This window comes from Rathayibacter sp. AY1B5, assembly GCF_002932795.1.
Classification (GTDB): domain Bacteria; phylum Actinomycetota; class Actinomycetes; order Actinomycetales; family Microbacteriaceae; genus Rathayibacter.
In genome coordinates this window covers 1-54,047 of the sequence record NZ_PSWM01000022.1, presented here as the reverse complement: position 1 = coordinate 54,047, position 54,047 = coordinate 1, and the positions used below count along the sequence as shown (strand labels likewise).

Here is a 54,047-nt window from a genome sequence, read left to right as displayed (position 1 = left end):
GGAGCCCCGCGCGGCCCTGGTAGCCGCCGGGATCGTGCTGGAAGACCATCGCCCCAGCCTGCCGAACCCGCGCCCTCCGCGGGGCCGACTCGCCCGCGACTCCCAGCCGCGAACAGAGCCGCCGCCCTCCGCGACTCCCGGCCGTCCGCTGCCGCCTCCTTCCGCCCCGCGAGATGCCAGTTGAGTCCGCTCGGCTCGGCGTGTCGCCCGCGCAAGTGGCATCTCGCGGACCGGGGAGTGGCATCTCGCGAGAACCGGGGTGGCATCTCGCGGAGGAGGGGAGGGGGCAGCCAGGGTTAGAGGAGCAAGGACGGCACGGCCGCAGAACGCCCGCCGCCCGCGCGCCTAGCGCGACCCGGGCGCGCTCGCCAGCGGGTTCGCGGGGCGGGTGCCGCTCGGTAGCGTGGGGGAGTCGGCCAGAGTGGTCGACGAGCGGAGGAGCGGACATGGCCGGGACCGGCAAGGACAAGGACGCACGCGACAAGGCGGCGCAGAAGCGCGCGAAGAAGGCGCTGAAGAAGGCCGAGAAGTCGGTGCGCGCAGCGCACGAGGCGGTCCGCGACTCCAGCAAGAAGCTGCGCAAGAAGGCCCGCAAGCTGGCGGAGCAGACCGAGAAGCTCACGCGCACCCAGGAGAAGGCGGCGAAGAAGGCGGCCGCGGCCGAGAACCGCCCGGCTGCGCCGAAGCACGCCGCCGAACCGGCGGTCGGCGCCCTCGACCTCACCCCGCCGCTGCCCGGCTCGCAGGAGCCCGCTGAGGACCAGGAGTCCTCCGAGGACTCCGAGACCGCGGCCGAGTCCGCCGCCCCGCAGGAGCCGGCCCCCGACTCCGACCCCGCGCACACCCCGGACCTCACCCCGCCGCTGCCGCGCTCGGCCTCCTGAACACGCTCGCCTGAGCGCCGCACGTCAGTGCCGGCACGGGTGAACCGCCGTCCGCTGGAGCGCCGCCCGCCGACGCGCGCTCCGGAGAACCGCCACCCGCCCGACGCACCGCCCGCCTGAGAATCCGCACAGGTTACTCGGGCGGGCGTACCCCACGAGGTGAACAGCAGGTGAAGCCTCGCGACCACGCCGGGACGCCTCCCGCCACGGGAGCATCATGTCTGCGTGGATCCCTTCATCCTGCTCGCGCTCGTCGTCGTCACGGCCCTCGCCTTCGACTTCACCAACGGCTTCCATGACACGGCGAACGCGATGGCCACGTCCATCGCGACCGGTGCCCTGAAGCCCCGCACCGCCGTCGCCCTCTCGGCGTCGCTGAATCTCGTCGGTGCGTTCCTCAGCATCGAGGTGGCGCTGACCGTCACCAACGCGGTCGTGAAGATCCAGGACTCCTCCGGCGCACCCGATCCGGCCCTGCTGGAGGACGGTGGATCCGCTCTGCTGCTGATCGTGCTGGCCGGCCTCATCGGCGGCATCGTCTGGAACCTGCTGACCTGGCTGCTCGGTCTGCCCTCGAGCTCGTCGCACGCCCTCTTCGGCGGCCTGATCGGCTCCGCTCTCGCGGGCCTCGGTCTCAACGGCGTGAACTGGGCCGGCGACGGGACCAAGCTCGACGGCGTCGTCGGCAAGGTGATCCTCCCGGCGCTGATGTCGCCCGTCCTCGCCGGAGCGGTCGCGGCGATCGGCACCTGGCTCGTCTTCCGGGTGATCGGGAACCTCGCCGAGAAGAGCCTCCACCGCGGCTTCCGCTTCGGGCAGATCGGCAGCGCCTCCCTCGTCTCGCTCGCGCACGGCACCAACGACGCGCAGAAGACCATGGGAGTGATCACGCTCGCGCTGATCGCGGCCGGCGGCTGGAGCGACACCGAGTCGGTCCCCTTCTGGGTCAAGCTCAGCTGCGCGCTGGCCATCTCGCTCGGCACCTACATCGGCGGCTGGCGGATCATCCGCACCGTCGGCAAGGGCCTCGTCGAGATCGACACCCCGCAGGGCATGGCCGCCGAGAGCGCCTCCGCCGCGGTCATCCTCGCCTCCAGCCACCTCGGCTTCGCGCTCTCGACCACCCACGTCGCGACCGGCTCGATCCTCGGCTCCGGAGTCGGCCGACCCGGCGCGCAGGTGCGCTGGCGCGTGGCGCTGCGCATGGTGATCGCGTGGGTCATCACGCTTCCGGCCGCCGCCCTGGTCGGCGCCGTGATGTGGTGGATCGGCCACCTCGTCGGAGGCGCGGCCGGCGGCCTGCTGATGGCCGCGGTCCTCGTCGCCGTCGCCTCCTTCATCTACATCCGCTCGCGCCGCGACAGCATCGGCGCGCACAACGTCAACGACGAGTGGCAGGACGCGGCGGCACGCCCCGCGCCCGAGACCGCCGGCGTCTGAGCGAAAGGATCCGCACCGTGCTCTCCCTCTTCCTCTCCGCCGCCGGCCAGGTGGCCCTCGTCGCCGTGCTCCTCGGAGCAGGCCTCCCCGTGCTCTTCGCCGTCGGCGTCCGCTCCTTCGCCGTCGCCGCCGGTGCTCCCGCCTCGGGCGGGTCCGACGCCCCCTCGGTCCGGAGCGGTCTGCCCGCACCGGTGCTGCGCGGGATCGGCGTGCTCTGCTTCGCGCTCGTCGTGGGCTCCGTCGTGATCGGCCTGAGCGTCATCATCGCGACGGGCCTGGGCCAGTCGGTGAGCTTCGAGCACGTGATCCCGACCTTCGTGCCCAAGGGCTGAGCATGGCCTCGACCGATCCGATCGCGGCGCGGGAGGGGATCGTCGCCCGCGTGGTCGGCTGGCTGCGCGCGGGCTACCCGTCCGGCGTGCCGGAGCAGGACTACCTGCCGCTGCTGGGCCTGCTGCGCCGCAGCCTCACGACCGACGAGGTCGAGCAGGTCGTCGCGCAGCTCCTGTCGGAGTCGGAGCGGGCCGAGACGGTCGTCTCGCGGGCTGTGGTGCGCGAGCGGATCGAGCAGCTGCTGCTCGGACCGGCGATGCCCGAGGACGTCGCCCGCGTCTCCTCGCGGCTCGCGAGCGCGGGCTGGCCGCTGGCGGGTCCGGATTCGCTGGCCGAGCCGGACACCCGCGAGGGCCTGGTCACGCGCATCGTCCGCTGGCTGCGCGCCGGCTACCCCGCCGGGCTTCCCGAGCAGGACTTCGTGCCGCTGCTGGCTCTCCTCCGACGTCGTCTGAGCGACGAGGAGGTCGCCGAGGTGGCCGCCGGTCTCGCCGCCGACGCGCCCGCCTCCCGCGCGGACGTCGGCACCGCGATCGCCGGAGTGACGTCGGAGCTGCCCTCGGAGGAGGACATCGAGCGCGTGCGCCGGTCGCTGGCCGCGCTGGGCTGGCCGGAGGAGTTCGCGAGCTGACGCGCCGCGGCCCCGGTCTCCGGCCGGAAGAGCCTGAGAGCCGCCCCGCCGCGATCCCGGGCGCTCGAGCAGGCGGAGCCGGCGCGTCGACGCGTCGCGCCCTCGGACATCCGGCCGGCGGAGGGTGACCCCGTCGGGACCAGGACGCGGACGCTGCAGCGGGCCGGGCCCGCCGTGAGCGGGCGGGACGAGCGCTGGAGGGTGTCCTCGGGCGGGCGACAGGCGGCCGCCCGGTCGGCAGGGGAGTCGCGGGGTCACGACGCGCGCCGTCCGCCGCCCTAGGTTCGGCCCGGGTCCGGATCGGCTGCGCAGTCGGCTGCCGGACCGCAGCCCGACCGGAAGGACAGACCCATGACCGCACCCACCATCGTCCTCGTCCACGGGGCGTTCGCCGACGCCGCGAGCTTCGCCCCGGTCACGCGGATCCTGCTCGACGCCGGCCACGCGGTGCGCGCCCCGGCCGTGCCGAACCGCAGCCTGCTCGGCGATGCGGAGTACCTCCGCTCCTTCGTGGAGCAGCTCGACGGGCCGGTCCTGCTCGCGGGCCACTCCTACGGCGGCGCCGTGATCACGGTGGCGGGCGCCGCGGAGAACGTGGTCGGCCTCGTCTACCTCGCGGCCTACGCGCTCGAGGAGGGGGAGAGCCTCGGGCAGCTGCAGGGAGCCTTCCCCGACTCCGACCTCCCGGCGAACCTCGTCTACACCCCGTTCCCGATCGACGGAGCGGAGCCGGGAACGGACGTGTCGGTCGCGGTGTCGGCGTTCCCGGAGGTGTTCGCGGCCGGGATCGATCCGGCCGAGGCGGCGGTGCTCGCGGTCGGCCAGCGCCCGCTCGCGGCTCTGGCGTTCGGAGAGGCCGCCCCGGTCGCCGCCTGGCGGACCCGGCCGAGCTGGGGCGTCGTCGCGGCCGCGGACCGGACGATCAACCCGGACGTCGAGCGGTTCGGCTACCGGCGGGCGGGCGTGCGGTCGGTCGTCGAGCTCGACGCGCCGCACCTGGTGATGCGCTCGCACCCGGAGGAGGTCGCGCGGGTCATCGCCGACGCCGCGGCGGAGCTGAGCTGACCGCGGAGCCGGCCCGACCGCGGAGCCGGCCCGACCGCGGAGGGGGCCTGACCGCGGAGGGGGGCGCCGAGTGCCGCCGCACCCCGCCGCGGATCTAGGTCGGCGTCCCGTGGAGCCGGGCCCGCCGCCTCCCTAGCCTCGAGGGGAGAGAAGGGCGGGATCGTGGACACGGACACCGCGCGGCTCGGCGCCTACCTCCGGGGGCACCGCGACCGGCTGCGCCCCGATGAGGTCGGCCTGGGGACCGACGGACGTCGCCGGGTCAGCGGGCTGCGCCGGCAGGAGGTCGCCGTGCTCGCGGGGATCAGCCCGGACTACTACCTGCGGCTCGAGCAGGGCAAGGACCGCCGCCCCTCGGCGCAGGTCCTGGACGCCCTGGCCCGCGCGTTCCGCCTCGACGCGGACGGGCGCGACTACCTCTTCCGGCTCGGCGGGCACGCCGCGCCGCGGCGCTCGCCGGGGTGGGCGCAGGCCGCGCCGACGCCGGCGCAGATCGGCAGCCTGACGAGCATGGTCTCGTCCTGGACCACGACGCCCGCCTACGTGGTGGACCGCTACCAGGACCTCGTCGCCGTGAACGAGCTCGGCCGTCTGTTCCTGCCCCTGGTCTGCGAGCAGGGGACCAACATGATCGAGGCCGTCGTCGACGCCGCGGCGCTCGAGACCGACGCCGCCCGGCACGAGGACTGGGACCGCACGATCGCCGTGATGACCGCGGCCCTCCGCTTCCACTCCGACCCGGCGGACCCGCGGCTGCGGGTGCTGGTCGCCTCGCTCGGGGGCCGCTCGCGGGTCTTCCGCCGCGTCTGGGCGAGCCAGGAGGCGTATCCGCTCCGCGAGGGCTCGTCGCCGGTGCGCGTCGACCCCTTCGGCTTCATCGCCTTCCGCTGGCAGACCCTGGAGGTGCACGGAGGCGACCACTTCCTGACCTCCTTCTTCGGCGCCGCCGGCAGCGCTGCGGCCGCCGCGATCGATTTCATCCGGGCCCGCCACCGGGTCGAGGAGTGTCTGCGCGAGGGTGCGATACTCGACGCGTGAAGCGGGACACGCTCGTCGTCGGTCGGGGATCGGAGCTCGCGCGGCTCCGCCTGCGGGTCGACCGCATCGCCGCCCACGGGTCGGCGCTCGTCATCGACGGAGACGCCGGGGTCGGCAAGACCACCCTGGTCGAGGACGTCGTCGCCTACGCGCGCTCCCGCGACGTGCGGGTGCTGCGCACCGCGGGCTCCGCAGCGGAGTCGGGCGACCAGTACGCGGCGCTGCAGTTGCTCCTGCACCCGCTCCGCCCGGGCCTCGACGGCCTGCCTCTTCCGCAGCGGGACGCGCTCCGCGTCGCCTTCCATCTGGCGGAGGGAGTGCAGCCGACGCCGCTGCTGGCCGGCCTCTCGGCCCTGACCCTCCTGAGCGACGCCGCCGCCGATCGGCCCCTGCTGGTCGTCGTCGAGGACCTGCACCGGATCGACCCTGAGTCGGCGTGGGCGCTGCGGATGCTCGCCCGGCGCATCGGGGAGGACCGCGTCGTCGTCGTGATGACCACGAGGGACCGGCCCGAGGAGGACTCCGGCCTCGAGCACCTCCACCTCGGGCCGCTGTCGGCCGCCGACTCGGCCGCGCTCCTCGACACGCTCCCGCATCCTCCTCGCGGCGCCGCTCGGCGCGCTCTGCTCGACCTCGCCCGCGGGAATCCGCTGGCCCTGGTGGAGCTGACCGGGCGCGACCCGTCGGCCGACGAGGCGGAGGACCGCGCGGTGACCGGACGCCTCGAGTCGGCCTTCGCGGAGCGCTTCGCGGAGCTCGATCAGCCCTCGCGGCTCGCCGTGCTGGCCGTGGCGCTGGGCGACGTCGCGACGGCGGAGGAGGCGAGCCGGCTGGCGAACCTGGCGCTCGGCCGCCACCCCGATCCCTCCTGGATCGACAGAGCCGTCGCCGCGTCGCTGCTCAGCTGGACCCCGGGGAGCGGCCTCCGCTTCCGGCACCCACTCGTGCAGTCCGCGGTGACGAGCGTGAGCCGCCCGTCCGAGCGCGCGGCCGTGCTCCGCACGCTCGTGCAGGAGCACCGCGACGATCCGAGCCGGACGCTGTGGTGGCGCTCGGAGCTCGCGACGGGCTCGGACGGGCGGGTGGGCGAGGAGCTCGCCGGTCTCGCGGCGTCGGGCCTGGCGACCGGCGACGTCGTCCTGGCGGCCCAGGCGATGGAGCGGTCCGCGGAGCTGACCCCCGCCGGGCCGCTGCGCGTCTCGCGCCTGATCGACGCGGCCGAGTACTCCGGTCTCGCCGGCCGGACCGCGGAGGCGGCGCTGCTCGTGCACCGCGCGGCGGGCGAGACCGTCGATCCGGTGCTCACCGCCCGCGCCGCCTGGACGCGCGAGACGCTGCCGACCGGGCGGACGGCCCTCTCTCGGGGCGACCTCTCGCCCGCGCTCGCCGCGGTGACCGCGCTGCAGAGCAGCGGAGCCGTCGACGCCGCCACGGCCGCGCTCCTGCACCTCGCCGCCATCGCCTGGGACCACAACCGCGAGGCGTCGCCGGGGGAGCCGATGATCCAGGCGGTGCGCGCGCTCGCCCTCGACGACTCCGATCCGCGCGCCGTCCTGCTCGCGGCGGTCACCGAGCCGGTCGCCCGCGGCGACGAGGTCGTCCGCCGGGCGCTCGCGGCGGCATCCGGGGCGAGCGGTCCGGAGGAGGCGTGGTGGCTCGGCTACGCGCTGAACACGGCGGGCGAGGTCGAGGTCGCCCGGGAGCTCCTGGAGGAGGCGATCACCGGGCTCCGGGCCCGCGGCGACATCCGGATCCTCCCGCAGGCGCTCCTGGCCGCCTCGATGACCACCTCGCTCGCCGGCCGCATCTCGCGCGCCCGCTCCTTCGCGGAGGAGGCGCTCGTCCTCGGCAGCGACCTGGGGGACGTCGGCTTCGAGACCGCGTCCCGGGCCTGCCTGGCCTGGTTCGACGCGATGGAGGGCGTCGCGCCCGATCCCGAGGCGATCAGTGCGGGCAGCGCGATCGGCGCGGCCGTCCTCTGCTCCAGCGTGATGCGGGCGACGCTCCGCGGATCGAGAGCGGCGGTGGCGGTCCTCGAGTCGCGGCCGGGCGACGCCGTTCCGGAGCTCCTGCCCCTCCTCGATACGGACGACGACTCCCTGAACCCCGGCTTCGCGATCCTGACCACGCCCGACCTCGTCGACGCGGCTCTCGCGACCGGAGACGTCGGAGTCGTGCGCCTGCACGCCGCGAGGCTGGATTCGCTCTTCGAGCGCTGGCACCAGCCGATGATCGAGGCGGCGGTCCGCTACGCGCAGGTCGCGGTGGCGCTCGCCGATGGAGCGCCGGACGCCGCGGCCGGGCTGCTGCGCCGGACTCCGCCGCCGCTCCCGTACGTGCGGGCGCGGGCGCTGCTGCTCGTGGGCGACGGGCTGCACAGGGCCGGGCGGGCGGCGGAGGCGCGCCCCCTCCTCCGCGAGTCGCTGGCGATGCTCGAGGAGCTGCCGATCCGCGCCTGGGCCGATCGGGCCCGCGACGCGCTCCGGGCCGCCGGAGGGAGGATCGCGGACGCGCCGTCACCGGCCGCGGCCACGCTGACCCCGCAGGAGCTGCGCATCTGCGCTCTCGCGAGCACGGGGCTGTCGAACCGCGCGATCGCGCAGAACCTGTTCCTCTCGCCGCGCACGGTCGGCGCGCACCTGTACTCGGCGTACCGCAAGCTCGGGATCGGCGGGCGGGGCGAGCTCGCCGCGGTGCTCGGCAGGGACGCCGGCGCCGACGCCTGAGGCGGGGGCCGCGGCCGTCCCGGTGTCCGCCCGTGGGCGCCCCGGCCCCGCAGACGCGCAGGCGCGCCCCGGAACGGCCGGGACGCGCCTGCGAGCGGCCCGCGCTACTCCTGGATGAAGGCCAGCAGGTCGGGGTTGATGACGTCGGCGTGGACGGTCAGCATGCCGTGCGGGTAGCCCTCGTAGATCTTCAGCGTCGAGTTCTGCAGCAGCTCGTGCTGCTTGAGCGCGGCGTCCTTGTAGGGGACGACCTGGTCGTCGTCGCCCTGGGTGACGAGGACGGGGACGGTGATCGCCTTCAGGTCCTCGGTCTGGTCCGTCTCCGAGAAGGCCTTGATGCCCTCGTAGTGCGCGAGCGCGGATCCGGTCATGCCCTGGCGCCACCAGTTGTCCACCACCGGCTGCGAGAGCTCGACGCCCTCGCGGTTGAAGCCGTAGAACGGACCCGCCGCGACGGCCTGGTAGAACTCGGCGCGGTTCGCCGCGAGAGCGTCGCGGAATCCGTCGAACACCGAGATCGGCGTGCCCTCGGGGTTCGCCTCGGTCTGCACCATCAGCGGCGGGACCGACGAGACGAGGACGGCCTTGGCCACGCGGCCCTGGGGCTCGCCGTACTTCGCGACGTAGCGCGCGACCTGGCCGCCTCCGGTGGAGTGGCCGATGTGGATCGCGTTCCGCAGGTCGAGGTGCTCGACGACCGCGTTCACGTCGCTGGCGTAGTGGTCCATGTCGTGTCCGGTGCCGACCTGGGTGGAGCGGCCGTGCCCGCGGCGGTCGGTCGCGATGACGCGGTAGCCGTGCGCGTGGAAGAAGAGCATCTGCGCGTCCCAGTCGTCGGACGACAGCGGCCAGCCGTGGTGGAAGACGATGGGCTGCGCGTCGGTGCTGCCCCAGTCCTTGTAGTAGATCTCGACGTCGTCGTCCGTGGTCACAAACGGCATCTTCGAACCTCCGTGCTCGTGTCGATCCCGAGCCCGGCCCGGGTCGTGTCCAAGGTGGTGCCTCCCCGGATGAGGGTGGGGAGCGGCTCCACGATAGGGGCGTGGGAGCGCTCCCTGAAGAGCGCGGGGAGATGTTCCGACGATCGTCCAGACCTGGTCGCCCGGGCGGTTCCGGGGTCGCCGGCCGCGCTCGTCGAGTGGGGTCGGATGACTCGTGACCGGCACCGCGGGCGCTGACAGGATCGCGGCGGACGCGCCCTCCCGCGGCGCGCGGACCGGAGGTCGCGATGCCCACGACGATGCCCCTGACGACGCCCCTGACGACGCCCCTGACGACGACGCCCCGGCCGGCGGTGCTCCGGTGACCGTCGAGGACCGCGTCCCGATCGAGCCGCAGGCGGTCGTCGCTCCGCTCAGCAGGTCCGCCGTCTTCCTCTCGCTCGACATCGTCGGCGGGCAGGACGCCGCGGACCGCGTGCGGGACGTCGTCGCGGACGTGGGCGGGATCCTCCGCGCGGTCGGCTTCCGCGACCTGGGCCTGCGCCTCTCGTGCCTGGTCGGGATCGGGAGCGACGCGTGGGACCGCTTCAGCGGGGAGGGGCGCCCCGCGCAGCTGCACCCGTTCCGGGAGGTGGTCGGCGCGGCGCACACGGCGGTCTCGACCCAGACCGACCTCCTGTTCCACATCCGGGCGGAGCGCGACGACGCCTGCTTCGAGTTCGAGCGCCTCCTGCTCGACGCGCTCGGCGAGGACGTCGTCGTCCGCGACGAGGTGGTCGGCTTCCGCTACTTCGACAACCGCGACCTGCTGGGCTTCGTCGACGGCACCGAGAACCCCACCGGGGAGGCGCTGCCCCGCGTCGCACTGATCGGCGCGGAGGACGCGGCGTTCGCGGGCGGCAGCTACCTGGTCGTGCAGAAGTACCTGCACGACCTGACGGCCTGGCACGCGCTCACCACCGAGCAGCAGGAGCGGGTCATCGGCCGGAGCAAGGCCGACAACGTCGAGCGCGAGGACGATCCGGCGCAGCTCTCGCACAAGGGGCTCGCGACCGTGGTCGACGCCGGCGGGACCGAGCACGACATCCTCCGCGACAACATGCCCTTCGGCCGACCCGGCAAGGGGGAGTTCGGCACGTACTTCCTCGGGCTGGCCGCCGACCTGTCGGTGATCGAGACGATGCTGACCCGGATGTTCGTCGGCGTGCCCGCGGGCCGGCACGACCGCCTCCTCGACTTCTCGACCGCGACGACCGGCGGGGTCTACTTCGTGCCCTCGCGGGACGTTCTCGAGGGCCTGGGCGGCTGACCCGGGCCGGTCGACGGGACGCGCGGATCGAGTCGCATGACCGTGGTGCGTCCCGATCCGGAGCGGTGGGATCGGAGCAGCGCAGGCGCGCAGGACGATCAGCAGGGAGAACGCCGTGGAACCCGACGACAGCACCGCTCCGCACCACGAGACCCCCGGATTCGGAGATCCGGACCTCCCCCAGGAGGGGATCGTGAACACCGAGGGCGATCCCTCGGCGAACACGATGACCGGCCCGCAGAACCGCGTTCTGGAGGGACTGTTCCCGAACCAGATCGCGGCGCCCGCGACCGACATCAGCACGCAGCCGTTCTTCTGGTCCTCCTTCAACATCTCGCCGCGGCGGGTGCAGCGGGGAGGCTGGGCGCGCGAGCTCACGCAGGCCGACTTCGCGATCTCGAACGAGATCGCCGGCGTGAACATGTACCTCGAGGCCGGCGGGATCCGCGAGCTGCACTGGCACCAGAGCGCCGAGTGGGCGCTGATGACCAGGGGGAACTGCCGCATCACCACGCTCAGCCGCACCGGCCGGCCCAGCGTCGACGACGTGCAGGAGGGGGACCTCTGGTACTTCCCGCCCGGGCTGCCGCACTCCCTGCAGGGCCTCGGCCCGGACGGGGCGGAGTTCGTGCTGGCGTTCGACGACGGCGAGCAGTCCGAGAGCAACACGCTCCTGCTCACCGACTGGTTCGCGCACACGCCGCCCGACGTGCTGGCGAAGAACTTCGGCGTCGCGCAGGAGGTCTTCCGCGACATCCCGCTGCACGACCTCTGGATCTTCCCGGGCGACGTGCCCGGCGACCTCCAGGCCGACCGGGCCGCGGCCGGGGTGCAGGACGGCGACGAGGCGGTGATCTTCCGGCTCTCCCGGTCCGAGCCGGTGCACCAGAACAGCGGCGGCCGGATCCAGATCGCCGACAGCACGAACTTCCCGGCCTCGCGCACGGTCTCAGCCGCGCTGACGACCGTCGAGCCCGGCTCGATGCGCGAGCTGCACTGGCACCCCAACGCCGACGAGTGGCAGTACTACCTCCGCGGATCCGCCCGGATGACCGTGTTCAACACGGGCCCGCACGCCAACACGACCGACTTCCACGCGGGCGACGTGGGCGTCGTGCGCCGCAACTTCGGCCACTACGTCGAGAACACCGGCGACGACACGCTCGTCTACATCGAGACCTTCAAGAGCTCCCGCTACGAGGAGGTGTCGCTCGCCCAGTGGCTCAGCCACCTGCCGCCGTCGCTGGTCGCGCAGCACCTGAACATCCCGGAGGAGGTGCTGGCGACCTTCCCGCCCGGCACGCAGGGGATCACTCCGCTGCGCTGAGACAGGGACGCGCGGAGGGGACGGGGGACGGGGACATGACTGAGGATCACGAGGCGGCGCTCCTGCCGTGGGCGGGGAGGGCGGCGGTGCTGCTGGACCGGCACCTGCGGGTGCTGGCCGCGACTCCGCTCGCGCGGGCGCTCTCGCCCGCCTTCGCCGCAGGAGTGAGCATCGCCCGCTTCACCTTTTTGGACTCGTCCGAGGTCGAGGACCTGCCGTGCTGGGGTGCCGCCGCCGATCAGGTCGCGGCGATGCTCCGGGACTCGCTCGACCGGCACCGGGGGGATCGGGAGTTCCTGACGGTCGTCGGGGAGCTCTCGGCGAGGAGCCCGCGGTTCGCGGACTCGTGGGCGGCCGGGGCGGAGGCCGACGCGCGCGGGTCGGTCGTGTTCCTCGACACCGCGGTCGGCTCCGTGCCGATGGACTACCGGCTGGTCCGGGACGGCGCGCGCCTCCTGCTCCTGTTCGAGGCTGGTGGCGCGGCGGGTCGCGAGGCTCTCGCGCTCCTCGCCGCCACTGGTCAGGCGCCGGCCGGGGCGGTCAGCGCGGTGCCCGCCTCCGGAGCGGGCCGCAGCGAGGCGAGGTAGTCGACGGCCGCGGCCGCCGGAGTCCCCGCCGCCGCGAGATAGGTCACGACGTACCGGCCCGGAGCGCCGGCGAGCTCCAGGGTCTGCATCTCGAGGTCGAGCCAGCCGAACGGCTCGACGTGGACGCGGATCCACCGGTGGGTGAAGGGGCGGACCTGGTACTCGGCCCAGATCGACCGGAACAGCGGATTCCCGACCGAGCACTCGCCGACGATCTCGTGCAGCCGCGGATCGTCGGGGTCGCTGTAGAACCGCAGCGCGGCGATCAGCTCGCGGAAGACCTGGCCCCACGCCTGCAGCTGGTCCGGCGGGTCGCCGTCCGCCACGGCGCGGGCGAAGCCGCGGGACGTGGAGAGCAGCATGTTGGCGCCGGGCACGCCCTTGTCGGGGGCGAGACGGCTCATCAGATCGTTCGCGCCGAGGACGTCGAGGTTGCGGTCGAACGCGTACGCCGGCGTCCTCGGCCAGTGGGCGAGCAGCGACTCCACGCCCTGGCCCGGCGGAAGGAAGGCGGGATCGCGCGCGCCGGGGCGCAGTCGGGCCAGCCGGAAGAGGTAGGCGCGCTCGAACTCGTCGAAGGCGAGCGCCTCGGCGAGGGCGTTCAGCACCTGGTCGGACGGGGCGACGGCGTGCCCCTGCTCGACGCGGAGGTAGTAGTCGCGGCTGATGCGGGCGCGGTCGGCGACCTCCTCGCGGCGCAGACCCGGCACCCGTCGCCGGGTGCCCGCGGTCGGCATGCCGACCTGCTCCGGCTGCAGCGCCGCCCGTCGAGCGCGGAGGAACTCCGCGAGGGGGCTGCGAGAGCTCATCGTGCGACTCCATCGGTTCAGCCGCCGGGTCGAGCGGCGGTCGTGCGGGGGTGGGGCCGTACCGGTCGTCCGGTGGGACACAGAGTACCGTCGGGCACCCGCCGGGCCCACTGCCCAGCTGTGCCCTGCTGTGCCTGCTGTGCCTTGGGCTTGCTGTGCCCTCCTGCTCTCTTGTGCCCTCCTGCCCGACGCCGACCGGGGCCCGGCCGCGCTCCGGAGGATCGCGACAGAGGGAGGAGAGCCCGGGAGCGCCCGAGGGTTCCGACAGAGGGAGGAGAGCGCGGCAGTGCCCGGCGGTCAGCATGGGGTCCTCGGAACCCGTCCCTCAGGAGTCGCGATGACGATCAGTGCCCTCTCCTCGCCGCCCGCGCACCCGAGCGCCCCCGAGGACGTGGTGGTCCGGATGCTGAGCTCGGCGTCGCCGGCGCGGGAGCGGCTCCTGGTGGTCGAGGGTGGGATCGGCTCGGGCCGGACGCACATGCTGCGCTCCGCCGCGGCCACCGCTCGGGCCGCCGGCTGCGAGGTCGTGGAGGTGCGGCCGGACCGCGGCGACGCCGTGATCGGCGCGTCCTCGCTCGCGCTGTTCGCCACGCTGATCGGCCGTCTGCAGCGGGTGCGCGACTCCTCGGCCTCGCCCTGCGACCCCGGCTTCCTGATCGTCGTCGACGACTGGGAGCGGTTCGACGTCGCCGCCCGCGAGACCCTCCAGGCCCTGGTGACCCGGCTGGTCGACGAGGTCGGCGCCGCCTGCCTCCTCGCCACCGGCGACCGCCGCGTCCTCGCCGGCTGGGAGGGCCTGCGGCACCGGCGCACGGAGCCCCTCGACGCGGAGGCGGCCCGCGGCTTCCTGCGCGCCCACGGCTGCCGCCGGCCGCTCGCCGTCGAGGCGCGCCTGCTGCGGGTCGCGGAGGGGAATCCGCTGCTCCTCGACGTCCTCGGGCGGGCCTGGGCCGACGAGGACGCTCCCTCGCACTTCCCGGTCTACCCGCGGCTCGAGCAGGCCGAGACCAGAGTGCGCGACCTGCTGGCTCCGCTGTCGGAGACGTGCCGGGAGGCGCTCCTGCTCGCGGCGGTGGCGGGCGCCGAGTTCCCGGAGGCGATCGGGTCGGCCCTCGGCGACGGGGACCGCGCCCTGGTGCAGGAGGGGATCGTGACGGCGGGCGGCCGTGCGTTCCGCGACCCGGTGGTCCGCGCGGTGGTGCTCTCGACGGCGTCGCCCCGAGCGCTGCGGACGGCACGGAGGCGTCTCGCCGATCGCCCGGAGTCGGCCCCGCACCTCCGCCTGCTGCTCGCGGCGGACGACGCGGCCGGGCCGGAGGAGCGGGCGCGGCTCCTCGAGGACGCGGCGGAGGAGCGCCTCCGCGCGGGCAGGCCGCAGGAGGCGCTGCTCCTCCTGGCCGAGGCGCGCTCGGGTGCGCGCGGTGGTGCTCTGCGGGAGGCGCTCGAGGCGCGCGCGGCCGCCGTCGCGGCCTTCACCGGCGATGCGGCGGCCCTCGAGCGGGTGGTGGAGCGCTCGCGGGAGGACGGCGCTGTTCCCGGGGCCGCCGTCGAGGCGGCCCGGCTCGCCGACGCGCTGCTGCGCACGGGTGACGTGGGCGGGGTCCGCCGCGCGGCCCTCCGGGCGCTCGGCGCTCGGGTCGGGCGTGGGGGCTCGTCTGCGGGCGGTGACTCGCCTGTCGGCGGTGACTCGCCTGCAGACGGTGCCTCCCGCGAGGTCGGCGGCCGACTCCCCGCCGACCACGCAGCCCCGCGCGACGACGCCGCCGACCTGCTGGTGACCGTCCTCCACACCGCCTGCGTGCTCCGCGGCGATCCCGCGTGGTGGCAGGAGGCGCTCGCCGTCGGCGAGGAGCACTCCCTCGATCCCGTCCTGCGCCTCGTGGAGGCCAGCGCGCGACCGGTCACACACGAGGAGTGGGAGCGCCGCCTGCTGCTCGCCGAGGACTCCGCGGTCACGGGCGACCCGTGGAAGACGGTCGCGCTGCACCTCGCCTGGTCGCTGCTCGAGGTCTCGGACGAGCGCCGCGACCGCCTCGCCGGGCTCCTCGACCGCGGCGAGGAGGCGGACGGCCTGCCCGGCACCCTCGCCCTCCTCCGCCGCGGCACCACCGCTCTCGACCGCGGTCGCCTCGACGACGCCTCGGCCGACCTCGACCGCGCCGCCGCCCGCGTCGACGAGCTGCCCGCCGTCCGTGCGCTGATCGACGCGGCTCGAGCCCGGGTCCACGCGGTGCAGGGCGACCGGGCACGCACCCTCGAGTGCGCCGAGCGCGCGTCGGCCTGGGCGCTGCGGCACGGAGCGGCGTCGGTCGCGCGCGCCACGGATCACGCCCTGTGCTCGCTCGACCTCGGCGGCGGCCGCTTCGAGGAGGCGCACGCCCGCTCCTCCTCCCGCGCCGGCCGCGACCCGCTGGAGCTCCTGGACGCCGCGGAGGCCGCCTCGCGCCTCCGCCTGCCCGGGCACTGCGCCGAGCTGGCGGAGGCCGCGGCGGAGCTCGTCGCGCGGCCTCTCGCTCCCCGCGGGCGGATGCTCGTCCTCGCGGCGACCGCGGTCCTCGATCCCTCCGGCGGCGCGGGCGCCCTCTTCGAGCGCTCCCTCGACCCGGCCTCCGAGGAGTGGCCGTTCGAGCGGGCGCGCGTCCAGCTCTGCCACGGCGAGTGGCTGCGCCGCCGGATGCGTCCGCTGGAGGCGCGCACCCGGTTCCGCCAGGCCGCCGCGGGGTTCGCCGCGGTAGGGGCGGAGCTCTGGCTCGCCCGCGCCCAGCACGAGCTGCGGGCGGCGGGCGGCGCGGGGGAGGCGCCGGTGGCCGCCGACCTCAGTGAGCAGGAGCGGCGCGTGGTCTCCCTCGCAGCCGCCGGGCTCTCGAACAAGCAGATCGCCCAGCAGCTCTTCGTCTCGCCCCGCACCGTCAGCGGGCACCTGTACCGGATCTTCCCCAAGCTCGGGGTGACCTCGCGGGCCGGGCTCCGCGACGCGCTCCTCAGCCTCGAGGACGCCCGGAGCGCGTGACGGAGCCGCAGGATCGAGTCATCCGACCTGGTGCCTGCCGCCGCGGGAGGCGCATGCTGAGCGCATGACGTCGCAGCAGATGATCGACCCCTCCGTCCCGCCGAGCGGCCCCGGCTGCGTCGAGTGCGAGCAGTCCGGATCGTGGTGGCTGCACCTGCGCCGCTGCGCGCTCTGCGGGCACATCGGCTGCTGCGACGACTCGCTGAACCGCCACGCGACGGCCCACTACCACTCGACCGGCCACGCGGTCATCCGCAGCTTCGAGCCCGGCGAGGACTGGTTCTGGGACTACCGGACCGACGACTACGCCGACGGCCCCGCCCTGGCCGACCCGCAGAGCCACCCGGCGAGCCAGACCACTCCGGGGCCGAAGGACCGCGTGCCGCGCGACTGGCAGTACCTCCTCGCCGAGCGCGCCTGAGCCGTACCCTCCCCCCCCCGCGACAGCGCAAGAGTTGTCGCACTGGGCATGCGACTGCGACAACTCCTGGACAGTCGTGGCAGCCGGAGCCGCCGACGCCCAGCGCTCGTCCGCGAGAGCGCAGGAGTTGTCGCACTCGCGACCGACGACGACTTCCGGATGCTCGCGGCGGCCCGCCGGGGAGCGAGGGCCACGAGAGTCCAGGAGTTGTCGCACTGGGCATGCGAGTGCGACAACTCCTGGACAGTCGCGGGAGCAGTCGCGGGAGCAGTCGCGGGAGCAGTCGCGGGAGCAGGTCGAAGCCCGCCGACCGGCCGGCGGACGACGCCGGCCGGACCCCGTCACCGCCTCTCGACCCCGTCCAGCGCCTCCGCCTCGGCGATCCGCAGCCGCATCTGCCGGTACCGGTGGAACTGGTACACCCCGTGCAGCACCGCGAGGACGACCGCGGCCGCCATGCCGCACGCGATCGCGGGGACCTCGTCCGCGCCGCTCTGCGTCAGCGCGAGCGCGACTCCGGCGCCCGCCACGATCGAGTTGACCACCGCGATCGCCGAGGACATCGTGAAGAAGATGCCCCGCCAGCTCTGCCGCCGGCCGATCTCGAGCAGCTCGTTCGGCGCGTGGCGGCCGCGCGGCACCGCGAAGTAGGCGCCCGCGCCCGGCAGCAGGGTCCCGTAGTAGCGGCGGATGCGCTGGATGGCCGTCAGCGCGGCGATGTCCTCCATCGAGGTCTGCACCAGCCGCTCGTAGGTGAACACCCCCAGCAGCACGACGACCGGGATGATCACCGCGAGGAACCCCATCGCGTACCGGGTCGGGGCGAGGAAGCCGAAGGCCACGAGCGAGCTGGAGAGCATCGTCAGGTAGAGCGAGGCGCGGCTGCTCGACTCCGTCACGGTGATCCCGCGCGCCGACTCCAGGACGAAGTGCTCGGTCAGCAGAGCGTTGAGGAACGCGGCCGGCCGGTCGGGGAGCGACGCGGCGGAGACGGCGGCCTCGGGCAGCCCCGGCGTGCGGGGAGGCTCCCCCTCGTCGAGGCGGTCGCCCGGCTCCGGATTCACGACCGCACCTCTCGCGAGGACGCCCCGCCACGTCCGCTCTTCGAGTCATCCGACTCGCGCACCGGCTCCACCCGCGCGCCTACCGTCGGACGCGACGCCGAGCACCGCCACCGGGGCGCGTGCTCTGACACCGAAGGGCCGTTCATGACCGACACCCGCCACCTCCACTCGAACCAGCGAGACACGCTCGAGCGGCTGCTCGAGGACTCGTCCAGCCACAACGTCCTCTGGGCGGACGCGCTGACGCTGCTCGAAGCCGTCGGCACCGTCCACGAGAAGCACGACGGCGCCTTCTCGGTGACGGTCGGCTCGACCACCGAGACCCTCCACCGGCCGCACCACAAGGACGTGGACGAGCAGCAGCTCGTCGACCTGCGCCGCCTGCTCCGCGGAGCGGGGTACGGCGCATGAGCGCCGGGACGCCCGCCGACCTCACCGGGTCGGCCGCCGAGCGCCTCCGCCGGCTGGACGCGCTCGACGCGGGGGCGCTGACCGAGGAGTGGCTCCTCCGCCAGCTGCGCCTCGCGCTCGGGGATCTCGCCGCACTCGAGCCGGCCGCCGAGGCCGAGCAGGAGCGGCGCGAGGACTTCTGACGCGACGGGCGGCCGTCCGGGGTGCACACGGCCGGCACCCCGACGGCCGCCGCCCCGCAGCCCGAGCCCCACGCAGCGCCGCCCCGATCCGCCGCTCATCGCCCGGCCGCCGCGCTGCGGGCGCGCAGCAGCACGCCGGCCGTCGCGGTCGCCGCCAGCACCAGCGCCGCGAACACCGTCAGCACGGTCGTCGCGGCGGCGAGGTTCAGCGCCGCTCCCGCCGCCAGCGCGGGCACCGCGAGCCCCGTGTAGGCGACCAGGAACACCACAGCCAGGGTCTCGCCCCGGCGGGCCGGATCCGCGAGGGCGACCGCTGTGCCGATCGATCCCTTGAAGAGCAGCCCCACCCCGAAGCCCGAGACGACGGCCCCGGCGAGGAACACCCCCAGCTGCGGAGCGATCGCTCCGGCCGCGACCGCCGCGAGCCCGACCGCGCAGCCCGCCACCGCGATCGAGAGCTGCAGGCGCACCCCCACCTTCACGAGCAGCAGCTGGCCCAGGGCCGCGGAGGCGAACACGGCGAAGGACGTCGCTCCGGCGAGCAGGTGGTCGCGGACCTGGAACGTCTGCACCAGGAACGTCGGTGCGAGCGAGGTGAAGAGGCCGAGGACGGAGAAGGCCGAGAACGCTCCGAACGCCGCGAGCAGGAACGCCCGGCGCGCGTCCGCCGGCACCGAGAGCCGCTGCGGCCGGTAGGCGGGCGCCGTCTCCGGCACGTCGACCGTCTCGGGTACGAGGAGCAGCGCCAGGCCCGCCACGAGCAGCGCGACCAGGAACACCTGATGCGGCAGGAGGAGCGGATCGGGGAGGAACTCGGCGAAGACCCCTCCGAGCAGCGGACCCAGCGAGAGCCCGCCGAGGTTCACGGCGCCCGAGATCGACGCGGCGACGATCGTGTTCTCGTCCGGCCGGGCGCGGGCGCGCAGCTCGCCGAGGTGGGCGGTCGCGGTGGCGGTGAGCATGCCGATGCTGACGCCGTTGACGAAGCGGGCGACGATCAGCCCCGGCACCTCCGTCGTCAGCGAGAAGAGGACGGCCGAGATCGCCGAGACGAGCACCGCGATCAGCAGCACCCGGCGGCGGCCGAGCCAGTCGCTGACGTGACCGGCGAGGTACAGGCTCACGATCACTCCGACCGCGTAGGCGGCGAAGACGACGGTGATCACGAACGGCGGGAAGCCGTCGAGCTGCTGGTAGAGCGGGTAGAGCGGAGTCGGCACCGTCGAGTACGCCATCACGAGCAGGAAGGTCGCGGCGACGATCCAGAAGCCGACGCCGTGGCGCACCGTCGGCAGCCGGCGGCTCACGAGGTCTCCTGCAGGTGGCGGTGGGCGAAGGTGACGGCCATCGCGCCCTCGCCGACGGCGGAGGCGACGCGCTTGACCGAGCTGCGGCGCACGTCCCCCGCGGCGAAGGAGCCGGGGACGCTGGTCTCGAGGTAGAACGGCGCCCGCTCGAGCGGCCAGTCCGGCGCGGCGTGCTCGCCCGCGAGGTCCGGGCCCGTCACGAGGTAGCCGCCGGAGTCGCGGACGATCGCGGTCTCCGCCGCCCAGGTCGTGTCCGGTTCGCCCCCGATGCAGACGAACAGGTGCGAGGTGGCCAGCGCACCGTGCGCGCCGGTCGCCGAGTTCTCGACCTCGATCGACTCGAGGGCGTCGGCGCCGTGCAGGCGGGTGACGCGCGAGTCGAGGAGGATCGTCACGTTCGGCTGCCGGACGACGCGCTCCGCGAGGTAGGAGGAGAGGCTGTCGGCCAGGTCCGGGCCGCGGACCAGCATGGTCACGTGCCGCGCGTGCGCCGAGAGGTTCATCACGGCCTGCCCGGCCGAGTTGCCGCCTCCGACGACCACGACGTCCTCGCCCTCGCAGAGCGGCGCCTCGCTCGTCCCGGCGCCGTAGTAGAGGCCGACGCCGAGCAGCTCGTCCTCGCGCTCGAGGCCGAGCCGGCGCCACTGGATGCCCGTGGCGCAGATGTTGGTGCGGGCGACGACGGTCGTCCCGTCGGCGAGCAGTGCGTGGATCCGGTCGTCGGCGAAGCGCCCGCGGATCCCCTCGCGCATCCGCAGGAGCTCGGCGCCGAACGAGACGGCCTGCTGCCGCGCGCGCTCGGCCAGGTCGGCTCCCGCGATCCCGTGCGGGAAGCCGAGGTAGTTCTCGATCAGGCTGCTGGATCCGGCCTGCCCGCCGATCGCCGAGCGCTCGAGGACGACGACCTTCAGCCCCTCGGACGCGGCGTAGACGGCGGCGGAGAGCCCGGCCGGGCCCGCGCCGTAGATGGAGAGGTCGTACTCGGCCAGCCGGGGTGCGCCCACCCAGCCCAGCCGGGCCGCGACCTCGGCGAGCGTCGGATCGGAGGCGCGGCTGCCGTCCGGGAACACCACGAGCGGGAGCGACGCGGTGGCGAGGGGGTGTCCGGCGACGGCGAGGCACTGCTCGTCCGTGTCGATCGGCGTCCACGAGAACGAGACGACGCTGCGCGAGAGGAGGTCGCGGATCTCCCACGCGTCGCGGCTCTCGCGCCGCCCGTAGAGGCGGACCTGCGGGACGTCCCCGGGCACGGTCACGAGGCCCGCCGCCGCTCGAGCCCGTCGCGGAACCTCATCAGCTTGAGGCAGAGGTGCAGCGTGCTGCGCGCGAGTCCGTCGTCGAGCGCCTCCCGGACCGCCTCGGGCAGGTTGTCGAGGCGGTAGTAGAGCGTGGTGCGGTGGATGTGCAGGAGCCCGCACGCCTCCCGCACGCTGCCGCGCACGTCGAGGTAGGCCTCGACCGTCCGCCGCTGCACCTCGTCGCCCCGCTCGAGCAGCGTCGCCGCGGCCGGCGAGAGCATGGCGAGCTGCGAGCTGTCCGCCCCGATCGAGGCGAGGAGCACCCACGCCCCCAGCTCGGCGATGTCGGCCCGGCCGCGGCCGTCGGGCAGGGAGCCGACGATGGTCGCGGCGAGGGCGGCCCGCTCGGCGGTCGGCAGGAGGTCGTCGTCGCGGACGTCGAGCCGGGCCGAGCCGATCGCGTCGACGGCCGTGCCGCGGTCGCGGGCCTCCTGGTGGAGGATGGCGTCGGTGGCGGCCTCCGGCGCGTCGACGCTGACGAAGAACAGAGCGCCTTCCTGATCGCCGAGAAAGGTCAGGCCGGAGGCGGGGCTCGCGTCGATCCGCTTCGCCAGCGCCGTCCGCTGGAGCGAGCCGGTCGCGCCGGCGAGGCGCACCGCGCGGACGACGGTCTGGGCGTCCCGCCGGAGCCAGCGCCGCTCCACCGCCTCGGCGAAGGCCGAGCGCCGGATGCTGCCGTCCGCCGCGAGCAGCGCCGCGAGGACGTCCTCGCGGCGGGAGCTGCCGCCCGCCCTCGTCGACGGACCGAGCAGGCGCCGGATCGCGCCGACGGCCGCGTCGATGAGGGAGTACTCGGCCGGAGTGAGCGGCGCGGGCCGCTCCCGGGGGAGGAGGAGAGTCGCAAGCCGGCCCCGCGGATCCTGGACCGGGAACACGCCGTCCCGGGGCCCTCTGCCCGTACGGGCCGCGGCCAGGATCCGGTGCGACGGGTCCTCGATCGTCACCGGTCGGTCGAGAGCCTCGGCGAGCTCGTCGGCGAGGTCCTGCAGAGTCATCGGCGGGGATCCGGGTGAGGGGCCATGCCGTGATCCTCGCGGAGGGAGCCCTCCCGAAGCGTGGCCCTTCCAGGCCCACCTTCCGCGTCGGATCCGCTGCCGGCCGCGAGGAGACGCTCAGCCTCCGCTGCCGGGGCCGTCCCCGGGGAATCCGTCCGCGAGGAGGCGGTCGAGGACGTCCGGCCAGTCGAGCAGGACGCCGATGTGGCCTCGACCGGGCCGGATCGTGAGCTCCGCGGCCGGGTGGAGGCGGCGCCCGACCCGGCGGGGATGCGGCGTCTCGTCGTAGGGTCGACGGGAGGGTCGGTGGGCCCTCGGACGGGAGGGGTCCGCATGTCGATCGACGAGGTGTCCGACGGGATCGAGGCGGCCGCCGCGCTGCCGCACGTGCGCTCCGGCGTCTCCGGCGCGACACCGTACGAGATCGCGCAGCGCTTCGCCGCGGGGGAGCTGACGCGGGAGCAGGCCGTCGACGAGCTCGGCCGCCGGCGCTACCGGCCCGGGTCGCCGAGCGACGGCTTCGACTGGACGACCCTCGACCCGGGGGAGTTCGAGGAGGTCCGCCGGGCCCTGTCCGATGGTCTGCTCGACGCCGCGATGTACGACGAGGTCCTCGACCGGTACAGCGGGCAGAGCTCCTCCGGCGATGGTGGGCCGACCGCATGAGCGTCGGGCCGATGGACGTCGCCTTCACCGCTCCGATCGGCGTCGTCGTCAAGGGCGACCTCTGGTCGTGCGTCGAGGTGCCCGGCTCCGTCGAGCTGTTCGGCACGGGGAGGTCCGTGAGGGTGGTCGCCACCGTCGACGGCGAGCCGGTGACCGCGGGCCTGCTGCCGACCGGCGCCGGCGGCCACATGCTGTCGATCAGCGCGAAGCTGCGGAAGACGATCGGTAAGGACCTCGGCGACGTCGTCACCGTCCACCTGGCCGAGCGCCTGAGCTGAGCTCCGGAATCGGAGGGAGACCCGTGGGCGGAGCGGAGAAGCCGGCCTGGGCGAATCCCGAGCCGGAGGTCCACCGGGCGCTCGCGCGGTGGGCGGCGGAGTGCGCGGAGCGCGCCCTCCCCGCGTTCGAGGAGTGGGATCCGAGCGATTCCTGGCTTCGGCGTGCACTCGACGTCCTCCTCGCCTGGGAGAGGGGCGAGGCGCCGATGACGGAGTGCCGCACAGCGGCCTTCGCGGCGCACGCCGCAGCCCGCGCCGCGACGCAGGCGGGCGAGCCGGCCGCCACCGCTGCCGCGCGGGCGGCCGGTCAGGCCGCGGCCGTCGCGCACATGGCGGATCACTGCTCGCACGCCGCCGTGTACGCCGCGAAGGCGGTCGGACTCCGGGGGAGCGACGCCGACCGGGACGCGGAGCGGCGTCACCAGTGGGAGAGCCTCGACCCCGCGCTGCGCCCCCTCGGCTTCCCGAAGGGGCTGTGACTCCTCCGCACGAGAGCGACTCCACTCGGACCGCGACCGTCTGCCCGCAGGGGCGTCACTTCTCGGGCCGCACCACCAGCCCGACGCCGCCCCCGCGCCGTACGGGCTCGGCGACCGCGGTCATCCGTCCCGAGGGATCGACCTCGATCGCCGCGACCGCGCCGATCTGCGCGGCCGACGTGAAGGTGTCGCCCGAGGGGACCAGCTGCTGGCCGAACGGGGCGAGGTCGTCGGCGTACGCCTCGATGAACTCCGGCTCGGCCGAGGTGGTCGCGCCGTTGCGCTGGGAGGCGCGGGGAGCGGCCACCGCCTCGGGGAGCGTCATGCCGAGGTCGATGCGGTTGACCAGCGTCTGCAGCACGGTCGTGATGATCGTCGATCCGCCCGGCGAGCCGACGACGAACCGCACGTCCCCGCCGTCGAGCACGATCGTGGGCGACATCGACGAGCGCGGGCGCTTGCCCGGCTCGATCCGGTTGGGGTCGCCGTCGACGAAGGTGGGGGAGAAGTCGGTCATCTCGTTGTTGAGGAGGAAGCCGCGGCCCGGGACGGTCATCGCCGAGCCGCCGGTCTGCTCGATCGTGAGCGTGTAGGAGGCGGCGTCGCCCCACTTGTCGACGACGGAGAGGTGGGTCGTGGAGATGTTCTCGGTGTCCGACTCCCGCGTGGCGGCGGCGGTCGAGCATCCGGAGCCGTCGAGAGCACCGGGCGCGACCGGGCGGACGGAGGCGGTCGCCGGGTCGATCGTGCAGTCCCGCGAGTCCGCGAACTCCTGGCTGAGGAGCGTCTCGGTCGGCACGTCGACGAAGGCCGGGTCGCCGACGTAGGCGCCGCGGTCGGCGAAAGCGCGGGCGGACGCCTCGAGGTAGAGGTGCAGGGCGGTGCCGGGGTCCTCGGCCGCGAGGTCGTGGTTCTCGAGGATGTTCAGCGCCTCGCCGACCGCGATCCCGCCGGAGGAGGAGGGGGCCATGCCGTAGACGTCGAGGCCGCGGTAGGAGACGTGGGTGGGCGCCTGCTCCGCGACCGAGTAGGCCGCGAGGTCGGCGGCGGTCATCGTGCCGGCCGGAGCGGGCAGGTCCGCGCCGTCCGCGAGCTTCGGATTCTGCACCGTGTCGGCGATCTCGGCGGCCAGCGCGCCCTCGTAGAACGCATCCGGCCCGTGAACGGCGATGGACGTCAGCGTCTTGGCGAGGTCGAGGTTGCGGAAGGTGCTGCCCACCTTCGGCGCGTCCCCGCCGGGGAGGAACAGCTCCGCGGTGTCGGGGAACGCCTGGAACCGCTCGCGGTTGTCGAGGGTCTGGTTGCGGAACGTCTCGTCCACCCGGAAGCCTTTCGCCGCGAGCGCGATCGACGGCGCGAGCACGACGGAGAGCGGCAGGGTGCCGAAGCGGTCGACCGCGGTGTCCCAGGTCGCCACGGTGCCGGGCACGCCGACCGCGACGCCGGAGGAGACGAGGTCCGGGGTGAACGGGTACGGGGCTCCGGTCGAGGGGTCGAGGAACGCGTCCGAGGTGATGCCGGCCGGCGCGGTCTCGCGCCCGTCGATGGTGCTGACCTCGCCGGACGCCTTGTCGAAGTAGACGAAGTACCCGCCTCCGCCGATTCCGGCGCTGTACGGCTCGCTCACGCCGAGGGCGGCGGCCGTGGCCACAGCGGCGTCCGCCGCGTTGCCGCCGCGCTTCAGCACCTCCATGCCCACGCGGCTCGCGTTCGCGTCGACGCTCGAGACCGCTCCGCCGTAGCCGACCTGCGTCGAGGGCGAGATGAGAGGCCCACCGAGGAAGTCGCGGATCTTCCCGGGAGTGAGCCCGCTGTCCTGGAGATACCCGGAGATCGGCCTGTCCAGTGCGGACGCCGGTGCGGCACCCGCCACTCCCACTGAGACGACCGCGACCAGCGCGATCGCGATCCTGCGGAGCACGGGTGTCGTGGCCATGGCGTTCCTCCATCGGAACTCAGTGGTGCGCGGTCGGCGATGCGGGTCCCCCCAACCTAGGGGCGCAGCGGGGGCGCGGGGTAGGGAATGTGCCGGGCGGCGTCGCCGGCGACGCTCAGCTGCTGCGATGACGCACTCATCGGAACTCAGCGATGCGCGATCCCGCGATTCGCCCCCGCCCAGGGGTTTCACGGAGCGGGCAGAAGGGCGTACGCAGGTGGGCTCGTCAGCGCCGGTCAGTCGCAGCTCGGCGCTGGCGGCGTGTCCGGGATGGAGGGCAATGGATCGGCCTTGGGTATTCCGACCCACAGGACTCCCTCCGAGGGACGCGCGTGCTCGACGAGTGCGCCCAAAGGCTCGGCCATGTCCTGAGCGGCGTCGACCCCGGTCGACGCCGGATCGTCGTTCATAGCATGCGGGGGAAACCGGATCCGTCGGCCGATCAACTGGTCGCCGTCGCTCATCCGCCGGTAGAGGACGCAGACGCTGTTAGCGCTCTCGATCCACAGGCGCACTAGCTCGACGTCCGCGGCGAAGCTCTCGAGAATCTCACCTCTCAAGGAGTCGCGTACGATGTCGGCTTCGGCGGCAGTGTTCATCGGAAATCCTTCCGCGGTGGCAGGCCGATGTTCTCGGCCCGCCACGCGTCTTTGCTACTTCATGGAGATGGTTTCGGGAAGCGGGTGATCGGAGAACCCGACTTCCGCAGTGCCCGCAGCAAGATCTTCCCTGAGTGACTCGATGTCTGAACTCTGCAGCATGCTCGACTGGCTAGACCACTGTTGCGCTGAGAGCCCCTTCTCCGATGGCACAGAGGTCGCCCCATCGGTGGGGAGGTCGGAATCGCCGGTCACGATACTGAATGGGTTAGTGACCCCCGGATTCAGAATGGAGTATGTGACCCAGTTCGGACACTTTATCGCGCCGCCCTGGTCGCAGTACATGGTCTGCAGTCCGAGTACTCCCCCAGCGGGCCATCCGTGGTATTCAGGGGAACTATACGGGTTGTAGATGCCGACGACCTTCCTTTGATCGGTCAAAGTGCACAGAATCTTGTCGCACTTGTACTTGCCAGCGTAAGCGGTCAGTGCATAACGACCATTTCCTTGCTTGACATGATTTTTGGACATCAGGACTCTTCGTTGCGCCTCGATGCTCCAAATGTTGTGCTTGTTCCATGCCTTGTCGACGCCGAAACCGAGGTTTGTCTCCGAATCCCAGAAGCCGCGCCGGAGTTCGATGTCACCGAGCTCCGGGTTTACCGCGGTTGCCAGGACCTCGCTCGTCGGATATCCGCTGGGCGGAGGTGCCGCGCTGGCTGGGGCAGTCCCTGAAAGGCCGATACCGACCCCTAAGAGAGAGGCCAGTAGGGCGCGCATCTTCCATCTCAATCGCTGTCTAGTCACGTAGATCTCCTTCTCTTGAATTGATCGACATCCGCCGATCGATACAATTCGAAGGTAGCCGATAATGTGCCGCGCTAAGAAAGTGGCGCATAAAGGGCGAATGATGGCGTGCTTCCAAGCTATATATGGGCTATTAGCAAGTCACGTAGTCCGCTTTGTCTCCCGCGTGAGTGTCGATGCTGCCGTATGCGCGCTAAGTCGCGGCGATCCTTCACTGGCCGACTGTGGCTAAAGGGCCCTGAATGTGCTTCGGATCGGCGCGCTTCCCTCCTAGTGCGGAGGCCTGAGCCGGTGCAGCTGGCGGCACGGTGAGGCGCAGATCGGCCACCGCCTCGCTCCTTCGTCCTCTCCTCTTGACACCTGCCTGAAGTAAGTGTTCGATCAGTCACATGCCTTCCCCCTCCTCCCGCTCGACCGCCGAGGCGCAGCGCGAGCGGATCACCGCGGCCGCGCTGCACGTCTTCGCGCGCACCGGATACGCCGCGACCCCGATCACCGAGGTCGCCACCGAGGCCGGCGTCTCGCCCGCCTACGTCTTCCGCCTGTTCTCGGGCAAGCTCGGCGTCTTCGTCGCCGCGGTCGACCGCTGCTACGAGCAGGTGGCGTCGACGCTCGCAGCGGCGGGGGAGGCCTCGCCCTCCTCGGACCCGGCCGACCGGCTCGAGGCGATGACCGTCGCCTACATCGACCTGATCGCCGACCGCGACCTGATCCTGCTGCAGTCGCAGGCGCAGAGCGCGTGCGAGGTCCCGGAGATCCGCGAGGCAGTGCGCCGCGGGATCGCCGCGGTCGTCCGGACGGTCACCGTCGTCTCCGGAGCCGACGGCCCGGCCGTGCAGCGCTTCATCGCCTACGGGCAGCTCTGCCACCTGATCGTGCAGACCGACCTCGGCGGCGTCGACTCCGAGTGGGCCCGCATCGTCTCCGACGGCATCCGGCACCGCGACTGAGCCCGCGGCACTCACCTCCTCCTCTTCGCCGCCTTCCGTCTTCATGTTCGCATTTGTGACTGTCCAGTCACTCACCTCACACCCTCAGGAGCTCACCGTGTCCACCACCCTTCCCCGCACCACCACCCGCGTCGTCCTGCCCGGGCTCGTCGAGCCGTCCGGACTGCTCCTCGAGCAGGCACCGGTCGAGCCGCCGACGGCCGGCGAGCTGCTCGTCGCCGTCGAGGCCACCGGCATCTCGTTCGCCGAGCAGTCGATGCGCCGCGGCCGCTACGTCGCCCAGCCGCCGTTCCCCTTCACCCCCGGCTACGATCTCGTCGGCCGTGTCCTCGCGGTCGGTCCCGGCGGCGACGCGTCGCTCGAGGGCCGCCGCGTCGCCGCGCTCACCAAGACCGGCGGCTGGACCGGGCACGCCCGTGTCGCCGCCCGCGACTGCGTGGTCGTCCCCGACGGAGTCGCCTCGGAGGACGCCGAGGCCGTCGTGGTCAACGGAGTGACGGCGTGGCAGATGCTGCACCGCTCGGCCCGGGTCTCCCGCGGCGACACGATCCTCCTGTTCGGCGCGAACGGCGGAGTCGGCGGCCTCGTGCACCGCCTCGCCCGCCTCGAGGGGATCCGCGTGATCGGCGCTGCCTCGCCCCGCCATCACGAGGCCCTCCGTGCTGCCGGAGTGGAGCCCGTCGACTACGCCGATCCCGACCTCGCTGCTCGCGTACGCGAGCTCGCTCCCGGCGGAGTGCAGGCCGTCTTCGACAACGTCGGCGGAGCGACGACCCGGCTGGCGTGGTCGCTGCTCGCGCCCGGCGGCACCCTCGTCGCCTACGCGATCGTCAGCGCGAGCACCGGGAGCATCTGGCCCCCGTTCCTCCGCCAGCTCGCGCGGATCCAGGCGTACCAGCTGGCCCCCAACGGCCGGCGCGCGGTCTTCTACGACCTCTGGGCGGGCCACTCGCTCCGGCCCGCGCGCTTCCGCGCCCGGCTCGAGGAGGACCTCGGCCGCGTGCTCGGACTCCTCGCCGACGGCTCCCTGACGGCCAACATCGCCGCCCGCTTCCCGCTCACGGGGATCGTCGAGGCGATGGAGCTCGCCGAGTCCCGGACGCTCGACGGCAAGGTGATCCTCCTGCCGTGACCCCGGGCCGCCCGGGCGGAGGGTTGTTCCGACGCGGAGGCGGTCGGGCGGCGAGCGGGGGAGAATGGCGCGGTGGACACGGGACTGGTCGAGGTGCTGAAGGCGCTGGGCAATCCCACGCGACTGCAGATCATGGAGTGGCTCCGCTCTCCCGAAGCGTCGTTCAGCGAGTACGAGCCGATCGCCGACCGCGCCGAGTTCGGGGTCTGCGTCACCCATCTCGCCGCGAAGAGCGGTCTGGCGCAGTCGACCATCTCGTCGTACATGGGATCCCTGGAGCGCGCGGGCCTCGTCCGATCCACGCGCGTCGGGAAGTACACGCACTACCGGCGGAGCGATGCCGACGTCGACGGGCTCCTCACGCGACTCGGAGCCTCGATCTAACGACGTATCGCGAATCATCGATATGATCGGCCGCATGACCGATGCTCCCGAGGCCGTCCCCGCTCGTCGCGCTCTGCTCGTCCACGCCCATCCCGAGGCACGGTCGTTCTCCTCCGCGCAGGCGGACGCGGTCCTCGAGCAGCTGAGGGCCGACGGCATGGAGGTCCGCCGGCTCGACCTGTACGCCGAGGGCCGGGACCCGGTTCTGCACCGCGACCAGTTCGCCCCCGGCTCCGGCTACTTCAAGCCGCAGGCGCAGCAGATGACCGCGGTCCTCGAGAAGACGCTCGGGGAGCCCGTCGCGAGCGATCTCGACGAGCTGCTGCAGGCGGATCTCCTCGTGCTCTCGTTCCCGCTGTGGTGGTTCTCGATGCCGGCGATCCTGAAGGGCTGGATCGACCGCGTCTTCGTGATGGGCGCGACGTTCGGAGGCGAGCACGGCGTCTTCGCCGAGGGCGGCCTGCGCGGCAGGAGCGCCATGCTCCTGCTGACGACCGGCGGCGGCGAAGCGGCCTTCGCGCCCGGCGCCGCCGACGGATACGGCGACCTGCAGTCGTTCCTCTTCCACATCCATCGCGGGATGCTCGAGTTCGTCGGCTACGACGTCCTGCCCCCGGTGGTCACCTACGGTCCCGCCCGCCTCGACGCGGCCGGACGCGAGGACGCCCTGCGGCGCGCTCGAGCGGAAGCGTCCGCATCGACGGCCCGGCTTCGAGGCGCCTAGTCAGCCGCCCGCCCGCAGCGCCGCCACGAGCTGCTGCAGGTCGGACGCGTGGTCCCGCTTCCACCGGCGGAACGCGGGAGTCTCCCTCAGGTCCTCGGACGCGGAGACGTACTCCACCACGGCCACCTCGAGGACGGTGGCGAACACGTCCTCGTCCGGCTCCGTCGACGTGCCGGCGACGGCGACCGTCGCGGTGTGACCGATGCCTGCTCCGGAGAGGGTGATCCTCCACAGCTCGATCGGACCGTCGGGCGTCTGGGTGGCGTCACCGGTCCTCGCGTGGACGACTTCGATGACGACTCCGCCCACCGTGCGCTGCATGGCCCGAGCGTACTCACCGGATCCGCGCGCGGCCGAGTGGTCCTTCGCGGGGCGGCGCAACCCTGCGTGTTCGGCCGTCAGCCGAAGAGGAGCGCCGCGCCGATGACGATCGCCGTGAGCCCGAGGATCGCGAGGAGGACAGCGCCGCATTCGATGACCGCGAACCAGGCGGCTCCGCGCCCCCGAGCGTGGCGGGCTGCCTCACGGCCAGCACCCCGACGATCAGGCCGGCGATCGCCGCTCCCACGACGGCGACTCCGAGCATCAGCGCGCCCCAGCGGGCCCAGGTCGCGCCCGCTGCGAGGAACAGGAGAAGCAGGAGGAGCGCGATGCCGACGCCCAGGACGCGCGTCAGCACGAGTGCTGCGGCGGCTCGGCGGTTCTGGGCGGGGCGGACGAGACGCGTCCACTCCTGCTGCAGGGGGATCGCACTGCCCCAGGGGACGCGCGCCGAGACGGTCGACCACGACGAGCCGTCCCACCACCGCTCGAAGCCGGGCCGGTCGGGATCCGGAAGCCACGCGGGACCCGCGGGGCGGACGTCCGTGCGTGCGGGCTCGGCTGCAGTCATGAGCTCACCCTGGCAGAGCGTCGCGCCTGCTGTCACCGTCGATCATCGCGCGGGAGACGGGAGGGATTCCCGCCCTCACTCCCGCGACCGGCTCGCGTGCGCGCGGGCCTTCATCCGGTTGCCGCACGTCGCCATCGAGCACCACTTGGCGGTGCCGGGGCGGCTGCGGTCGAGGAGGAAGAGGTCGCACTCGTCGTTCGCGCAGGCGCGGAGGCGCCCGGGGAACCGGGCGTTCACCGCGGACCAGGCGAGGACCGACTCCACGGCGAGGCGATCGGACTCCGGGGCGTTCAGCTCCCACACGACGCCCTCGCCGGTGACGCGCGGGGTGCGCACGGCGTGCGCGACCAGGCCCGCGAGCTCCGCGACGGCCGCGGGCGCGCCCGAGCGCACGACGGCCTGGAGCGTCCGGCCACGTCCGGAAGAGGGCGCCCGGGCGGGCGTCCTTCGTCGGCCCCGCTCGGCTGATCCTGTTCACAACTCAGGAAGGATGAGGATCCGGCACCCGTTCCGCGCGGATCGCGGGGCCCTGGAGCAGATTCTTCCTGCGTTGTGAACACCGTCTGGACGAGGTCCGGCGTCGCCGATGCTCCGAAGCCCGGCTTCTCCCTCCTCAGGACCCGAACCCGGCTCCCGTCGGCTCCTCGGCGTTCCGGATGACGGTGAGCAGGAGGTCGTTCAGATGCCGGGCGGCGGGGGCGCTCAGGCCGACGTCGCTGAGGTCGTTGGTCGCGAGAGCGACCGCGCGCGCCGCGGTGAGGACGCGCTCCCCGTCAGCGGTCGTGCGGACGGGGGTGCGTCGGCCCTTCCCGCGGACTCCGACACGCTCGATCAGCCCTCGCCGCTCCATGCCGTCGAGGACCTCGGACATCGTCTGCGGGCGGACGAAGACCGCGCGGGCGATCTCGGCCGAGGTCAGCTGCGCTCCGCCGGTGAGGCAGGAGAGGACGCCGAACTGCACCAGGCTCACGTCGTGCTCCGCGAGCCCGGCGGTGATGCGCGCGCCGATGATCCGCGCGACCTTGACCGCGTTCCAGCCGAGGACGGCCTCGAGTCCCTCGTCGTCGTCCACGCCGACATCCCTCCCGGGTGATTCAAAGAAACAGGAACCTGCTTCACGAGGTAGCCTGCAGGGACCTGCTTCTGCAGTCCCCTCCCTGGAGTGTGCACCACACCCCGGACCGCATCGATCCGACAGGACATCCCATGACCGGCACGCAGCTCCCCGACGACCGAGGCCGATGGGGCGCGGAGGACGAGCTCGGCACGCTCACCCTCATCGACGACGCCGCCCGGCGACGTGCCGCGGAGCAGGTGAGGACCGGCCGCTGGGTCTCGCTCGCCCTCCCCGTGGCTCCCGCGTCGATGCTGGGCGGCCCTTTCGCGCCCGCCGCTCCGCCGTCGCCCCCGGTGCAGCAGGCACTCCTCTACACCGGCACCCCTCCGATGGGCATGTCCGAGGTGCTGATCGTGACTCCGCACCACCCGGCGATGACCCACCTGGACGCGTTCGCGCACCTGCCCGTCGACGACGGAGTTGTCTACCCGGGCCGGCCTCTCGCCGAAGCCGTCACCGCCGGCGGAGTGATGCACGGATCCACCAGCTCGTTCGCCGAGGGCATCGTCACGCGCGGAGTCCTCCTCGACCTCGCGCCGCAGGGGAGGCTGCCGGCGGCGCACGCGATCGTCGCCGCCGACCTCGACGCGGCCGAGCGCCGAGGAGGCGTCCCCCTGCAGTCCGGCGACGCGCTCGTGGTCCGCAGCGGGTGGGGCTTCTCCTGGGATTCGGAGGAGCAGGCCCCCGGCATGACCGTCGACGCCGTGACCTGGATGCACGAGCGGGGTGTGGCGCTTTACGCGGGGGACGTCGGCGACAGCTTCCCCCCGCACGATCCCGAGATGCCGATGCCGATGCACAGGGTCGCGCTCGCCCGGCTGGGCATGCCCCTGATCGACAGCGCGGACGTCGAGCGGCTCGCCGTGGTCTGCACCGAGCTGTCCCGCTGGTCGTTCCTGCTGAGCGTGGCCCCACCGCGCCTGCTCGGGCTCACCGGCGTTCCGGTCAATCCGATCGCCGTCTTCTGAGGTGCACCGCCGCCGCCCCGCGGATCGCCGCCGAGCCCCCCCGCTCGCCTCTCAGCGGCTGAGGAGGGCGACGAGGTCGGTCGCGATGCGGTGCTCGACGTCGGCCGGGACGGGCTGCACGACGGCGTCGAGGTCCGCGGTGACGACCGCGGCGAGGCTCCGGGCCTGCAGGGTCAGGCCGAGGTCCATCGCCTGGATCGGATTCCCGCCGGCGGCGGTGAGGTTGATCATCCGGCCGTTCTCGAGGCGGATGATCTGCTTGCCGTTCTTCAGGCGGATGCCCTGCCGGCGCCGGCCGTCGGCGAACTCGGTGGTCGACTCCGTGGCAGCCGCGAGGGCGTCTTCGTCGATCTCCCACGGGAAGTGGCCGACGCCGGCGATCACGGCGCCGTCGGCGAACGCGTCGATCTCCGCGGCGCCGATGACGCCGGGTGCTCCGGTGGCGGTGAAGACGAACTGCGCGTCCGAGAGGACGTCGGCGACGGGTCCGACGCGGTGGCCGCGGAGGATCGCCTGCAGCGAGCGGATCGGGTCGACGTCGGCGACGGAGACCCGCGCTCCGAGCTGGGCGAGGGTGTCGGCGACTCCGCGTCCGCACGGGCCGTAGCCGATGACCGCGGCGCGCGTGCCGGGGATCATGAGGTTCGTGGCGTTCATGAAGCCCTGGACGACGCTCTGGCCGACGCCGTATTCGTTCTCGACGATCAGCTTGAGGGGGGAGTCGTTGATGACGACGACGGGCCGGGGGAGGGTCGCGCTGCTCTCCCGCAGGCGGATGCCGCCGGTGGTGGTCTCCTCGGTGCCGCCGAGGTAGTGGTCCGGGACGCCGGAGTCGAGGAGCCGGAGGGTCAGGTCGGCGCCGTTGTCGAGGGTGAGGTCGGGATCGTGCTCGAGCACCTCCTCGATGTTGCGGAGGTGCTCCGCCTCGCCGTCGCTCTGCTTCGTGTGGACGCGCACGCCGAGAGCGCGGAGGTCGTCGGCGACGTCGTCCTTCGTGGTTCCGGGAGAGCCCGTCAGAGCGATGTCCATCCCGGCCTCGACCAGGAGCGAGACGAGAGCGGCGGTCTTGGGCTCGACGTGGAGGCAGATCGCCAGCTTCTTCCCGGAGAGCACCGGAGCGAGCTCCCGGACCGCCTGCGCGGTGAGGGGCATGTGGTCCAGTGCCCAGCGGCTCGCCGGGTGGGAGAGGGAGGAGGAGGTCACCAGCGAAGGCTATCGGCGTCGTCGGGGCTCAGCAGGAGCGCTGAGGTGCGCCGGAGCTCGCCTTCGGCGGTCGCCGCGGCGCGAACGGCGCGCTCGACGCAGGAAGCACAGGAATGCCCCGATACCGAGAGCGGGCCCGACGGAGCGCCGACGCTACCCTGACGCCATGCGCCGCAGCCTCGACGACCGTCTCCGGAACCGCGACCGCGCCGGCTCCCCGGCCGTCGCGTCCACCTGATGGAGCGGCGACGGGCGGACCGCTCGGAGCCGGTGCGCGAGTTCCGGCCCTCGAGGGCCCGGCAGAAGAACGAGTCGAGGCGTCTGCGACCGGTCGCTGTCCTTCCCGCGCTGGTCCTGCTGGCGGGGAGCGTCTGGGGAGTCGTGGTCGCCGACGACCGCGGTGCGGCGCTGGCCGTCTACCTCGGGCTGTTCGGCTTCGCCACCGCGGTGGCTCTGGTGATCATCGGAGTCCTGGGGCTCCGCAACCGGCGGTTCCTCGCCACTGCGTCCCTCCGGATCTCGGACCGGGCGATCGAGTGCACGGACGCTCGAGGCAGGGTCGTGACCTTCGAGCGCGCCGACCCGTCGGTGAGGGCGCTGCTCGCGTGGGTGCCCGCCGGCCCGAACAGCGAGGGGATCCACCTGCCTCCCTCGCTCGTCCTGTTCCTGTCGGACGGGACCCGGTCGCTGCGGCTCCGCGGGGCGGACTGGGAGATCGAGGATCTGCGGGCCGTCGTCGCCGCCGTGGAGACGCCGCTCGTGCCCACGGCGCGTGGAGTGCGCGCCGGTGGCCGGAGCGTGTGGGCGCGCCTGCTGGCCGGAGCCGCTCGCCGGCGGCAGATCGAGGCGCCGCCCGCCGCCGAGAAGACGTTGAGCCCCGCCGAGATCAATGAGCTGATCCCCGGGACGATGAGCGTCCGCGAGACCCGTCCGCTGACGTTCGCCCTCCTGATCGGATCCGGCTCGGTGGCTCTCGTGCTGGGCGTCGTCGTCGGGGTCGCCCTCGTGGTGCCCGGGTAGGGGAGGAGGTCGGCAGGCGTGCCGGGGACCGCTGAGCGGCAGACGCGTGCGACAGGCCGCCGTGCCCGACCGGTGACCTCGCCGGGTGATCCCGCTCGCGCCCTAGGCTCCGTGCATGACACTCACCCAGGACTCCGGCTGGATCTGGTTCGGACTCGCGATCGTCACCGCCGGTCTCGCCGAGCAGAAGGGCCGCTCGCGCTGGCGCTGGTTCGTGCTGGGGCTGCTCCTCGGGCCGATCGCGACGGCCCTGGTCGTGCTGTGGGCGCGTCCGGAGGGCGGAGTGGCCACGGACGTGCGCTGGAACTTCGCGATCGGCGCCGGCGTCGCCGCGGCGGCGCTCGTCCTCGTCGCCGTGACCTCGGCCCTCTGGCTGCTGCTCGTCCCGGCGGCGGTCGCGGCGCTCGCCGCCGGGCTGCTCGCCTGGCTGAGCCGCCGCGTCCCCTACGAGCGCCTGTCCCGCTGAGGACCGCTGCCTGGTCGAGCAACGGGGTCTCGAGATCCCGCGGAGTGGGCTCGCGGCCGCGTCACTCCTCGGATCGGATCGACGACCTCGCGCTGGTCGGCCGGGCGCGGCGTCGGCGTCAGCGTTCCGGCCAGGCCTCCCGCACCCCCGCATCCCCCTCCGGATACGCGTCGTGCGAGAAGCACAGCCGCACCCCCGACGCCTCCACCCGCTCGAGCAGCTCCGACGTCCGCTCGTGCGCCCGCGCGTCGTCGCTGATGAACCGCGGCAGCCGGCGCAGGCGCGAGGACCAGCCCAGGAACTCCCGTCCCCACGCCGCGTCGCCGGCCACCAGCACGCGACCCTCGACGAGCACCCCCAGGTGCCCGCGCGCGTGCCCCGGCAGGGGCGCCACGAGCAGCGATCCGTCGCCGAACAGGTCGAAGCCGCTCACCCCCGCGATCGTCGTCGCGGGCTGCTCGTCCGCCACGATCCCGGCCGCGAACCACGGCGGCAGCAGCGCGCGGAAGATCCCCTCCCGCACCCGGTTCCGCCGGACGGACGCGACCTGCCCCGACGACAGCACGAACGTCGCGTCGGGGAACCAGCGCACCCCGCCCACGTGGTCCGGGTGCAGGTGGGTCAGCACCACGAACTCCACGTCGGCCGGGGTCAGTCCGAGGGCGAGCAGCCGCTGGTCGACGGTCTCGCCGTCCGCCACCGTCGCGGGCAGGATGCGCTCGTAGAGCCGCCCGACGACGCCGGTCCCGCGGAAGGTCGGCGGGTAGCCCGTGTCCACGAGCACCCGTCGGCCGCTCGCGTGCGTGTAGAGGAAGACGTTCGAGGGGAAGACGCGGCGGGGGAGCCCCTTCCCCCGGAACACGCGGGACAGCGGGAAGACGGTGCTCCCGCACGCCATCACCCGCAGCGACGACTCAGCCACGCGTCCCCCTCAGGTGCTCGCCGACCCGGCGGATCCCCTCGGCCAGCGGCACGGTCGGCTCGTAGCCGAGCTCGGCCCGCGCCCGCGAGATGTCGAGGGTCTGCGCGTACGCGAGGGTCGCCACGGTGTAGCGGGTGAACGGCGGCTCGCGGCCGGGCAGCAGCCGGTAGACCCGCTCCAGGATCTCGGCGAGCCCGGTCAGCACGCGCAGGTCCACCCGGATGAAGCGCGGCTCCTCGCCCATCGCGGCGAAGAAGCGCTCGAGCAGGTCGCCGAGCGGAGCGGGCTCGCCGTTGGTGATGTTGTAGACGCCGCCGTCGGCCACGGGAGCGTCGGCCGCGAGGACCAGCGCGTGCGCGGCGTTCTCGACGCAGGTGATGTCGACGGGGTTCCGGCCGCCGTCGAAGAGGGGGATGCCGCTGCGGCGGCTGGCGGCGACGAAACGGGGGAGGAGGCTGGGGTCGCCGACGCCGATCAGGCCGCGCGGGCGCAGGATCACGAGCTCGGGGATCCGGCCGGCGCGGTGCGCCTCCTGCAGCAGCCGCTCGGCCTCGATCTTGCTGCGGATGTAGAGACTCATCCGGCTGCCGGTGTCGACCTCCTCCTCCCGCACCAGGTACTGGTGGCGGCGGGCGGAGTAGATGCTCGGCGACGAGACGAAGACGAAGCGGCGGATCCCGCAGCGCTCTGCCAGCGCGATCATCGCCTCTGTGCCCGCCACGTTCGCGCGCTCGAACTCGCTCCACGTGCCCCACGGGCTCGAGAGGGCGGCGGCGTGCACGAGGACGTCGGCCTCGACGGTCATCGCTCCCAGCTCGGCGAGGTCCGCGCGGAAGACCGACGCGCCCTCCTCCTCCAGCCGCGCCAGCGCCTCCGGGTCGCGGCCGGTGGCGAGCACGTCGTCGCCCGCGGCCAGGAACTCGCGCACCGCGTACCCGCCGAGGAAGCCCGTCGCCCCGGTGATCAGGACGCGGCGCTCAGCGGACATCGACGACCTCCAGGCCGCGCTTGCGTCCCCAGTACCAGAGCAGGATCCCGAGGTAGCCGAGCGCCTTGCCCTTCCGGATCGACATCAGCACGACGGCGTTCTTGTCCAGCAGCGCCTCGCTCCGCCCGATCACCTGGCAGACCTTGAGGTGCAGCTCCAGATCCTCGTCGGTGTCGTCGATGCTCGAACGCGGGAAGCCGTCGACCTGGAGGTACAGAGCGGCGTCGATCGCGAGGTTGCAGCCGGCGGCCATGAACATCCGGTACCGCTGGCCGGGGCGGCGGTAGAAGACGGCCGGCGCGTGCTCCATCAGGCGGATCAGCGCGGTGCCGAGCACGCCGTCGTACCAGCGGTAGACGGCCTCGTCCCGCCGCGGGGACAGGCGGCCGCCGACGAAGCGGGCGCCGCCGCGGAGGTCGGCCTTGAGGCGCGCCACCCAGTCGGCGCCCGGCAGGCAGTCGGCGTCGGTGCGGGCGACGGCCGACGCGCCCTCGGCGATCGCATGGCGGAAGCCGGTGTCGGAGGCGGCTCCCGTGCCCTTCTGCGCCTCGTCGATCACGGCGACCTGCCGCTCCGGGCGTCGGCGGCGGAACTCCTCGATCACGGCGCGCGAGCCGTCGGTGCTGCCGTTGTCGACGAGCAGGAGGGTGAAGTCCGGATCGGTCTGGCGGGCGAGCGCGTCGAGGGCGCCGCCGAGCAGCTTCTCCTCGTCGAGGAAGGGCACGACCACCCAGAATCCGTGCGCGTCCATCCGTCCCCCGCTCCGGGACCATGGTGTCGGCGGGCGCCCGTGCCGTCAAACCGCGCCGAACAGTGCGCGCGGAGGTGCAGAGGCGCGCTATACAGGGATTCGCTCCGCACGTCCCGGGGCAGGAAGGGGCCCGCGTGCCCGACCTCCTCCCGCTCCGCGTCCTCGGCACGGGCGAAGCGCTGCCCGAGCGGATCGTCACGACCGCCGAGGTCGCCGCGCTCTGCGGCCTGCCCGCCGACGAGGCCGAGCGCCGCTCCGGCGTGCGCACCCGTCACTGGGTGACCGACGACGAGGACCCGCTCGAGCTCGGCCTGCTCGCCGCCCGCCGGGCGCTCGCCGCGGCCGGTCTCGACACGGTCGACGTGGTGCTCAACGCCTCGGGGACCCAGCTGCAGGCGATCCCGGACGGAGGCGCGCTTCTCGCCGCGGGCCTCGGCCTCGACGACGTCTCGGCGTACAGCGTCGGCGCCACCTGCCTGTCGTTCCTCTTCGCTCTGCAGGAGGCGGGCTTCCTCCTCGCCACCCACCGCGCCGACACGGTCCTCATCGTCTCGACCGACTGCGGCAGCCGCGGCATCGACCCGGGCCAGCCCGAGAGCGCCCTGCTCTTCGGCGATGCGGCCGCCGCCGTCGTGATCGGCCGCGCCGAGACTCCGGGCCAGGGCCTGGTCACCACGCACTTCCGCACCCGCCCGAGCGGCGTGCGCCACGCGGAACTGCGCGGCTTCGGCTCGCGCATCCGCATCGACGAGGCGCCCGACCGGCTCGCCGACTTCCGCTTCGACATGCAGGGCAAGGCGCTGCTCGTCGACGCGCTGCGGCACTTCCCGGCGTTCCTCGAGGAGGTGCGCCCCGGCCTCTCGACCGGGCTCCCCGGCATCGACCGGGTGGTCCCGCACCAGACCAGCGCGGCCGGGCTCGAGGGCATGGCACGCCTCTGGGGCCGCGACCGGATGACGATCACGCTCGGCGAGGTCGGCAACACGATCGGCAGCGCGATCCCCCTGGCCCTGCACCGCTCGCGCGTGCAGCCGGGGGAGTCGGTGCTGCTGGTCGGCACGGGCGCGGGCACGCACTACGGCGCGGTGGTCCTGCAGGCGTGAGGGGTGGACGGCCCGGAAGCCCCGGTCGCACGGCCGCCGCGGAGCCGGTCGCGGCGCTCCTCGCCCTCGTCGGGACGATCGGAGGGGTGGTCTCCGTCGTCCTCGCCGCGCTCGGAGCCGCCGCGAGCGGGCTGGTCCTCGCGGGCTGCGCGAGCACGTACCGCAGCACCTTCCTCGAGGTGCACGACCCGCCGATCGACTGCCTCGCAGGACCCGCGTGGCCCTTCCTCCTGTGGTCGGGCCTCGTGGGCGTCGGCGCGCTGCTCGCCTGCTCCGCCCTCGTCATCGGCGCCTACCGGCCCCGCTGGTCCGTTCCGATCGCCGTCGCCCTGGCCGCTGCGACCGCAGTGTCGGCGCTGCTGACGCTCCCCTCCGTCAGCGTCTAGCCGAGGAGCGACAGGGCCGAGAGCCCGAGGAACGGGGCCGTCACCAGGAGGCAGATCGCGGCGGAGTGCCGGAACCCGTGGTCGGAGTCGCGCCCGCCGACCAGTCGGGTGAGCAGCCCTGTGACCAGCGGCGGGAGCAGGAACAGCAGCAGCCACGGAGCCAGGACGTCTGCGCTCGGCGCCGTCCAGTCGGGCTGGTCGTCGCGGTCCAGCGGAGGGAGCCGCACGAGGAAGAACGCGGCCGTCAGGACGAGGGACGGGAGGACGGACAGGCAGGTGAGCGTGATCGCGGTGAACCTCGCCCCGTCGTCCCGGGAGTACCGTGCCCGGTCGGGATCGGGGGCCGGACCCCGGTCGGTGTCCTCGTCCCAGCCCGGACTGCTGAAGCGGATGCGCCCCATGAGGCGATCATCCCGTCTCCGGGCGGAGCCCTCGACCCGCGGAGGAGCTCACCCTCACGCGGCCGGCGCGAGTGCGACGGAGCCGAGCGACGGGTAGTCGGGGCCCTGGTAGTCCATCGCGGTGAGCGTGCGGATCTCCGGCATCGTCGCGGCCCCCGGGATCGGGATCTCCTGATCGGGCAGGTCCGGGTCCAGCGCGGCGATGTCGAAGGAGTAGCCGGCGGTGTCGACCCAGTTGCCGGAGGCGTCCTGGTCGAGCGCACCCTCCTTGAGGGACAGCCGGAGGTCGGAGGCGTCGCCGGTCGAGAAGCCGGTGAGGACCGCCCACGTCGATCCGTCCGCCCGGCGCTCGATCCGCACCGAGCCGGTCGTCGCGGTCTGCTGGCTGACGAAGTCTCCCGAGAGGGGGAGCTGCTGCTCGAAGGCGCTGAGCGGCGACGCCGCGGAGGGTGGTGCTACGGAGGACGTGGCCGGAACGCCGTCCGCCGCAGCCGACGGCCCTGCGGTCGGCTCCGCAGCGGTGCAACCGGAGAGCAGCAGCCCGCCCGCCAGCGCCGTGACCGCGAACCGTGTTCCGCTCATCCCCATGGAGCGATCCTGGCACGCGGTCGGCCGGCGCACGCGGGTGCTCTCACCCCTCCGATGCGCCACCACCGCCGCCCGCCGCGGTCCAGGCGGACCCGAGCGCGAAGAGCGTCGGTGCTCCGTAGTGCTCCATCGCGGCGGCGACCCGGCGTCGTCCGGTCCGGGGGTTCAGGCCGAGGCGGTGCGACGCGCCCTCGAGGGTGTTGCCCTGCTGCATCAGGCGGAGGAGCGCCGACCACGGCTGCTGGTCCGCTCCCACCGGCTCCGCCCGCCGCCACAGCTCGTCGAAGGAGGCGCGCAGGATGTTCGCGAGGCCTTCGTGCCGGAGTCCCAGGACGCTCGTCGGCACCGCCTCTCCCCAGACGAACGGCAGCGCGATGGTGTCGCCGTCGACCCGGTCCCGGCGACCGCCCGGATGCGGCGGTCGATCCGCCGGCGCTCCTCCTGGAGCACGTCGAGGTGCCGCTCGAGAGCGAGCACCGGCTCCGTGTCGCGCCGCAGGATGCGCCCGATCTCGGGCAGCCCGAGGCCGAGGTCGGGCAGCAGCAGGCCAGTCGCGCCACCTCGTGCAGGGTCCACTCCTGCTCCACAGCGCGCTCCGTCTCCCCGTCGCCGGGGACTCCGGCCGCGAGGGAAGCGACGGTACGGGTCGACGCCGCGTCACGGTCACGTGCGCGGATCCGCTAGTGGGCGCCGCTCGGCCCCGTCTGCGCTCCGCGCCCGGCGACGAGCGTCAGCCGGGTCCGGATCGCGACGCTCACCGGTCGCCTTCGGCGAGGAACGCGCCGCGCGCTTCCAGCAGCCGCCGCAGGTGCCGGTCGAGCACCAGCCGCTCCGCGATCCTCCCGAGGACACCGAGCGGGGCGGAGTAGGTCAGCCGGTCGATCATCACGGAGCCGGAGCCGGAGCCGGAGCCGTCGGGCTCGAAGCGGTGCTCGTGGCGGAATGCGGCGAAGGGCCCGCGGGTCTGCTCGTCGACGAAGGAGTGCGGGGCGTCGAGCGCGGTGACGGTGCTGGTCAGGCGGAGCGGGACGCCGAAGTGCCGGGCGCTCCAGGTCACGTGCTCGCCGAGCCCGATCAGCCCGGTGGTCGTCCCGGACACCGCGCGCTCGCGGGCGCCGGACTGCGAGCGCGTGTGCAGGTCGATGTCGCGCGCCCGGTCGAACATCTCGGCGGCCGGGCGGGGGGAGCGGGTCACGACCTGGAGGAGCACGGTGTCGATCCTGCCCGCTCCGCCTGCAGCCTGCCGGGAGCGCGCCGGTCCGCCCACCTCACCAGCTCGTCACCACCGTTCGCGTGATCACCCACCCCTCGTCGCGGCGGACGAGGCGGCTCGTCAGCTGGAGGCGCCAGGTCGCGTGCAGGCGGCCGATGGTCGCCTCCGTGATCGTGCGGGAGGTGAGCACCGGGTGCGCGGCGCCGCCCGAGAGGGCGCTCTCGACGTGGTCGATCTCGTGGTACTCCTTGCGCGCCTCGTCGATGTCGGCGAGCCACTCCTCCCGGGACTGCACGAGGCCGGTGGGGTGCTCGATCACGAAGCGCTCTTCGAGCAGCGCCTCGAGCGCGGGCAGGTCCACCAGCTCCAGCGCGTCGAAGAGGGCGGCGTGCACGGCGGCCGGGCCGTCGTCCTCGAGGTCGTCGCCCCTGCCGGCGGTCCCGTCGTCGCTCATGCGGGCGGCCCCGTCGTCGCCCGGCGGACGAGCTGGGTCGGCAGCTGCACGTGCAGCGAGCGCGGCTCGCGCCCGGCCATCAGGGCGATCAGCATCTCGGCCGCGGTCGCACCGAGGGTCTGCATCGGCTGGCGGATCGTCGTCAGCGGCGGGTCGAAGCGCGCGGCCTCGGGCACGTCGTCGAAGCCGATCACCGACAGGTCGTGGGGCACGGCGAGGCCCAGGTGCGCGGCGGTCTCGATGATCGCGAGCGCCGAGACGTCGTTCGCAGCGAAGACCGCGGTCGGCCGGTCGGGCAGCGACAGGAGCGAGGAGGCGGGCCGCCGAGCGGTGTCGCGGTGGTAGTTGCCCACGCGCAGCAGCCGCTCGTCGAAGGCGATGCCCGCCTCCGCCAGCGCCGCCCGGTAGCCGGCCTCGCGCAGCCGCGCCGAGCGCAGGTCGCCGCGGCCCGCGACGAAGCCGATGCGGCGGTGCCCGAGGGTGACGAGGTGGCGGACGGCGAGCAGGGCGCCGCCGAAGTTGTCGGACTCGACGGTCGGCAGGTCGGCGCGACCGGTGTGCGGGTCGACGGCGACGAGCGGGATGTCGGAGGGGGCGCTCACCACGCTCGGCGTCACCATGATCGCGCCGTCGATGAGGGTGCCGCTGAGCCGGCTCAGCGAGCGCCGCTCCCAGCCCTCCTGCTCGCCCTCGTGGGAGCCGGAGTAGGCGAGCAGGTCGAACCGCGACTCCGCCAGCACCGACCCCACGCCCTTCAGGATCTCGGCGCTGAACGGCTCGAACCCGGCGACGAGCACGCCGATCACGCCTGTGCGCCGGGAGCGCATGCTGCTCGCGACGAGGCTCGACTCGTAGCCGAGCTCGCGCACGACCTCGAGGACGCGGGTGGCGGTGGAGGGAGCGATGCCGTAGCGGCCGTTCACGGCCTTCGACACCGTCGCCACCGAGACGCCGGCGGCAGCGGCGACGTCGTGGATGGTCGGTCGGGTGGTCATGTGGCCGACTGTAACCCGTGCTTCGAAAACCATTTCGAAAACGTTTGACCACTTTCGCAACCACTGCGGACACTGACTCCACCCGCGAAGGCGGGAACCCCCACGGCGCCGGTGCACCAGGCGGCGCCCTCGATGAAGAGAACGGTTGGACGATGAAGTTCAGGAAGATCGCAGTGGCGACAGCAGCCCTGCTCGGCACGGTCGCGGCCCTCACCGGCTGCTCGGCCCAGGATTCGGGATCGAGCGACGGCACCGTCGCGATGACCCTCTGGCAGAACTCGACCACGGGCCCCGGCCAGGAGTTCTGGGACAAGACGATCGCGGACTTCGAGGCCGCGAACCCCGGAGTGACCATCGAGTCGCAGGCCATCCAGAACGAGGACCTCGACGGCAAGCTCCAGACGGCGCTCAACTCGGGCGACGCCCCCGACGTCTTCCTCCAGCGCGGAGGCGGCAAGCTCGCCGCCATGGTCGCGGGCGGACAGCTCAAGGACCTGACCGGAGGCATCTCCGACCAGGCGCGGAGCGAGATCCCCGAGGGCTCGTTCTCGGCGAACACGCTCGACGACAAGGTCTGGGCGATGCCGGTCGCGGTCCTCCCGGGCGGCCTCTTCTACAGCCAGGACGTGTTCACCGCCGCCGGAGTCACCGAGACCCCGAAGACGATCGACGAGCTCGACTCCGCGATCACGAAGATCAAGGGCAGCGGAGCCCAGGCCGTCGCGCTCGGCGCGAAGGACGCCTGGCCCGCCGCGCACTGGTACTACTTCTTCGCGCTGCGCGAGTGCAGCGCCGACACCATGGCCGAGGCGGCCGACACCAAGGACTTCTCGGACGACTGCTGGGTCCGCGCGGGCGAGGACCTGCAGGACTTCGCGGCGACCGAGCCGTTCAACGAGGGCTTCCTCACCACCGCCGCCCAGCAGGGCGCGGGCAGCTCGGCCGGACTCCTCGCCAACCACCAGGCGTCGATGGAGCTCATGGGCGCATGGGACCCGGGCGTGATCGCCTCCCTCACCCCCGACGAGAAGCCGCTGCCCGACCTGGGCTGGTTCCCCTTCCCCGAGATCGACGGCGGCGACGGCGAGGCCGGCGCGATCATGGGCGGCGTCGACGGCTACTCCTGCTCCGCGGGTGCTCCCGACGAGTGCGTCGACTTCCTCAACTACCTGGCCACCTCCGACGTGCAGAAGGAGTACTACGCGGCCTTCAACGCGCCCCCGGTGAACACCGTGGCGCAGGAGGCGGTCACCGAGCCGTACCTGCAGCAGATCCTCGAGGCCTACAACTCGGCCCCGTACGTCTCGCAGTGGCTCGACACCGTCTACGGCCTCAACGTCGGCAACGCGCTGAACGTCGGAGTCGTCGACCTGCTGGCCGGCAAGAGCGACCCCGAGCAGCTGGTCGAGGCCGTCAACGCCGCCGCGGCGAAGGCCTAGCCACCATGGCACTCCGCGAGAGCCCGCTCCTCGGAGTGGATGAGCCCCGCGGGACCGCGCGCACCGGAGGCGTCACCTCGACGCCTCCGGTGCGCCGGCGCCGCCGCAGCGTGGGCTGGGCGGGGCGCTTCGAGATCGCGCTCCTGGTCGGCCCGGCGCTGATCGTCTTCCTCGCCTTCGTGATCTTCCCGGTCGTGATGGCGGCCTACTACGGCTTCTTCAGCTGGCAGGGCTACGGAGTGCCGACGGACTTCGTCGGCTTCCGCAACTACCTGACGATCCTGCAGGACCCCACCTTCCACGACGCCCTCGCGCACAACGGCATCATCGTGGTGCTCTCGCTCGTGCTCCAGGGGCCGGTCGCGATCCTCCTGGCGCTGCTGCTGAACCGCAAGCTGCGCGGGCAGTCGATCATCCGCGTCCTGATCTTCGTGCCGTACGTGATCTCGGAGGTCGTCGTCGGCACGGGATGGAGCCTGATGCTCCAGACCAGCGGCGCGGTCAACGGCCTGCTCGAGAAGGTCGGCCTCGGCGCGCTGAAGCAGGACTGGCTCTCGGATCCGGCGATCGCGATCTGGACGCTGATGCTGATCATCACGTGGAAGTACATCGGCTTCGCCGTGATCCTCTTCCTCGCGGGTCTGCAGGGCATCCCCGAGGAGCTGTCCGAGGCCGCGGCCATCGACGGCGCCTCCTACTGGCAGGTGCAGCGGCGGATCACCCTGCCCCTGCTCGCGCCGACCCTGCGGATCTGGGCGTTCCTGTCGATCATCGGCGCACTGCAGCTGTTCGACCTCGTCTACATCATCTGGGGCCAGTACGTGTCCTCGACCGCGGGCACCTCGACCATGGCGATCTACCTGGTCACCAACGGCCGCAACGCCGGCAACTACGGATACGGGAACGCCGTCGCAGTGGTCCTGTTCCTGATCTCGCTCGTGGTGGCGCTGATCTACCAGCGCTTCGTGCTCCGGCGCGACACGGCGGGCGCACTGACGGGAGACAAGCGATGACCGGCACGACGATGACGGCCCCGCCGATCACTCCGGAGACCCCTCGGCCTCTCGCGGTGAAGCGGCGTCGGCATCCCCTGGGCCGCGGCACCACGATCGCCTACGTCGTGGCGATCGTCGTGATCGCGCTGATGCTCGCCCCGGTGGCGTACATCATCCTCGGCGGCTTCCGCACGAACGCGCAGATCACCACCGACCCGGCCGGCCTGCCCTCGCCCTGGAACGTGCAGAACTACCTCGACGTGATCACCGGCGGCGTCTTCTGGCAGGAGGTCGGCAACTCCACCATCGCCGGCCTCGCGACGACGCTCGGCGTGGTCGTGCTCGGCCTGATGGCGAGCTACGTCCTGGCCCGGTACGACTTCACCGGCCGGGGCGTGTTCTACGCGCTCTTCGCCGCCGGCCTGATGTTCCCGATGACGGTGGCGATCACTCCTCTCTACCTGGTGATCAAGAGCCTCGGCCTGATGAACTCGCTCGCCGGAGTGGTGCTGCCGCAGATCGCGTTCGGCCTGCCGACCACGATCATCATCCTGGTGCCGTTCCTCCGCGCGATCCCGGACGAGATCCAGGAGGCGGCCTTCATCGACGGCTGCAGCCGGATCGGCTTCTTCTTCCGGATGGTCGTGCGCCTGGCGATGCCCGGCGTGATCACCACGGGGATCCTCGCGTTCATCGCGAGCTGGAACAGCTACCTGCTGCCCCTGTTCATCCTCAACAACGAGTCCACCTTCACGCTCCCGCTCGGAGTGCAGGCGTTCTCGTCGCAGTACTCGGTCGACACGGCGAAGGTGCTCGCCTTCGTGTCGCTGTCGATGATCCCGGCGCTGATCTTCTTCAGCGTCTTCGAGCGCCGCATCGTCGGCGGGCTGACGGGGGCGGTGAAGGGATGAGCGGATCGCTCCGCCCATCCGCCGCGTCCCCCGTCCCGTCCGCACCCGTCGCCCCACCCGCAGAGAGGGTCGCACCGTGACCGCACCGCACGCACCAGAGGAGCCCCAGGCCCCGTCCGCCCGCACCACCGAGCTTCTGGGCCGGATGACGCTGGAGGAGAAGCTCTCCCAGCTGGTCGGCTACTGGGTCGACCAGGGCGGCGAGGTCGTCGCCCCGCTCGCCGGGGAGATGGCCACCTCGACCGGATACGCCGAGGCGACCCGCGAGGGGATCGGCCAGCTGACCCGCGTCTACGGCACGCGCCCCGTCGATCCGCTCGAGCGCGCCCGATGGCTGTGGGCGGAGCAGCGCCGCCTCGTCGAGGAGACGCGGCTGGGCATCCCGGCGATCGTCCACGAGGAGTGCCTGACCGGGCTCGCCGCCTGGCAGGCCGCGACGTTCCCGACTCCGCTCGCCTGGGGCGCCTCCTTCGACCCCGAGCTCGTGGCCGAGCTCGGCGCCGTGATCGGCGGCTCGATGCGCGAGCTCGGGATCCACCAGGGCCTGGCGCCCGTGCTCGACGTGATCCGCGACCCCCGCTGGGGCCGGGTCGACGAGTGCATCGCCGAGGACCCGTACGTCGTCGGCACGATCGGCACCGCGTACGTGCAGGGCCTGCAGTCCACCGGCGTCGACGCGACGCTGAAGCACTTCATCGGCTACTCCGCCTCCCGCGGCGGCCGCAACCACGCGCCGGTGCACGCCGGACCGCGTGAGATCGCGGACGTGCTGCTGCCGCCGTTCGAGATGGCGATCCGCGACGGGGACGCCCGCTCGGTGATGAACTCCTACGCCGAGATCGACGGGGACCCGGTCGGAGCGACGCCCGCCTACCTCACGGGCGTGCTGCGCGAGCGCTGGGGCTTCGACGGCGTGGTCGTCGCCGACTACTTCGCGGTCGCGTTCCTCCACCTCATGCACGCGGTCGCCGCCGACCTGGGCGAGGCGGCCGAGCTGGCGCTCGCCGCGGGGATCGACGTGGAGCTGCCCACCGGTGACGCGTTCCTCGCTCCGCTGGCCGCTCGCATCCGGGCCGGAGAGGCCGACGAGGTGCTCGTCGACCGGGCCGTGCTGCGGGTGCTCGCGCAGAAGGAGCGGCTCGGCCTGCTCGACGCGCGCTTCGACGACGCCCCCGAGTCGATCGACCTCGACTCGCCGGCCCACCGCGACATCGCCCGCCGACTGGCCGAGGAGTCGGTGGTGCTGCTCGCCAACGACGGCGTCCTGCCGCTCGCCCCGCAGCGCCGCCTCGCCCTGATCGGCCCAAACGCCGACAGCGCGCCCGCCCTGATGGGCTGCTACTCCTTCGCCAACCACGTGCTGGCGCACCACCCGGGCGTGCCGCTCGGGTTCGAGATCCCGACCGTCGCGGACGCGCTGGCGGCCGAGTTCGGCCCGGCCGAGCTGCTGCTCGCCGAGGGCTGCTCGGTCGAGGGCGACGACGCCTCCGGGATCGCCGAGGCGGTCCGGGCGGCCGCCGACTCCGACGTGGCGATCGTGGTCGTCGGCGACCGGGCGGGCCTGTTCGGCCGCGGCACGGTCGGCGAGGGCAACGACGTCGAGAGCCTCGAGCTCCCCGGGCGCCAGCGCGAGCTGGTCGAGGCCGTCGTGGCGACCGGGACCCCGGTCGTGCTCGTGCTGCTGACCGGCCGCCCCTACGCCGTGGGCTGGGCGCTCGACGGACCGGCGGCTCCCGCCGCGGTGCTGCAGGCCTTCTTCCCGGGGGAGGAGGGCGCCGGCGCGATCGCGGGCGTCGTCTCGGGCCGGGTCGACCCCTCCGGCCACCTGCCGGTCTCGCTGCCGCGCTCCGCCGGGGCGCAGCCGTTCTCGTACCTGCACCCGATCCTCGGCGGGCCGTCGGACGTGACCTCCGCCGACAGCACGCCGGTGCGGCCGTTCGGCCACGGCCTCTCGTACACGGCCTTCGCCCGGACGGAGCTGGCGGTCGAGGAGTCCGCCCCGACGGACGGCTCCTTCACCGTGACCGTGCGCGTGCGCAACACGGGCGAGCGGGCGGGCACCGACCTGGTGCAGCTGTACGCCCGCGACGTGTTCGCCAGCGTGACCCGGCCGGTGGCGCAGCTGCTCGGCTACGCGCGGATCGCGCTCGAGCCCGGCGAGCAGGCGGAGGTCCGCTTCGAGGTCCCGGCCGCGCGCCTGGCCTTCACCGGCCGCGAGGGCGTTCGGATCGTGGAGCCCGGCCGCATCGAGCTGTGGGTGGGCCCGGACTGCGCGACGCGCGAGACGGAGGCGGCGCTCGAGCTGGTCGGCCCGGCCGCCGCCGTCGACGCCTCCTCGCAGCGCCTCGTCGGCACCCGGGTCCAGCGGGCGGGAGCGGGCGTCCCGGCCTGACCCCGTTCACAACGGAGGAAGGATCGCTTCGGCGGGCCGTGGATCCGCGGATCCCGGTGCCCGCGGGGAGATCCTTCCTCCGTCGTGAACACGGCGCGACCCCGGCGCGGCCCGAGCGGGGATTCGCATCACTCCAACGACGGGTTCGGCGGGCGGCAGCGGCCGTTCACGCTCGAGTCCGTTGAGGACTCAGGACGGATCGCTCAGGCGGCCAGTGGATCGGAGGGCCTGATCGTGTTCAGAACTCAGGACCGATCGCTCCAGCCGCCCGTGGATCCGCGGATCCTGGTGCTCGCGAGGAGATCCGTCCTGCATGGTGAACATGTCACGGCGTCGGCAGGGCGCGGGCGCGGTCGGGGTACTGCTCTGGCGCGGCTCCGTCGGGCGCGGCAGGCTGGGGGGATGAGCGACGACGCGAAGCAGACCCTTCTCCGCTACCTGCAGGAGGGGCGGGACGCCCTGCTGCAGAAGCTCGACGGGCTCGACGAGTACGACGTGCGGCGGCCGATGGTCGCGACGGGCACGAACCTGCTGGGCCTGGTGAAGCACGTGGCGGGCACCGAGGCGGGCTACCTCGGCGCCGTGTTCGGCCGGCCGTTCCCCGAGCCGATGCCCTGGATGGAGGACGAGTCGGAGCCGAACGCGGACATGTGGGCGACGGCCGACGAGTCGCTGGCCGATGTCGTCGCGCTGTACCGCCGCGTGTGGGCCCACTCCGACGCGACGGTCGCGGCCCTCCCGCTCGACGCTCCCGGGCAGGTCCCCTGGTGGACGGGCCGCGACGTGACGCTGCACCGGATCCTCGTCCACATCACCGCGGAGACGCACCGGCACGCGGGTCACGCCGACATCGTCCGCGAGCTGATCGACGGGCGGGTCGGGCTCCGGACGCCCGGTGACAACCTCCCGCCGGTGCCCGAGGAGTGGTGGCCGGAGTACCGGGAGCGCCTCGAGTCGCTGGCGCGCGCCGTCCGCGATCGGGGCTGACGTGCCGGCGTCCGTCGGCACCACGGTCACGTCCGCGCGCGCGGCGCGGCTGCTCGACGAGCTCGGTCCCGCGGCGGAGGCGGCGCTCGACGCGGCCCTGGGCGGTCGCGGTCGCGGCCGGGCCGCCCTGGAGCGGCGCCGCGACGGGGCGTCACCGGAGGAGCGGAGGCGGTGGGTCGAGTTGGAGCGCCGGGCGTTCAGTGCGGAGGCGGACCCTGCGGCCCTCGAGGAGCTGGCGCTGCTGCGCGCGCGGCTCCGCGAGCAGAATCGGGCGCTCGACGCCGCGGTCGCCGGACTGGCGGCGCCTGCCGGACCCCCAGTGGCACAGGGTCGGGTCGGCCGCGCGACGGCGAGCGGCTGGGACGAGACCGGCTGGGACGGGACCGGCCGTGACCGGACCGGTCGGGACGGGACCGGTCGGGACGAGATCGGCCGTGACGAGACCGGCCGGGACGAGACCGGCCGGGACGGGACCGGCCGGGACGAGACCGGTCGGGACGGGACCGGTCGGGACGGGACCGGTCGGGATGAGACCGGCCGGGACGGGACCGGCCGGGACGGGACCGGCCGGGACGAATCGGGCCGAGGCGAACCAGGCCGGGACGCGCCGCCCGGCTGGGGCGAGCGCAGCGGGACGACCGGGGGCGACGACGCCGACGACGCCGACTTCCGTGACTCCGTCCCGCCCCGCCCGCGCCGGCTCCTCGGGGTGATCGCCGCGCTCGTCGCCGTGCTCGGGCTCGCCGCCCTCGGCGCGGCCGCCTCCGTCGCGCTCGCTCCTCGCCCGTCGCTGGAGGTCTTCACCGAGCCCTGGGACGTCCCCGACGACGTCGCCACGCGCCCTCTGTCGACCCTCGCGAGCCTCCGCGTCTTCCACTGGGGCCCGACGCGCTACCTGGGCAGCATCGCCGGAGTCGACTACTTCGCCACCCTCAGTCTCGACTCCTTCTCGGCCGCGGAGCTCGCCGACGAGTCCGTCTGCCTCTACGGGCTCGCGCGCTCCGACGGCGACGTCGTCGTCACGGACTGCGCGGCGACCGCCGACTTCGTCGCGACCGGCATGACCCTCTCGCCCGACGACTACCACGGCGACGCGGGCGGCGCAGGAGTCGCCTGGGGCCCGACCGGTGGGATCCGCTCGGCCGGCTGACGCGGCTCCGCCCGATCCCGCCCGCGCCGGCCCCGCCCCGGCCCCGCCCCTCAGACCCGCCGCGTCGACGCCCGCTCCACCAGCGGCATCGGCACCAGCACGCGCTCGCCCGGCGCGCCGCTGAGCGGTCTCCGAGCAGGGCCGCGTCGCGACGATGCTCGTCGGTCCCACCCTCGCCGAGCTCACGACGGCTCAGGCCGCGGCGCGCACCCCCGGAGTCGTCGAGTGGGGCGAGCGGGCGATGACCCTCGGCGGTGCCCTGCCCGTCGCGCTCGTCGGACCGGGCACGGGCTTCAACGACCCCGTGCTGCAGGCCGCCGAGATCCCCGGAGCGGGCGGCATCGGCTCGGCCCGCGCGCTCGCCGCGATCTGGTCGGCGGCGTTCACCGAGACCGAGGGCGTGCGGCTGCTCGAGGACGCGACGATCGAGCGGGCCACCGCTCCGCTCAGCAGCGGCCCGCCGGTGTGGCCGGTGCCGGGCCCGTTGCCGGCCTGGGGCTGCGGCTTCCAGCTCGGCACCGAGGCCCGCCGGTACCTCACGCCGAGCGGCTTCGGGCACGACGGCGCGGGCGGACGGGTCGCCTTCGCCGACCCGGACGCGGGAGTCGGCTTCGCGTTCCTCACCAACCGGATGGAGGGGGTCGGCGACGTGCGCGCGACCCGCGTCGTCGAGGCGCTCGCGACCGCGCTGCGACTGCCCGCTCAGCGCTGACTCTGACCCCTCCGCCCCACCCCCGTCAAGGGGTGGGGCGTCCGGTCGGCGCCGTCCTAGCGTCGGGGGACGGGCCGACCGGAGGGGCGGTCCGGGATCCAGGGGAGGGCGAGATGCAGAAGCTGTACTACGCGAGCGGATTCGTGCTGCTGGGCGACGAGGTGTGCTCGGCGGTCGTCGAGTACGCGCAGGCGCTGGCGAACGTGGGGAAGTCGGACCTGGTCGTGGTGCCGTCGCTCTCGGACGAGGGGATGCGCGGCGAGACCCGTCTCCTGGTCGGACCGGCCAGCCAGCTCTTCACCAGCCCGGCGCTCGACCGCGGCGTCGACCTCGACGACCCGGAGGCGGTGGAGTCGATGCGCGAGAAGACCCGCCGGCTCCAGCCCGCGCGGCCGACCGTGCAGCCGCGCGGCGAAGGCGACGACAGCGAGGACGACGGCGGGACCGACTACCTCTGAGGTCTCAGGTGTCGAGCGTGGTGCTGGGGCGCTCGCCGAAGCGGTGGGCGTACGAGGCCGAGAACCGGCCGAGGTGCGCGAAGCCCCAGCGCCGTGCGACCTCGCTGACGCTGACGACTCCGGACTCGCCCGCCCGCAGCTCCCTCTGCACGCCGTCCAGCCGGATCCGCCGCAGGTAGTCGACCGCGGTGAAGCCGAACTCGCGTCGGAACTCGGTCTGCAGCGTCCGCAGGCCGATGCCCGCCGCGTCGGCGATCTGCTCGGTCCGCAACGGCTCGTGAGCGTGCGCGTACATGTACTCGACCGCCTGGCGGAGGCGTCCTGATCGGGGCACTCCGAGGTCGCCGGGCGTGTCGAGCGTCGCGTGCGGGAAGGTCTCGAGCAGGGCGACGGCGACCGCGCGGTCGGCCTCTCGGCGCAGCAGCGGCGAGCTGTCGGCGTCGTAGATCACCCGGGCGACCGTCGCGACGGTCGCCGACCAGCGTCGCAGCGCCGCGCCCTCGGGCCGTGACGTGGTGTCGAAGAGGAGGGGGCCGCGGGTGCCCTCGACCTCCTCCGCGATGCCCTCGAGGTACGCGCCGTCGAAGTGGATGAGGTTCTGGCGGTAGTCGTGGAACTCGAACCGGCTGGGGCGGTCGTTGACGAAGATCGCCGGCTGCCCGAATCCGAGGGTCACCGCGTCGCCGTCGAGATCGGTGACGCCCGCGCCGGCGGTCAGCCACGAGACGACGTACTCGCCCTCGGTCTGGATCGAGCCCTGCACGGAGCCGGCGAACTGGCTGCCGCGGAGCGTCACGTCGCCGTCGCCGACGGAGGTGTAGCGGTACGAGAAGTCCTCGCCGGGCTCGACGACGAAGCGGTGCCCGTTGTACGACTGCTCGAAGAGGGCCCGCGCCTGCTCGATGTCACGCCCGCCGATGTCGGAGCGCATGACCTCGTCCTTCTCGTTCATCCCGATCAGGGTCGCACGAGGAGCGCTCCTCGCCGCGTGCCCCGAACGGGGAATTCGTTAAGCGGATAAGCCAGTCGCGGGTCCGGCGGCGCGGGTCATGGCCTGGACGGTCGCCGCCTGGAACTGCGTGAGCAGCACCACGGTGTGCCGCGCTCCGGCTTCCACGGCGAGCGAGAAGGTGGCGCCGGCCGGAGTGGCCCGCCAGGAGCGGATGTCGCGGGTGCCGACGCGGGTCGAGTCGCCGGTGCCGGCGCTCCGCAGCACCAGGGAGTCGGGCAGCACGCAGAGCGCGCCCGACACCCCGTCGACAGTGGAGGAGCACTCGAAGCCGGCATCGTTGTGCACTGCACCGGCGAGCTCGACGAAGTCGGTGACCTCCATCGGCTCGTCGTCGTCGCGCCTGGACACGGCGCGCTCAGGCAGCGTGCGTGAGCCCGGAGGACTCGGGCTGCTGCGCCGGCTCGGTGACGATCCGCAGGCCCCGGCCGCTGTTGGCCTCCTCCATCAGTGCGCGCACCCAGGTGGCGTTGATCGCCGGCATGCGGCTGCCGTGGAACGAGAACTGGAGGGGGATGGTCGGGTGCAGCCAGAGCGTCTGGCGTCCGGTGCCGTGGGCGCTCGAGGCGTCGAGCTGGAAAGCGAACGCCTCGTCGCGGCGGAACTTGTTGATCATGACGATCTGCAGGTGCGCGAGCGCACGGTCGTCGATCTCGTGCGAGGTGGGGGGAGTCCCGTAGAGGAGAGCGCCCATGGTGCGTGCCGCCGTTCTGTGCTGTGTCGCGGGTGCCGGCCGCGACGGTGGAGTGCCCCGACGAGTGCCGCCGGGAGGGGGAGTGCGAGAGGGTGGGGGG

General features: G+C 73.4%; 61 protein-coding genes (1 of these 61 running past the window's edge). 34 read left to right on the top strand and 27 right to left on the bottom strand.

The features are described 5' to 3' along the window. Positions 1 to 49: the beginning of a hypothetical protein gene (locus C5D44_RS18130; protein WP_181118511.1), read on the bottom strand. 116 nt of this gene lie to the left of the window's left edge; the window shows 49 of its 165 coding nt (coding positions 1-49); it begins with the start codon at positions 47 to 49; the stop codon falls past the left edge of the window. 397 nt (positions 50 to 446) lie between these two features. On the opposite strand from C5D44_RS18130, the gene C5D44_RS13535 reads away from it, so the two are divergent. From C5D44_RS13535 to C5D44_RS13505, 7 genes are all read left to right on the top strand, one after another. Further along, complete coding sequence (locus tag C5D44_RS13535) at positions 447 to 884, top strand: histone (protein ID WP_104281956.1); 438 nt, start codon at positions 447 to 449, stop codon at positions 882 to 884. Between the two features lie 225 nt (positions 885 to 1,109). Then, the gene (locus C5D44_RS13530) at positions 1,110 to 2,324 is read left to right on the top strand and encodes an inorganic phosphate transporter (RefSeq protein ID WP_104275757.1); all 1,215 of its coding nucleotides are present in this window, start codon (positions 1,110 to 1,112) and stop codon (positions 2,322 to 2,324) included. A gap of 17 nt (positions 2,325 to 2,341) precedes the next feature. After that, the gene (locus C5D44_RS13525; RefSeq protein ID WP_104275758.1) at positions 2,342 to 2,656 is read left to right on the top strand and encodes a hypothetical protein; all 315 of its coding nucleotides are present in this window, start codon (positions 2,342 to 2,344) and stop codon (positions 2,654 to 2,656) included. A gap of 2 nt (positions 2,657 to 2,658) precedes the next feature. Then, entirely contained in the window at positions 2,659 to 3,288 is a 630-nt protein-coding gene (locus C5D44_RS13520; protein ID WP_104275759.1) for a DUF3349 domain-containing protein, read from the top strand. Positions 3,289 to 3,639: 351 nt separating this feature from the next. Continuing rightward, on the top strand, positions 3,640 to 4,353 hold the full coding sequence (locus tag C5D44_RS13515) for an alpha/beta fold hydrolase (protein WP_104281955.1): 714 nt from the start codon (positions 3,640 to 3,642) through the stop codon (positions 4,351 to 4,353). A 162-nt stretch (positions 4,354 to 4,515) separates the two neighbouring features. Continuing rightward, positions 4,516 to 5,391 (top strand): helix-turn-helix domain-containing protein, encoded by an 876-nt coding sequence (locus C5D44_RS13510; protein ID WP_181110066.1) that lies wholly within the window; start codon positions 4,516 to 4,518, stop codon positions 5,389 to 5,391. Continuing rightward, positions 5,388 to 8,117, top strand: a complete 2,730-nt coding sequence (locus C5D44_RS13505) for an AAA family ATPase (RefSeq protein WP_181118510.1) — start codon at positions 5,388 to 5,390, stop codon at positions 8,115 to 8,117. The genes C5D44_RS13510 and C5D44_RS13505 overlap by 4 nt, the downstream gene beginning before the upstream one ends. A gap of 104 nt (positions 8,118 to 8,221) precedes the next feature. Here the strand turns inward: C5D44_RS13505 and C5D44_RS13500 are convergent, their stop codons facing one another. Then, entirely contained in the window at positions 8,222 to 9,058 is an 837-nt protein-coding gene (locus C5D44_RS13500) for an alpha/beta fold hydrolase (protein WP_104281953.1), read from the bottom strand. Between the two features lie 361 nt (positions 9,059 to 9,419). On the opposite strand from C5D44_RS13500, the gene C5D44_RS13495 reads away from it, so the two are divergent. The 3 genes from C5D44_RS13495 to C5D44_RS13485 all read left to right on the top strand — a co-directional run bounded on the left by C5D44_RS13495 (position 9,420) and on the right by C5D44_RS13485 (position 12,281). Further along, on the top strand, positions 9,420 to 10,367 hold the full coding sequence (locus C5D44_RS13495) for a Dyp-type peroxidase (protein WP_104281967.1): 948 nt from the start codon (positions 9,420 to 9,422) through the stop codon (positions 10,365 to 10,367). A 115-nt stretch (positions 10,368 to 10,482) separates the two neighbouring features. Then, positions 10,483 to 11,694 (top strand): cupin domain-containing protein, encoded by a 1,212-nt coding sequence (locus C5D44_RS13490; RefSeq protein WP_258065165.1) that lies wholly within the window; start codon positions 10,483 to 10,485, stop codon positions 11,692 to 11,694. Positions 11,695 to 11,729: 35 nt separating this feature from the next. Next, positions 11,730 to 12,281, top strand: coding sequence for a hypothetical protein (locus tag C5D44_RS13485; protein WP_104281952.1), 552 nt, complete (start codon positions 11,730 to 11,732; stop codon positions 12,279 to 12,281). Here C5D44_RS13485 and C5D44_RS13480 read toward each other — a convergent pair. After that, positions 12,215 to 13,090 (bottom strand): helix-turn-helix transcriptional regulator, encoded by an 876-nt coding sequence (locus tag C5D44_RS13480; RefSeq protein ID WP_104281951.1) that lies wholly within the window; start codon positions 13,088 to 13,090, stop codon positions 12,215 to 12,217. The genes C5D44_RS13485 and C5D44_RS13480 overlap by 67 nt on opposite strands. 337 nt (positions 13,091 to 13,427) lie before the next feature. On the opposite strand from C5D44_RS13480, the gene C5D44_RS13475 reads away from it, so the two are divergent. Both C5D44_RS13475 and C5D44_RS13470 read left to right on the top strand, forming a co-directional pair. Then, positions 13,428 to 16,100 carry a LuxR C-terminal-related transcriptional regulator gene (locus C5D44_RS13475; protein ID WP_104281950.1) on the top strand — a complete coding sequence of 891 codons (2,673 nt, stop codon included), beginning with the start codon at positions 13,428 to 13,430 and terminating at the stop codon, positions 16,098 to 16,100. 64 nt (positions 16,101 to 16,164) lie between these two features. Further along, positions 16,165 to 16,521, top strand: coding sequence for a UBP-type zinc finger domain-containing protein (locus C5D44_RS13470; protein ID WP_104281949.1), 357 nt, complete (start codon positions 16,165 to 16,167; stop codon positions 16,519 to 16,521). 341 nt (positions 16,522 to 16,862) lie between these two features. Here the strand turns inward: C5D44_RS13470 and C5D44_RS13465 are convergent, their stop codons facing one another. Continuing rightward, a complete protein-coding gene (locus tag C5D44_RS13465) occupies positions 16,863 to 17,585 on the bottom strand; it encodes a hypothetical protein (protein ID WP_104275768.1) in 723 nt (240 codons plus the stop codon). A gap of 144 nt (positions 17,586 to 17,729) precedes the next feature. Here C5D44_RS13465 and C5D44_RS13460 point away from each other — a divergent pair, with 144 nt between their 5' ends. Further along, positions 17,730 to 17,996 carry a hypothetical protein gene (locus C5D44_RS13460; RefSeq protein WP_104281948.1) on the top strand — a complete coding sequence of 89 codons (267 nt, stop codon included), beginning with the start codon at positions 17,730 to 17,732 and terminating at the stop codon, positions 17,994 to 17,996. Further along, the gene (locus C5D44_RS13455) at positions 17,993 to 18,178 is read left to right on the top strand and encodes a hypothetical protein (protein WP_104224778.1); all 186 of its coding nucleotides are present in this window, start codon (positions 17,993 to 17,995) and stop codon (positions 18,176 to 18,178) included. Before C5D44_RS13460 ends, C5D44_RS13455 begins: the two co-directional genes overlap by 4 nt. Before the next feature lie 95 nt (positions 18,179 to 18,273). Here C5D44_RS13455 and C5D44_RS13450 read toward each other — a convergent pair whose 3' ends face one another. The 3 genes from C5D44_RS13450 to C5D44_RS13440 are packed head-to-tail and all read right to left on the bottom strand — an operon-like array spanning position 18,274 to position 21,778. Beyond that, complete coding sequence (locus tag C5D44_RS13450; protein WP_258067986.1) at positions 18,274 to 19,485, bottom strand: MFS transporter; 1,212 nt, start codon at positions 19,483 to 19,485, stop codon at positions 18,274 to 18,276. Further along, positions 19,482 to 20,741: an NAD(P)/FAD-dependent oxidoreductase gene (locus C5D44_RS13445; RefSeq protein ID WP_181118509.1), complete on the bottom strand. Its 1,260-nt coding sequence runs from the start codon at positions 20,739 to 20,741 to the stop codon at positions 19,482 to 19,484. The genes C5D44_RS13450 and C5D44_RS13445 overlap by 4 nt, the downstream gene beginning before the upstream one ends. Further along, positions 20,738 to 21,778 (bottom strand): helix-turn-helix domain-containing protein, encoded by a 1,041-nt coding sequence (locus C5D44_RS13440; RefSeq protein ID WP_104281947.1) that lies wholly within the window; start codon positions 21,776 to 21,778, stop codon positions 20,738 to 20,740. Before C5D44_RS13440 ends, C5D44_RS13445 begins: the two co-directional genes overlap by 4 nt. A 333-nt stretch (positions 21,779 to 22,111) precedes the next feature. On the opposite strand from C5D44_RS13440, the gene C5D44_RS13435 reads away from it, so the two are divergent. Genes C5D44_RS13435 through C5D44_RS13425 form a run of 3 tightly spaced genes read left to right on the top strand, consistent with a single transcriptional unit; the run spans position 22,112 to position 23,201 of the window. Next, positions 22,112 to 22,444: a hypothetical protein gene (locus C5D44_RS13435; RefSeq protein ID WP_104281946.1), complete on the top strand. Its 333-nt coding sequence runs from the start codon at positions 22,112 to 22,114 to the stop codon at positions 22,442 to 22,444. Then, on the top strand, positions 22,441 to 22,722 hold the full coding sequence (locus C5D44_RS13430) for a DUF1905 domain-containing protein (RefSeq protein ID WP_104281945.1): 282 nt from the start codon (positions 22,441 to 22,443) through the stop codon (positions 22,720 to 22,722). Before C5D44_RS13435 ends, C5D44_RS13430 begins: the two co-directional genes overlap by 4 nt. 23 nt (positions 22,723 to 22,745) lie before the next feature. Continuing rightward, a complete protein-coding gene (locus C5D44_RS13425) occupies positions 22,746 to 23,201 on the top strand; it encodes a putative immunity protein (protein ID WP_104281944.1) in 456 nt (151 codons plus the stop codon). A gap of 55 nt (positions 23,202 to 23,256) precedes the next feature. Here the strand turns inward: C5D44_RS13425 and ggt are convergent, their stop codons facing one another. The 3 genes from ggt to C5D44_RS17780 form a co-directional block, all read right to left on the bottom strand. Beyond that, entirely contained in the window at positions 23,257 to 25,137 is a 1,881-nt protein-coding gene (ggt, locus tag C5D44_RS13420; protein WP_104281943.1) for a gamma-glutamyltransferase, read from the bottom strand. Between the two features lie 236 nt (positions 25,138 to 25,373). Further along, entirely contained in the window at positions 25,374 to 25,736 is a 363-nt protein-coding gene (locus C5D44_RS13415) for a hypothetical protein (protein WP_104281942.1), read from the bottom strand. Positions 25,737 to 25,790: 54 nt separating this feature from the next. Next, positions 25,791 to 26,543, bottom strand: a complete 753-nt coding sequence (locus C5D44_RS17780; protein ID WP_146088057.1) for a hypothetical protein — start codon at positions 26,541 to 26,543, stop codon at positions 25,791 to 25,793. 389 nt (positions 26,544 to 26,932) lie between these two features. On the opposite strand from C5D44_RS17780, the gene C5D44_RS13410 reads away from it, so the two are divergent. The 4 genes from C5D44_RS13410 to C5D44_RS13395 all read left to right on the top strand — a co-directional run bounded on the left by C5D44_RS13410 (position 26,933) and on the right by C5D44_RS13395 (position 29,733). Then, entirely contained in the window at positions 26,933 to 27,493 is a 561-nt protein-coding gene (locus C5D44_RS13410) for a TetR/AcrR family transcriptional regulator (RefSeq protein ID WP_104281941.1), read from the top strand. Positions 27,494 to 27,590: 97 nt separating this feature from the next. Further along, positions 27,591 to 28,625: a medium chain dehydrogenase/reductase family protein gene (locus tag C5D44_RS13405; RefSeq protein ID WP_219815348.1), complete on the top strand. Its 1,035-nt coding sequence runs from the start codon at positions 27,591 to 27,593 to the stop codon at positions 28,623 to 28,625. Positions 28,626 to 28,697: 72 nt separating this feature from the next. Then, a complete protein-coding gene (locus tag C5D44_RS13400) occupies positions 28,698 to 29,009 on the top strand; it encodes a helix-turn-helix transcriptional regulator (protein WP_219812865.1) in 312 nt (103 codons plus the stop codon). A gap of 34 nt (positions 29,010 to 29,043) precedes the next feature. Continuing rightward, a complete protein-coding gene (locus C5D44_RS13395) occupies positions 29,044 to 29,733 on the top strand; it encodes an NAD(P)H-dependent oxidoreductase (protein ID WP_104281963.1) in 690 nt (229 codons plus the stop codon). On the opposite strand, the gene C5D44_RS13390 is transcribed toward C5D44_RS13395, so the two are convergent. The 4 genes from C5D44_RS13390 to C5D44_RS13375 form a co-directional block, all read right to left on the bottom strand. Then, positions 29,734 to 30,054: a hypothetical protein gene (locus tag C5D44_RS13390; RefSeq protein WP_104281939.1), complete on the bottom strand. Its 321-nt coding sequence runs from the start codon at positions 30,052 to 30,054 to the stop codon at positions 29,734 to 29,736. It lies immediately after the preceding gene. 13 nt (positions 30,055 to 30,067) lie between these two features. Beyond that, positions 30,068 to 30,625, bottom strand: a complete 558-nt coding sequence (locus tag C5D44_RS18725) for a DUF2510 domain-containing protein (protein WP_104281938.1) — start codon at positions 30,623 to 30,625, stop codon at positions 30,068 to 30,070. A gap of 75 nt (positions 30,626 to 30,700) precedes the next feature. Continuing rightward, positions 30,701 to 31,018, bottom strand: coding sequence for a CGNR zinc finger domain-containing protein (locus C5D44_RS13380; protein ID WP_104281937.1), 318 nt, complete (start codon positions 31,016 to 31,018; stop codon positions 30,701 to 30,703). A gap of 220 nt (positions 31,019 to 31,238) precedes the next feature. Continuing rightward, on the bottom strand, positions 31,239 to 31,697 hold the full coding sequence (locus C5D44_RS13375) for a MarR family winged helix-turn-helix transcriptional regulator (protein WP_104281936.1): 459 nt from the start codon (positions 31,695 to 31,697) through the stop codon (positions 31,239 to 31,241). 134 nt (positions 31,698 to 31,831) lie between these two features. On the opposite strand from C5D44_RS13375, the gene C5D44_RS13370 reads away from it, so the two are divergent. Next, on the top strand, positions 31,832 to 32,710 hold the full coding sequence (locus C5D44_RS13370; protein ID WP_104275781.1) for a cyclase family protein: 879 nt from the start codon (positions 31,832 to 31,834) through the stop codon (positions 32,708 to 32,710). 51 nt (positions 32,711 to 32,761) lie between these two features. Here the strand turns inward: C5D44_RS13370 and C5D44_RS13365 are convergent, their stop codons facing one another. Next, positions 32,762 to 33,913, bottom strand: coding sequence for an adenosylhomocysteinase (locus C5D44_RS13365; RefSeq protein WP_219815347.1), 1,152 nt, complete (start codon positions 33,911 to 33,913; stop codon positions 32,762 to 32,764). 237 nt (positions 33,914 to 34,150) lie between these two features. Here C5D44_RS13365 and C5D44_RS13360 point away from each other — a divergent pair, with 237 nt between their 5' ends. Beyond that, complete coding sequence (locus tag C5D44_RS13360) at positions 34,151 to 34,933, top strand: hypothetical protein (RefSeq protein ID WP_146088056.1); 783 nt, start codon at positions 34,151 to 34,153, stop codon at positions 34,931 to 34,933. 115 nt (positions 34,934 to 35,048) lie between these two features. Continuing rightward, a complete protein-coding gene (locus tag C5D44_RS13355; protein ID WP_104281934.1) occupies positions 35,049 to 35,399 on the top strand; it encodes a hypothetical protein in 351 nt (116 codons plus the stop codon). Between the two features lie 118 nt (positions 35,400 to 35,517). Here the strand turns inward: C5D44_RS13355 and C5D44_RS13350 are convergent, their stop codons facing one another. The 3 genes from C5D44_RS13350 to C5D44_RS13340 are packed head-to-tail and all read right to left on the bottom strand — an operon-like array spanning position 35,518 to position 38,060. Beyond that, on the bottom strand, positions 35,518 to 36,321 hold the full coding sequence (locus C5D44_RS13350) for an MBL fold metallo-hydrolase (RefSeq protein ID WP_104281933.1): 804 nt from the start codon (positions 36,319 to 36,321) through the stop codon (positions 35,518 to 35,520). Continuing rightward, positions 36,314 to 37,309, bottom strand: coding sequence for an NAD(P)-dependent oxidoreductase (locus C5D44_RS13345; RefSeq protein ID WP_104281932.1), 996 nt, complete (start codon positions 37,307 to 37,309; stop codon positions 36,314 to 36,316). Before C5D44_RS13345 ends, C5D44_RS13350 begins: the two co-directional genes overlap by 8 nt. After that, entirely contained in the window at positions 37,299 to 38,060 is a 762-nt protein-coding gene (locus C5D44_RS13340; RefSeq protein ID WP_104281931.1) for a glycosyltransferase family A protein, read from the bottom strand. Before C5D44_RS13340 ends, C5D44_RS13345 begins: the two co-directional genes overlap by 11 nt. 134 nt (positions 38,061 to 38,194) lie before the next feature. Here C5D44_RS13340 and C5D44_RS13335 point away from each other — a divergent pair, with 134 nt between their 5' ends. Both C5D44_RS13335 and C5D44_RS13330 read left to right on the top strand, forming a co-directional pair. Further along, entirely contained in the window at positions 38,195 to 39,163 is a 969-nt protein-coding gene (locus C5D44_RS13335) for a 3-oxoacyl-ACP synthase III family protein (RefSeq protein ID WP_219815346.1), read from the top strand. Positions 39,164 to 39,249: 86 nt separating this feature from the next. After that, positions 39,250 to 39,549, top strand: coding sequence for a hypothetical protein (locus tag C5D44_RS13330; RefSeq protein ID WP_104281929.1), 300 nt, complete (start codon positions 39,250 to 39,252; stop codon positions 39,547 to 39,549). Here the strand turns inward: C5D44_RS13330 and C5D44_RS13325 are convergent. The 6 genes from C5D44_RS13325 to C5D44_RS13295 all read right to left on the bottom strand — a co-directional run bounded on the left by C5D44_RS13325 (position 39,546) and on the right by C5D44_RS13295 (position 43,200). Continuing rightward, entirely contained in the window at positions 39,546 to 39,950 is a 405-nt protein-coding gene (locus tag C5D44_RS13325; protein WP_104281928.1) for a hypothetical protein, read from the bottom strand. The genes C5D44_RS13330 and C5D44_RS13325 overlap by 4 nt on opposite strands. A gap of 54 nt (positions 39,951 to 40,004) precedes the next feature. Further along, on the bottom strand, positions 40,005 to 40,532 hold the full coding sequence (locus C5D44_RS13320; RefSeq protein ID WP_146088055.1) for a hypothetical protein: 528 nt from the start codon (positions 40,530 to 40,532) through the stop codon (positions 40,005 to 40,007). A 49-nt stretch (positions 40,533 to 40,581) separates the two neighbouring features. Further along, positions 40,582 to 40,884, bottom strand: coding sequence for a hypothetical protein (locus C5D44_RS13315; RefSeq protein WP_104281926.1), 303 nt, complete (start codon positions 40,882 to 40,884; stop codon positions 40,582 to 40,584). A gap of 408 nt (positions 40,885 to 41,292) precedes the next feature. Beyond that, a complete protein-coding gene (locus tag C5D44_RS13305; RefSeq protein ID WP_308471648.1) occupies positions 41,293 to 41,748 on the bottom strand; it encodes an SRPBCC family protein in 456 nt (151 codons plus the stop codon). A gap of 58 nt (positions 41,749 to 41,806) precedes the next feature. Next, positions 41,807 to 42,205 carry a nuclear transport factor 2 family protein gene (locus C5D44_RS13300; protein WP_104281924.1) on the bottom strand — a complete coding sequence of 133 codons (399 nt, stop codon included), beginning with the start codon at positions 42,203 to 42,205 and terminating at the stop codon, positions 41,807 to 41,809. Next, positions 42,202 to 43,200 (bottom strand): LacI family DNA-binding transcriptional regulator, encoded by a 999-nt coding sequence (locus tag C5D44_RS13295; protein WP_104281923.1) that lies wholly within the window; start codon positions 43,198 to 43,200, stop codon positions 42,202 to 42,204. Before C5D44_RS13295 ends, C5D44_RS13300 begins: the two co-directional genes overlap by 4 nt. A gap of 152 nt (positions 43,201 to 43,352) precedes the next feature. Here C5D44_RS13295 and C5D44_RS13290 point away from each other — a divergent pair, with 152 nt between their 5' ends. The 8 genes from C5D44_RS13290 to C5D44_RS13255 all read left to right on the top strand — a co-directional run bounded on the left by C5D44_RS13290 (position 43,353) and on the right by C5D44_RS13255 (position 52,244). Next, positions 43,353 to 44,639, top strand: a complete 1,287-nt coding sequence (locus tag C5D44_RS13290) for an ABC transporter substrate-binding protein (RefSeq protein ID WP_104275792.1) — start codon at positions 43,353 to 43,355, stop codon at positions 44,637 to 44,639. Between the two features lie 5 nt (positions 44,640 to 44,644). Further along, positions 44,645 to 45,652, top strand: coding sequence for a carbohydrate ABC transporter permease (locus C5D44_RS13285; protein WP_104281922.1), 1,008 nt, complete (start codon positions 44,645 to 44,647; stop codon positions 45,650 to 45,652). Next, positions 45,649 to 46,545 (top strand): carbohydrate ABC transporter permease, encoded by an 897-nt coding sequence (locus C5D44_RS13280; protein WP_104281921.1) that lies wholly within the window; start codon positions 45,649 to 45,651, stop codon positions 46,543 to 46,545. The genes C5D44_RS13285 and C5D44_RS13280 overlap by 4 nt, the downstream gene beginning before the upstream one ends. A gap of 145 nt (positions 46,546 to 46,690) precedes the next feature. Next, complete coding sequence (locus tag C5D44_RS13275; RefSeq protein ID WP_104281920.1) at positions 46,691 to 48,937, top strand: glycoside hydrolase family 3 N-terminal domain-containing protein; 2,247 nt, start codon at positions 46,691 to 46,693, stop codon at positions 48,935 to 48,937. 402 nt (positions 48,938 to 49,339) lie between these two features. Further along, the gene (locus C5D44_RS13270; RefSeq protein WP_104281919.1) at positions 49,340 to 49,924 is read left to right on the top strand and encodes a DinB family protein; all 585 of its coding nucleotides are present in this window, start codon (positions 49,340 to 49,342) and stop codon (positions 49,922 to 49,924) included. A 1-nt stretch (position 49,925) separates the two neighbouring features. Further along, on the top strand, positions 49,926 to 51,074 hold the full coding sequence (locus C5D44_RS13265) for a hypothetical protein (RefSeq protein WP_104281918.1): 1,149 nt from the start codon (positions 49,926 to 49,928) through the stop codon (positions 51,072 to 51,074). A gap of 154 nt (positions 51,075 to 51,228) precedes the next feature. Then, positions 51,229 to 51,786, top strand: a complete 558-nt coding sequence (locus C5D44_RS13260) for a serine hydrolase domain-containing protein (protein WP_104281917.1) — start codon at positions 51,229 to 51,231, stop codon at positions 51,784 to 51,786. A gap of 113 nt (positions 51,787 to 51,899) precedes the next feature. Continuing rightward, positions 51,900 to 52,244, top strand: a complete 345-nt coding sequence (locus C5D44_RS13255; RefSeq protein WP_104258084.1) for a hypothetical protein — start codon at positions 51,900 to 51,902, stop codon at positions 52,242 to 52,244. Between the two features lie 4 nt (positions 52,245 to 52,248). On the opposite strand, the gene C5D44_RS13250 is transcribed toward C5D44_RS13255, so the two are convergent. The 3 genes from C5D44_RS13250 to C5D44_RS13240 are packed head-to-tail and all read right to left on the bottom strand — an operon-like array spanning position 52,249 to position 53,947. Continuing rightward, positions 52,249 to 53,196: an AraC family transcriptional regulator gene (locus C5D44_RS13250; RefSeq protein ID WP_104281916.1), complete on the bottom strand. Its 948-nt coding sequence runs from the start codon at positions 53,194 to 53,196 to the stop codon at positions 52,249 to 52,251. 57 nt (positions 53,197 to 53,253) lie between these two features. After that, positions 53,254 to 53,604 (bottom strand): hypothetical protein, encoded by a 351-nt coding sequence (locus tag C5D44_RS13245; RefSeq protein ID WP_104281915.1) that lies wholly within the window; start codon positions 53,602 to 53,604, stop codon positions 53,254 to 53,256. Between the two features lie 7 nt (positions 53,605 to 53,611). Beyond that, entirely contained in the window at positions 53,612 to 53,947 is a 336-nt protein-coding gene (locus C5D44_RS13240) for an ATP-dependent DNA ligase (RefSeq protein ID WP_104223411.1), read from the bottom strand. Positions 53,948 to 54,047 lie beyond the last annotated feature (100 nt).

Bases quoted from the DNA above. Each gene is read 5' to 3' on its own strand.
- C5D44_RS13360 (WP_146088056.1), top strand. From the start codon at position 34,151: ATGGAGCGGCGACGGGCGGACCGCTCGGAGCCGGTGCGCGAGTTCCGG.
- C5D44_RS13455 (WP_104224778.1), top strand. From the start codon at position 17,993: ATGAGCGCCGGGACGCCCGCCGACCTCACCGGGTCGGCCGCCGAGCGC.
- C5D44_RS13320 (WP_146088055.1), bottom strand. From the start codon at position 40,532: ATGAGCGGAACACGGTTCGCGGTCACGGCGCTGGCGGGCGGGCTGCTG.
- C5D44_RS13285 (WP_104281922.1), top strand. From the start codon at position 44,645: ATGGCACTCCGCGAGAGCCCGCTCCTCGGAGTGGATGAGCCCCGCGGG.
- C5D44_RS13250 (WP_104281916.1), bottom strand. From the start codon at position 53,196: ATGAACGAGAAGGACGAGGTCATGCGCTCCGACATCGGCGGGCGTGAC.
- C5D44_RS13440 (WP_104281947.1), bottom strand. From the start codon at position 21,778: ATGACTCTGCAGGACCTCGCCGACGAGCTCGCCGAGGCTCTCGACCGA.
- C5D44_RS13340 (WP_104281931.1), bottom strand. From the start codon at position 38,060: ATGGACGCGCACGGATTCTGGGTGGTCGTGCCCTTCCTCGACGAGGAG.
- C5D44_RS13280 (WP_104281921.1), top strand. From the start codon at position 45,649: ATGACCGGCACGACGATGACGGCCCCGCCGATCACTCCGGAGACCCCT.
- C5D44_RS13515 (WP_104281955.1), top strand. From the start codon at position 3,640: ATGACCGCACCCACCATCGTCCTCGTCCACGGGGCGTTCGCCGACGCC.
- C5D44_RS13295 (WP_104281923.1), bottom strand. From the start codon at position 43,200: ATGACCACCCGACCGACCATCCACGACGTCGCCGCTGCCGCCGGCGTC.
- C5D44_RS13270 (WP_104281919.1), top strand. From the start codon at position 49,340: ATGAGCGACGACGCGAAGCAGACCCTTCTCCGCTACCTGCAGGAGGGG.
- C5D44_RS13275 (WP_104281920.1), top strand. From the start codon at position 46,691: ATGACGCTGGAGGAGAAGCTCTCCCAGCTGGTCGGCTACTGGGTCGAC.
- ggt (WP_104281943.1), bottom strand. From the start codon at position 25,137: ATGGCCACGACACCCGTGCTCCGCAGGATCGCGATCGCGCTGGTCGCG.
- C5D44_RS13240 (WP_104223411.1), bottom strand. From the start codon at position 53,947: ATGGGCGCTCTCCTCTACGGGACTCCCCCCACCTCGCACGAGATCGAC.
- C5D44_RS13535 (WP_104281956.1), top strand. From the start codon at position 447: ATGGCCGGGACCGGCAAGGACAAGGACGCACGCGACAAGGCGGCGCAG.
- C5D44_RS18725 (WP_104281938.1), bottom strand. From the start codon at position 30,625: ATGACTGCAGCCGAGCCCGCACGCACGGACGTCCGCCCCGCGGGTCCC.
- C5D44_RS13325 (WP_104281928.1), bottom strand. From the start codon at position 39,950: ATGGGGCGCATCCGCTTCAGCAGTCCGGGCTGGGACGAGGACACCGAC.
- C5D44_RS13355 (WP_104281934.1), top strand. From the start codon at position 35,049: ATGACACTCACCCAGGACTCCGGCTGGATCTGGTTCGGACTCGCGATC.
- C5D44_RS13520 (WP_104275759.1), top strand. From the start codon at position 2,659: ATGGCCTCGACCGATCCGATCGCGGCGCGGGAGGGGATCGTCGCCCGC.
- C5D44_RS13435 (WP_104281946.1), top strand. From the start codon at position 22,112: ATGTCGATCGACGAGGTGTCCGACGGGATCGAGGCGGCCGCCGCGCTG.
- C5D44_RS13415 (WP_104281942.1), bottom strand. From the start codon at position 25,736: ATGAACACTGCCGCCGAAGCCGACATCGTACGCGACTCCTTGAGAGGT.
- C5D44_RS13290 (WP_104275792.1), top strand. From the start codon at position 43,353: ATGAAGTTCAGGAAGATCGCAGTGGCGACAGCAGCCCTGCTCGGCACG.
- C5D44_RS13430 (WP_104281945.1), top strand. From the start codon at position 22,441: ATGAGCGTCGGGCCGATGGACGTCGCCTTCACCGCTCCGATCGGCGTC.
- C5D44_RS13370 (WP_104275781.1), top strand. From the start codon at position 31,832: ATGACCGGCACGCAGCTCCCCGACGACCGAGGCCGATGGGGCGCGGAG.
- C5D44_RS13470 (WP_104281949.1), top strand. From the start codon at position 16,165: ATGACGTCGCAGCAGATGATCGACCCCTCCGTCCCGCCGAGCGGCCCC.
- C5D44_RS13390 (WP_104281939.1), bottom strand. From the start codon at position 30,054: ATGCAGCGCACGGTGGGCGGAGTCGTCATCGAAGTCGTCCACGCGAGG.
- C5D44_RS13485 (WP_104281952.1), top strand. From the start codon at position 11,730: ATGACTGAGGATCACGAGGCGGCGCTCCTGCCGTGGGCGGGGAGGGCG.
- C5D44_RS13460 (WP_104281948.1), top strand. From the start codon at position 17,730: ATGACCGACACCCGCCACCTCCACTCGAACCAGCGAGACACGCTCGAG.
- C5D44_RS13475 (WP_104281950.1), top strand. From the start codon at position 13,428: ATGACGATCAGTGCCCTCTCCTCGCCGCCCGCGCACCCGAGCGCCCCC.
- C5D44_RS13345 (WP_104281932.1), bottom strand. From the start codon at position 37,309: ATGTCCGCTGAGCGCCGCGTCCTGATCACCGGGGCGACGGGCTTCCTC.
- C5D44_RS13410 (WP_104281941.1), top strand. From the start codon at position 26,933: ATGCCTTCCCCCTCCTCCCGCTCGACCGCCGAGGCGCAGCGCGAGCGG.
- C5D44_RS13480 (WP_104281951.1), bottom strand. From the start codon at position 13,090: ATGAGCTCTCGCAGCCCCCTCGCGGAGTTCCTCCGCGCTCGACGGGCG.
- C5D44_RS13300 (WP_104281924.1), bottom strand. From the start codon at position 42,205: ATGAGCGACGACGGGACCGCCGGCAGGGGCGACGACCTCGAGGACGAC.
- C5D44_RS13395 (WP_104281963.1), top strand. From the start codon at position 29,044: ATGACCGATGCTCCCGAGGCCGTCCCCGCTCGTCGCGCTCTGCTCGTC.
- C5D44_RS13260 (WP_104281917.1), top strand. From the start codon at position 51,229: ATGCTCGTCGGTCCCACCCTCGCCGAGCTCACGACGGCTCAGGCCGCG.
- C5D44_RS13500 (WP_104281953.1), bottom strand. From the start codon at position 9,058: ATGCCGTTTGTGACCACGGACGACGACGTCGAGATCTACTACAAGGAC.
- C5D44_RS13255 (WP_104258084.1), top strand. From the start codon at position 51,900: ATGCAGAAGCTGTACTACGCGAGCGGATTCGTGCTGCTGGGCGACGAG.